Origin of the sequence: Samsonia erythrinae (assembly GCF_004342665.1) — a bacterium.
GTDB classification, from domain to species: Bacteria; Pseudomonadota; Gammaproteobacteria; order Enterobacterales; family Enterobacteriaceae; genus Samsonia; species Samsonia erythrinae.
The window spans coordinates 1-57671 of record NZ_SMBY01000004.1 but is presented as its reverse complement, the minus strand read 5'-3'; the positions used below and the strand labels follow the sequence as shown (position 1 = coordinate 57671).

The window sequence follows — 57671 nt, the reverse complement described above, 5'->3', positions numbered from 1 at the left end:
ATTCCGTCACGATATTCTCAATACGTACAGGCCCATACCAACCGGCATCAATTCCCCAGCCTGGCCCCCAACCGTAACCCGTGTGCCATCCCCACGGGCCATAGCCGCCGGGTGGCACCACCATGCGCTGCACGACATTCCAGCGTTTGTAACCCTGCGCGTCAACCACGACATAGCGATAGGGTTTATCACCAATTTTGCCCGATTCCGTGCCGACGATCGGCCCGACAACGGTCACCAGCTGGTCTTTAAAATCAACGGGTTCCAGAAAACGATTCACATAAGCGATGAAGCGCCCTTCTGACGGCATGTCCAGCCTCGGCCTCGCGCCGCTATCCAACGGCATGCTGGCGATCTCTAAACGGGTTTTATCCGCTGCATTGCGAATGCTGACAACCCGACCGCCGAAGCGTGACTCCTGACCGACATAAATCTGCGGCGCACTCATCACGCGAACCAGATCGTCCTGCGGCGTTGGCGAGGTTCCTTTAATGGCATCCGGCACGGTAACGCAACCTGAAAGCAACAGCGCGCCAGCCACCAGCGCACCCAGGTGGCAATGCGCCGATCGGCTTTTCTGCTTAATATGCATTTTCTTTATGGGCAACGTCATAATACAACCTCTTTCTGATGTCTGATGCTTGGACTGCTCAGCATTGAATAAGTTGCTGTTATCTCCGCCAAACGGCATGCGCAGATCGAACTATTCTCGGCCCGGCAATTTTTTCCAGGCCACTTCATTGCGCAGATAGCGCGGTTGCGCCTGCTCGACGCTAACGGCCTTTCCTGACTGCCATAGTCGACAAGCCAGCGGCAGCATATCCTGCGCCTGGGGCAACAGCATTTCGCTCTTCGTCAACACCAGCGTGGAAGGATCCGCCAGTTCAGGGTAGGTTTCCCAACCCGTTCCCACCGTGGTCCATTCGCCTGACAGCGAAGCGGTTAAGCGCTGCACCTGCTCAGGTTTCAGCACCGCCTCTTCTGCTTCTCCGTACCAGTGGCCAGCCGCATCTCGTTGATAGGCGCACCAATAGACTTCGCCCATCCGGGCATCAATGGCGGCCAGCACGCGCGTGGCCTGCGTCAGACGGAAAGCGCCCTGAGCCATCGTGGCCAGCGACGATACGCCAATCAACGGTAAATCGGCCCCCAGCGCCAACCCTTGTGCAATACCGATACCAATCCGCACGCCGGTAAAACTTCCCGGCCCCTGACCAAAGGCCAGCGCATCGAGATCCCTGAGCGTCAGGCCACTCTCAGCCAGCACCTGTTGGACCATGGGTAAAATACGTTGTGTGTGTTCACGGGGACAAACATCGAACAAAGAATGAATTTCGCCTTCATTCCACAGCGCAACGGAACAGGCTTCCGTTGCGGTATCAAGCGCTAGAATTCGCGTAGACATGCCAACCTCAGGCGGGATAAATAAATCTTTAACGGCTCGCATCATAGCATAACCCGCTGTCGCGCCGCAGCCCTTCCCGGCATACGGAACCGATCGCAGTGGGTATCCGTCAAATCACATCATGGCGATGTTTCACGCGTCAGGAAATCAATCGCCTGACGCAGATCGCGGGTACGCGGCGCGGGCGGCAGACTATTGAGAAACACCGCGCCATAAGGGCGCATCACCAGCCGGTTATCGCAAATCACGATGACGCCACGATCTTCGACATCACGAATAAGGCGGCCGACTCCCTGCTTCAAGGTAATGACGGCATCAGGGATCTGCACATCGTCGAAGGGTTCTCCGCCGCGTAAGCGACAATCCTCAATGCGCGCCTTGAGCAACGGATCGTCCGGTGAAGTAAAAGGTAATTTATCAATAATGACGCAGGAGAGCGTATCGCCCCGGACATCCACCCCTTCCCAGAAACTGCTGGTGGCCACCAGCAGAGCGTTGCCCGCCGCGACAAACTGCGACAGCAGCTGCGCTTTGCCGGTCTCCCCCTGCAACAAGACCGGTAATGTCAGAGATGCCCGGAATTCCGCCGCCAGCTCGCGCATCATTTGGTGCGAGGTGCACAGCATAAAGCAACGCCCCTGATTCGCTTCAATCAGCGGCCGCAGCATCGTCGCCAACCTCTTCGCCGCGCCGGGGCGATGCGTTTCCGGCAGATGACGCGGCACGCAAAGCAAAGTCTGATTGGCATAATCAAAGGGGCTCGGCAATAACAGCGTGTTCGCGTTTTCCAGTCCCAGCCGTTCGGTGAAGTGAACCAGTTGGTCGTTAACGGATAAGGTTGCCGACGTAAATACCCAGGCGACCGGCTTCTCCTTCATCAGTTCCCGAAAGCGATCGGCCACGGACAACGGCGTCAGCGCCAGTACAAAATGGCGTGAATTGCATTCGTACCAGTAGCTGTAGCCCGGTAGTTGAATCTCTTTAAGCCGCTTCAGGCGGTTGCGATAGAGCGTCGCGCGTTCAAAAGCGGCGTCCAGCAGCGCTGAACGGCCCAGCGACAGCTTCGCGACGTCGTAGCACAGCTCCAGCGCGTCATCCAGCCGCACCAGCGCATGCTGAAGCGACGGCTGTTCCAGTACCTCGCGCAGATTACCGCGAAACCCCGGCTCGCCTAACGCCAGCCGGAAATCCTGCGTACTTTGCGTCAGGCGATCCGCGCTTTTCTGTAGTTGAGACGCATCACGCACTTCGGTGCGGTAGGCGATAATGATGTCTTTCGCCAAATCCATCAGTTGGCGGCTGGACAGCTGCTGGCCGAAATATTGGCTGGCGATATCGGGGATCTGGTGAGCTTCATCGAAGATGACGATGTCGCTTTCTGGGATCAGTTCGGCAAACCCGGATTCTTTCACCACCCGGTCAGCCAGATAAAGATGGTGGTTGACGACGACAATGTCGGCATCCATCGCCTTGCGTCGCGCTTTCACCACGAAGCACGCTTTATAATGCGGACAATCGCTGCCCAGACAGTTATCGTTCGTGCTGGTCACCAGCGGCCAGATTGTGCTGTCTTCCGCCACCCCCGCGCAGGTGGTGACGTCGCCCTCCACCGTCTCCGACGACCAGCCGCGCAGCCTGACCAGTTCACTCAGCATTTCAGCCGTTAAATCGCCGCCGGCCAGCGACTGCTGCTCAAGACGCTCCAGACACAGATAGTTCGAACGCCCTTTCAACAGAGCCAGTTTGCCTTTGTACTTCAGCGCCTGCGCAATCGTGGGTAAATCGCGGCTATAGAGCTGGTCCTGTAACGCCTTCGACCCGGTCGAAATGATGACTTTTTTATCCGAACGCAAGGCCGGTGCCAGATATGCATAGGTTTTACCGGTTCCGGTTCCCGCTTCCACCACCAGCGCCGCTTTATCCGCAATGGTTCGCGTTACCGCCTGCGCCATCTGCCGCTGTGGCTCACGAGGCTTGAAGCCTGCGATCGCTTTTGCCAGTGCGCCGTCATCAGCGAAATCATCAATTACCCGATCGTTCGTCACGCACGCTCTCTTTATCAAGGGATCTTTATCAGTATCCAGGGGTCTTTATCAGTCCGCCCCTGACCCTTCCAGGCAGCGGCAAAAATAACGCGCTGATTATGCCAAGAGTCGCCCGACGCTACCACCCTAAATCGGGAAAGCATGCCCACTCGCGCTGTGATACGCTTGGCGATTCGCTTTCATTGGTTCAGGAGACATTTCATGGCGATCGAACGTATTCATCCCGAAGCACGCTGGTCGGATGCCGTTATCCACAATCACACGCTCTACTACACCAGCGTCCCGGAAAATCTGGATGACGATGCGCAGGCGCAGACGGAAAACGCGCTGAACGCGTTGGATACGATCCTGCGACAGGCGGGGACAGATAAGAGCAAACTCTTGGACGTGACGATTTTTCTCGCCGATGCCGGTGACTTTGCCGCTATGAACGCCGCGTGGGATGCCTGGGTTGTCGCAGGCAGTGCGCCGGTCCGCTGCACGGTACAGGCGAAATTGATGCACCCGAAATATAAAGTCGAAATCAAAGCCATTGCCGCGGTATAGGTTCGCCTTCCCGCAGCGGGAGCCTGACGACGGTTATTGCGGCGCCTCGTCGTCCTCAACATGACGTCCGTCGTCGCGGTCGGCGGGGATGTCGTCATCCTCGTCAAACATCACCGTGACGTTGTCACCTTTATGGCCGGCGCGAATTTCAGCCGCAACCTGTGCGATTGCCTGGCCGCTGCTCATTCCTTCAGACATCAGCGCCTGAATGCGCTCTACCGCATCTTGCTGCTGCTCGTGCGTCAGCGCGGGCATACCTGCAATCATGATCGTTTCCCGGTTGATGAATTCGCCACTATCATCGCACGCCTGCTTCGGTATACTCCAGTGTTTCCGCTTTGTGATACGCTGTCATCAGTAAAGCCGACGCGACATAGACACCAGTACAAAAAACATGACTGCCGCCAACACGATTCACATCATCAACCATTCAGCCGCTGCGCCGGCATCTTCGCTGATTTATCACGCGCTGCCTTATTACCCGGAAGTGCTCCTCGACCGTTTCGCCCCTTTTTCATCCCTGCCGTGGGCGATGCTGCTGCATTCCGGGTTTGCCGACCATCCACACAATCGCTTCGATATCATGGTAGGCGATCCGCGCGTAACCCTGTGTACACGCGGAAACAAAACGGAAATCACGCGTGATGGCATTACAACGATCGCAGAAGGCGACCCGTTCACTCTGCAGCAACAACAGCTCGATGCCCTGGCGCTGAATGCCGAATCACACGCAGACTTCCCTTTTCAGGGGGGCGCTCTCGGTCTGTTTGGCTACGATTTGGGCCGACAGATTGAAACGCTGCCGGTACAGGCCAAGCAGGATATCGACCTGCCGGATATGGCGGTAGGCTTATACGACTGGGCGCTGATTGCCGATCATCACCGGCAAACATTAACGCTGATCGTACATCATTCCCTTCAGGCTCGGCTCGACTGGCTCGCTTCGCCGCCGGTTTCCTCCCCACAGGCGGATTTCAGATTGACCAGCGCCTGGCGCGCCAACCTGTCCCGTGATGAGTACGGCGAAAAATTCCGTAAAATTCAGGACTACCTGCTGGCGGGAGACTGTTATCAGGTCAATTTGGCGCAGCGCTTTTCCGCCGACTATGAAGGCGATGAGTGGCAGGCGTTTTTGTGTCTGTCCGCAGGGAATAAAGCGCCCTTTTCTGCTTTCCTGCGCCTGCCGGAAAATGCCGTGATCAGCATCTCGCCGGAGCGCTTTTTATGGTTGGAAAATCACCGCATCCAGACTCGCCCGATTAAAGGCACATTGCCCCGACTGGCCGACCCTGACGCCGACGCGCAACAAGCCGAGCGGCTCGCCAATTCCGCGAAAGATCGTTCTGAAAACCTGATGATCGTCGATCTTCTGCGCAACGATATTGGCCGCGTCGCCGTACCGGGCAGCGTTCACGTGCCGGCGCTGTTTGTCGTCGAACCCTTTCCGGCGGTACACCATCTGGTCAGTACCATCGAAGCGCAACTGCCCGCTGGCCAACCGGCAACCGTACTGCTCCGCGCCTGCTTTCCCGGCGGCTCCATTACCGGCGCCCCCAAAATCCGTGCGATGCAAATTATTGAAGAACTGGAGCCGCAGCGCCGCAATGCCTATTGCGGCAGCATCGGCTACATCAGCCTGTGCGGAACCATGGACACCAATATCACCATCAGAACGCTATTAACCGAACGCGGCAAAATCTACTGTTGGGCAGGTGGCGGCATCGTCGCCGACAGTCAGGAACAGGCCGAATATCAGGAATCCCTTGATAAAGTGGGCCGTATCCTCCCACTTTTGGATCACACCCGGACACGCAAGGTACAGAGTGAATGAGTGAGACAGCCTTACCGCCAACGGATGGTATGTTGAACGACTTTATCACCCGTTTTCAGCTACAGCTTCCGCGATCGCTACGCCCTGTTTATCAGCCGCGGCGGGCGGCGGTGCTAGTGCCGATCATTTGTCGCCCGAGCCCTACATTGCTGTTAACCCGTCGCGCCGCCGACCTCCGAAAACATGCCGGACAGGTGGCGTTTCCCGGCGGCGCGGCAGATAAAGAAGATGCCTCAATCATCGCGACCGCGCTGCGTGAAGCGCAGGAGGAAGTCGCCATCCCGCCGGAGAACGTCCAGGTGCTTGGCGTTTTACCGCCGCAGGACAGCGTCAGCGGTTTTCAGGTCACGCCGGTCGTCGGGCTTATTGATGCGGGGACGCACTTCCATCCCAATGAAGACGAAGTCGCCGATCTGTTTGAAATGCCGCTCGACGAAGCGTTCGCCCTCACGCGCTATTACCCGTTGGACATAGAACGGCATCAGCAACGGCACCGGGTTTATCTCTCCTGGTATCAGCAACAGTTTGTCTGGGGACTGACCGCCGCCATCATCCACCAGCTTGCCTTACAGATTTCCAATCGTCCCTGAACCCCGTTTTTGGGGCTAAGAAATCGTTATATGGGTGAAAGAGTATCCCTAACCCGACATCCCCTCGCTTACGCCCGCGTTGAGATAAGTTATATTGCGCTTTGGCATAAGTTTATTTCATGCGAAAAAGAAAACCATACAACATATTCCACACTACAATAGCGCGATTTAACGAGTTTTATTCTAATTTTTGGGTAGATATCCGCCCAATTTTAGGTTATGCCCGGCAAAAACCGCATCATCGGATAGTCAGCCACACGGCTATCCGGCTGTTGAAGGTGATAAAGGCGCTAACCTGAGAATCGCGGATAGGCGCCTGAGTCTTTGAGGAGTTTAGCGTGATAAGCGTTTTCGACATGTTTAAGATCGGTATTGGCCCCTCCAGCTCTCATACGGTTGGACCGATGAAAGCCGGTAAGCAATTTGTCGATGAATTGATCAGTCAGGATATCCTCACCACGACCACGCGTATCGCTGTCGATGTTTATGGCTCGCTGTCCCTCACCGGTAAAGGCCACCACACCGATATCGCCATCATCATGGGGCTGGCAGGCAATATGCCGGATACCGTCGATATCGATGGGATCCCCGGTTTTATCCGCGATGTCGAGCAGCGCGAACGCCTGCTGTTGGCACAAGGTCAGCACGAAGTGGATTTCCCACGCGAAGGCGGGATGGTGTTCCGCAGTGAAAACCTGCCGCTGCATGAAAATGGCATGACCATTACGGCCTTTTCTGGCAATAAAGAAATTTATTGCAAAACCTACTATTCCATCGGCGGTGGTTTCATCGTGGATGCCGAAAATTTTGGTAAAGAGACCACCACCAGCGTTTCCGTTCCTCACCCCTTCCGTTCAGCCAAAGAGATGCTGGAGCACTGCAAACAAAGTGGTTTGTCGCTGTCGGGGATGATGATGCGCAACGAACTGGCGTTACACAGCCGTCAGGACATTGACGCTTACTTTGTCGATGTCTGGCAAACGATGCGCGCCTGCATCGATCGCGGCATGAATACCGAAGGTGTTCTTCCCGGCCCGTTGCGCGTCCCGCGTCGGGCGTCAGCGCTGCGTCGTATGCTGGTGGCCTCCGATAAGCTCTCCAACGACCCGATGAACGTGGTTGACTGGGTCAACATGTTCGCACTGGCGGTAAATGAAGAGAACGCGGCGGGTGGCCGCGTGGTTACGGCACCGACAAACGGCGCATGCGGTATTGTTCCGGCCGTCCTCGCCTATTACGATCACTTTATTGAGCCCGTCAGCCCGACAATTTATATCCGCTATTTCCTCGCGGCAGGCGCCGTCGGCATCTTATACAAGATGAACGCCTCTATTTCCGGCGCCGAAGTCGGTTGTCAGGGAGAAGTTGGCGTCGCCTGCTCTATGGCGGCCGCCGGGCTGGCGGAACTGATGGGCGCCAGCCCGGAACAGGTCTGTGTCGCCGCCGAGATCGGGATGGAACATAATCTGGGCCTCACCTGCGATCCGGTTGCAGGTCAGGTTCAGGTTCCGTGTATCGAACGTAACGCGATCGCTTCCGTCAAAGCGATTAACGCCGCGCGCATGGCCACACGCCGTACCAGCGAACCGCGCGTATCGCTGGATAAGGTGATTGAAACCATGTACGAGACGGGCAAAGACATGAACGCGAAATATCGTGAAACGTCCCGCGGCGGGCTGGCGATTAAAGTGCAGTGTGATTGATTAATTTCTTCCTGCGACTGCATTACGAAGTGAAAGCCCCGCCAAATGGCGGGGTCTGAGGTTGCTGACAAAGTCCGTAGAGCGGGAGTCACGAATAGATCATAAAGACGCTGCAAGTACGTCCCTGTAAGCTCGGATTGCGCCATCCCTGGCGCAAACGCTTTACTCTTCTATTCCGTGACTCCCGTTTTCATTCGATAAATCGGCTTGTCAACGATCAGAAGCCCCGCCAAATGGCGGGGCTTCTGGTTTTTAAGCGCTTACGCTTCTTCGGGGTCTTCCTCATCCACAATGCGTTCAACACGCACCAACTCAATGCGGTAGTCGGACACCTCAACGATGCCAAAACGCAGATGGTGCAGTTCGATGATGTCACCGACCTGCGGGAACTCATCGCTGTGTGCCAGCAGCATCCCTGCCAGAGAAGCGTACTCCTCTTTCGGATCAACCAGATCATAACTATCGACGACCTGTTGCAACGCGTGCAGATCGGTTCCCCCTTTTACCAGCCAGCCTTGCCCATCCGGAACGATATCCAACGTTTCGTCCTCATCCGGAAACTCACCGGCAATCGCTTCCAGCACGTCCAACGGCGTCACCAACCCTTGCACCACGCCAAACTCGTTAGCGATCATGACCAGGCTGCCTTTTGCACGACGTAGAACAGGCAACAGGTTGATAACATCCAGCGTTTCCGGCACCACAATGGGCGGATTGGCCGCGGCAAAACTTTCCACATCCGTCTGCGTTTCTAACGCCACTAACAGATCCTTAGCCCGCACCACGCCGACCAATTCATCCAACGCGCCGCGGCATACCGGGAACAGGCTATGCGGCGTATCGAGCAGTTGCAGACGAATCTGCTCGACCGAACTTTCACTATCAACCCAGGAAATTTCAGTCCGCGGCGTCATCACGCTACGCAGCGAACGCGAGGCTAATGTGAGCACGCCGCTAATCATATTGCGCTCTTCCTCGGCAAACTCCTCTTGCGTGAGTTTGTTCTGCGGCTCGTCCACATCAACGTCATCCGCGTTTTTCCGCCCCCCCATCAGACGCAGAATCGCCTCTGCGGTACGTTCACGCAAAGGACGCCGCGACTGGTGTTTCAGGAAGTTATGGCGGGCAATCTGGTTAAACAGTTCGATCAGGATAGAGAAGCCGATCGCCGCATACAGATAACCTTTCGGAATATGGAAACCAAAACCTTCCGCCATCAGGCTCAGGCCAATCATCAGCAGGAAGCTGAGACACAGCACCACCACCGTCGGATGCGCGTTGACGAAGTTGGTCAACGGCTTAGACGCTAACAGCATCACGCCCATCGCAATAATCACGGCCGTCATCATGACGCCAAGATGGTTTACCATCCCCACGGCGGTTATCACGGCGTCCAGCGAGAACACGGCATCCAGCACCACAATCTGCGCAACCACGGCCCAGAAACTGGCGTGGGCGCGATTGCCGTTGCCATCGTGGGTTTTATTCTCCAGCCGTTCATGTAGCTCCATGGTGGCTTTGAACAAGAGGAACACACCGCCGAACAGCAGAATCAGATCGCGACCTGAAAAGCTGAAATCGCCAACGCTAAACAGTGGACGCGTCAGCGTCACCATCCAGGAAATCAGGGACAGCAATCCCAGACGCATAAATAACGCCAGGCTCAAACCGATAATGCGGGCTTTATCTCGCTGTTTGGGAGGCAATTTATCCGCCAGAATGGCAATAAACACCAAATTGTCGATACCCAGAACAATCTCAAGTACCACCAGCGTCAATAGGCCTGCCCAGATTGAAGGATCCAGCAAAAATTCCATGTCAGACTCCAGAAAATGAACGAGCAGATGACATCAATACGTGAACCGTATTGAATGGTAATAAAAAGAATTGATATGAATCAGAGTGATTCTTAGTGTGGTCCAAATGGACCGAAGAGTACAGAAAACCGCCAGCATGCGCGGGAAAACAGGAAAAGAATTGTCGGTGACAGTCCATAGGAAGGGCTGAGGCCCAGTGCTCCTAAGCAGTTTAAGGGATGGTTACTTTAACAGGTTGTTACCGATTTTCACAAAGACTTTCTCATGCCGCGCCGCATGGATAATCCACACGAAGGTTCCCTATCCTACATTTTTCAGCGCTTCGTTTAACTAGTCAGCATTAGAGCATCATCACACTATTTATTTTTTCGCTGAGTAAAATAAATCTGTCAGACAACAAGAGTCTCGCCTGACAACGTAGAGTCACACCGTGAATGTCATGAACGCAGGGTAGCATTTTCTGGCAACTCGACGAATCATACCGTGAAGGTTAACGCTCAGTCCCACGACCGCTAACCCTGTTTCCTGACACATTGATTCTGATTTGATCGTGAACGTGAGGAGGTAGCAAGTGAGTATTGCAATTATGTTATGCACTCACGGCGCCACTGCGGGTCCGCTGTTAAAGACGGCGGAAATGATCCTTGGCGAGCAGAGCAACGTCGCCTGGATCGATTTCGTTCCCGGAGAGAACGCCGAAACATTGATGGAGAAATATCAGGAGAAGCTCGCACAGTTGGAAACATCACAGGGCGTGTTGTTTCTTGTGGATACCTGGGGCGGCAGCCCGTTTAACGCCGCGAGCCGCCTTGTTACGGATAAAGAAAACTATGACGTTGTCGCCGGCGTTAATATCCCCATGCTGGCGGAAACCTTTATGGCGCGTGATGATAGTCCCTCCTTTTCCGAGCTGGTTTCTATCGCTTTGGAAGCCGGTCGGGATGGCGTAAGAGCGCTTAAACATCAGGAAAGCGCTAAACCCGTCGCACCAGCCCCCGCGCCCAAAGTCAGTGCGGCTCCCACGCCGGTTGATACCGGCGCGCGCATGAAAATCGGCCTTGCGCGCATCGATGACCGTCTGATTCACGGACAAGTCGCGACGCGCTGGACGAAAGAAACCAATGTCTCTCGCATTATCGTCGTCAGTGATGAAGTCGCCGCCGATAACGTGCGCAAAACATTGCTGACTCAGGTTGCACCACCGGGCGTAACCGCCCACGTCGTGGACGTCGAGAAAGCCGTCCGCGTTTACAATAATCCCAAATACGCCGCCGACCGCGTCATGCTGTTATTCACTAACCCGACAGATGTCTTAACACTGGTTGAAAACGGCGTAAATATTACGTCCGTAAATATTGGCGGAATGGCATTCAGACAGGGAAAAACGCAGGTAAATAACGCCGTCTCTATCGATGAGAAAGATATTGCGGCTTTCCGTGAATTAGACAAGCGCGGTATTGAACTGGAGGTGCGGAAAGTATCAACCGATTCACGAATAAAAATGATGGATTTAATTAACAAAATGCCGCGTTGATGTCTAACGCCGGGCGAATACACCCAATATTAACGTCACTATCAATAATAGCTTTATCTACCCGACATTTTCACAATGTGTATTTATATCGACATTGAAAAACCACGGGGATAGCGATTTATTCATACTCAGACGCCTTTTTATAGGAGAAGTACGATGGAGATAACCACACTTCAAATTGTACTGATATTTCTCGTTGCCTGTGTTTCCGGGATGGGATCGATTCTGGATGAATTCCAGTTTCACCGTCCACTCGTTGCCTGTACGCTGATTGGTGCCGTATTAGGTGATTTAAAAACCGGGATCATTATTGGCGGCACATTGGAAATGATCGCGCTAGGCTGGATGAATATCGGTGCGGCAGTCGCGCCGGATGCGGCGCTGGCCTCCATTATTTCCACCATTCTGGTTATTGCCGGTGGTCAGGGGATCGGCGCCGGGATTGCGCTGGCCATTCCGCTGGCGGCAGCCGGGCAGGTATTAACCATTATCGTTCGCACGATCACGGTCGCGTTCCAACACGCCGCAGACAGTGCGGCAGAGCGCGGCAATCTAACCGCCATCAGTTGGCTTCACGTCTCCGCCCTGCTATTACAGGCAATGCGTATTGCCATTCCCGCGGTGATCGTCGCAGTCTCCGTCGGCACCGACGCCGTTCATGCCATGCTGAACTCCATTCCAGACGTCGTCACCAACGGCCTGAATATTGCCGGCGGGATGATTGTTGTGGTGGGTTACGCAATGGTCATCAACATGATGCGCGCAGGCTATCTGATGCCGTTTTTCTACCTTGGTTTCGTCACCGCGGCGTTCACAGAGTTCAATCTGGTGGCGTTGGGCGTCATCGGTATTGTCATGGCGGTGCTGTATATCCAGCTCAGCCCGAAATATAACAAGGTTCAAGGCCAGCCAGTCGCATCCGGCAATAACGACCTTGATAACGAATTGGATTAACAGGAGTGAGATAAATGGTCGAAAATACGAATGTCAAAAAACTCACTGCCAGCGATATCCGCGCGGTGTTTATCCGTTCTAACCTGTTTCAGGGCTCATGGAACTTTGAACGCATGCAGGCGCTGGGTTTCTGTTTTTCCATGGTGCCGGTGATTCGTCGTCTCTACCCTGAAAATTCAGAAGAGCGTAAACAGGCGATTAAACGCCATCTGGAGTTTTTTAATACACAGCCTTTTGTCGCCGCGCCGGTACTGGGCGTGACAATGGCGATGGAGGAGCAACGGGCCAACGGCGCGCCGATTGACGACGGGGCGATCAACGGTCTGAAAGTCGGCCTGATGGGGCCGTTGGCGGGGGTCGGCGACCCGATTTTCTGGGGAACGGCTCGCCCGGTTTTCGCCGCGCTGGGGGCCGGGATTGCGATGAGCGGCAGCCTGCTGGGGCCGGTGCTTTTCTTTATCCTGTTTAACCTCGTCCGTCTGCTGGTGCGCTACTACGGCGTCGCTTATGGCTACCGCAAAGGGATCGACATCGTCAGCGACATGGGCGGCGGGTTCTTGCAAAAAATGACCGAAGCCGCGTCTATTCTCGGTTTGTTCGTCATGGGGGCGCTGGTCAATAAGTGGACTCACGTCAACATACCGATGGTTGTCTCGACGGTAACAAACCAGAACGGAGAAACCACGGTGACGACCGTTCAGTCCATCCTCGACCAGTTGATGCCAGGGTTGGTTCCCCTGCTGTTAACGTTCGGCTGTATGTGGCTGCTGCGGCGTAAAGTCAATGCGCTGTGGTTGATCATGGGCTTCTTCGCGATCGGTATTTTTGGCTACTGGATCGGGTTGCTCGGGGTGTAGAGTACCTTAGCCGGGTGTCCATTCACCCGGCTATTTCTTTACTGACGTTTGACAGGCAAAGGGGAAATATCGATGACGATGACGGATCTCGCCCTGGTGGTGTTAATTAGTGTCGCGCTGGCTTATGCCATTTATGACGAGTTCCTGATGGATCGGCGAAAAGGGAAAACGCAACTCCGCGTTCCGCTGAAGCGAACGAACCGGCTGGATACGCTGATTTTTATCGCGCTGGTGGGTATTCTTATCTATCAGAACATCATGAATAATGGCACCGCGATAACCACCTATCTTTTACTTTCTCTCGCGCTCATTGCACTCTATCTTGCTTATATTCGTCGACCTAAGTTGATATTTAAATCAACAGGTTTTTTTTATGCCAATATATTTATTCCTTATGCCAGAATTAAGAATATGAATTTATCTGAGGATGGTGTATTCGTTATCGGTCTCGAAAAACGTCAATTACTCATTCAGGTCGAGCAGCTTGACGATTTAGAAAAAATATATCATTTTATGATTGAAAATCAATGAGATAAATCCATTTTCATGGTAATTAAAATTATCTGCAACGATTCCCCCAATATCGGGCGGGTATTTTATCCTTAATAACACCGTTGTTATTTTACATACCTCGCTGCGTTTTAATTACCAAATGAAAATAATTATCAATTGCATTATTAACACGCAGAATTTTTATTGTTGTTTGCTGCATAAATAATATGGTAAGGTTGCGCCGTCATTGGGGAGTAGCCAATTTCTGAGTGATTAATGCTCAGAAATGTTCGTATCAACATACTCGTTTGACCGCTATATTATGGGCGTTCAAAACGTGGTGCGGACGGCCAGGAATAACCGGCAGGCGAGACCATAGACACGCGGCACCATCATTTAGGTTGGGGATGATCCGCGTGTAGATGGTTAAACGTCCAGCCGAGGCTATTTACAATGAACATGTCTGCAACACTTATCCTCGCATTCGGTATGTCAATGGATGCCTTCGCCGCGTCGATCGGTAAAGGTGCCGTCTTGCATAACCCCCGTTTCCGCGATGCCATTCGTACCGGTCTTATCTTTGGCACGATCGAAGCCATCACGCCGCTCATTGGTTGGGCGCTGGGCTTTTTTGCCAGCCAATACATTCTTGAATGGGATCATTGGGTCGCGTTTACGCTGTTATTGATCCTCGGTGGTCGCATGATCGCTGATGGGATAAAGGGCTCTTCAGACTGCCGCTGCGAAAAAGTTAAACATCATAGTCTGGCGCTGCTCATCTGTACCGCGGTTGCCACCAGTCTGGACGCGATGGCGATTGGCGTCGGTCTGGCTTTTCTCCAGGTTAATATTTTCCATACCGCAATGGTGATTGGCTGCGCCACCATGATTATGGTGACATTAGGTATGATGATTGGCCGCTATATCGGCCCTCTTCTCGGTAAAAAAGCAGAAATTATTGGCGGGCTGGTTCTGATTGGGATCGGCTGTAATATTCTCTACGAGCATCTCGGCTACGCCGGCTGATAAAACGGGCAGCCCGTCTAGCGCGCTGCCTGCTTTTCCTCTCCCCGTCTTACCCATCAAACGGCACCATTGGAAGCGACGTCAGTATCGCTACGTTGATGCAACCGAATAATAAAATCCGTTTCACAGCTAAATTGCGCGGTATTTCGTAGCCGCTCGCTGACTTGCGGCGTTGCGCGCCAGGCGAATGGCGTCATTTGTAATAGCGCCGCCCCTTCTGGCCCGGTTAACAGCATAGGATAAGCAAGCGTCTGCTGATCGACGAGCTTAAACCCCGCGAGCACTTCATTCTTACTCGGATGTAAGCGCACATGATCGTAAACTTCCGCCTTCAACTGATACAGGTGCCGCGGCCCGGGAGAGACCGTAATCACCCAACCGCCCGTCTTAATCGTGCGCTGTAGCTCTGCATCGTTACAGGGCGCATAAATTTTTACGACCGCATCAAGAGAATGGTCGCTGAAAGGCAGTCTCTGGCTGGATGCGACGCAAAACTCCACCTTGTCATGACGCTTCGCCGCACGCTGAATCGCCGCTTTGGAAACATCCAGCCCATAGATTGTCATTGTCCTGCTTAATGTAAGACGACGAGCCAGTTCCGCGGTGTAATACCCTTCACCGCACCCGATATCCAGCAGCGCCGATGCGTCTTCGGCGACAATGCTATCAACATGCCGGGCAACCGCATCGCGTAGCGGCTGATAATGGCCCGCATCCAGAAACTGTCGTCGGGCCTGCATCATTTCAGCGTTATCGCCGGGCTGCTTCGAACGCTTAAACTGTACCGGCAATAAGTTGACATACCCTTCTTTTGCACAGTCAAAGCTGTGTTTACCACACGTCCATTGCCGCGCGTCTTGTACCAGAGGCGACTGGCATAGCGGACACTGATAACTCATCGGTCCCTGTTCCCCTTTAAAACCGCTTCGTTGCATTATGTGTGCAGATAAACGATATATATTGAAATCACAGACAACAAAAAACCCGCACCATGGCGGGTTCTACAGCGAGACTGTAAATATTACAGCGCGGTGACGTTTACTGCGGATGGGCCTTTCTGACCATCTTGAATTTCGAATTCTACATTCTGGCCTTCAGCCAGCGTTTTGAAACCGTTACCTTGAATTGCAGAGAAGTGTACGAATACATCTTTGCTGCCATCAGCAGGTGTGATGAAACCAAAGCCTTTAGACTCGTTGAACCACTTAACCTGACCTTTAATCTTTGCCATTTCAATATTTCCTTTAATTGTTTAAACCGCCCAACGGGCGTTATACAGACAAACCAAAGTCGTTACTGCGTGAGGCACTAAGATAAGGATCGGCAGAGAAGCAGTATGCAACGATAAAGGTTGTACCTAAGACTTCTTTACTGAAAATGCCACTCATATACAGAACTGTACCTCGTTTTACCCAAAAGGGTTATTACACACTCTGTAACCGATCGCAAGGCATTTTTTATCAGTCATGGACATGCCGCACAGATTCGCGTCGCCACGGGTTCAATCGTGTGCAACGACACCGTCGGATAGCGGGATAGATGGAAGACACCGTGTACGGCAAGGTAAACGCGCTTCCTGCCCAGTCCGCCGGTAAATCGCCCCGAAGGCCTACTCGTACAACGGGCAGAGAATTGACGTTCTACGATTAAACACGCTGGGCATTTGCGTAAAGCGTGCCGCGGTTGGGCACGCTTATATCAATATTTGAAATCAATTATCAGATTGATGCTTTCTGCAATTTTCATATAGCGACATGCCATAATAAAAATTATCTAAGCTCGACGCTTTCTCCGCGGGGGGGGAAATTAACTGGTTTGAACCAGCAAAACTAATAGAATTATCAGAAGAACCAATAAAAATATACTCGCCAGCTTCCAGCGTCGCTCAGATTTCATGCTCATATTTATCCGCAATCCTTTTAGTATAAAAAATAAACAAATCACACACATTGCTCATAGGTTATCGGCAGTCAGCAGAATTATTTAAGCGTTGAGGCCATTTTCCTTTCTCTGACCTGAATGTCCCTGTGTCGCTATTAAAGATGGAGGCTTAACGTGTCAGACCGGGTTATCGTTAGACTTTCGTTGCAACGTTAAGTACGATTCATTAAATTAAAGAAATATATCTGTTACTAAAGGAGCATGATGCGTTCCTTACTGGTGCAAGCCCGTCACGACGGCCTGCTAACTACGTTTTATCGTGCCGCCAGATTCGCCTTCATATTGATTCTCCGCTCTTCTTTGCCCCTTGACTCAAATGATATTGATAATTATTCTCAAAAAACACTTTCACGGTTTGTAAGGATAGCCTCATGATTGCTTTTCACGCGCATTTACCTACCCTGTTCCGCCGGATCGTACTCCCCTGCACGCTGTTTCTGTGCGTTGGCACGTCTGCGCTGGCGGCGGAAAAACTCAAGGTCGTAACCACCTTTACAATCATCCAGGATATTGCACAAAACATTGCCGGCGATGCCGCAACGGTTGAATCCATCACCAAACCCGGCGCAGAGATACATGATTATCAGCCAACGCCACGCGATATTGTGAAAGCGCAGTCTGCTCAGTTGGTCTTGTGGAACGGTATGAATCTCGAACGCTGGTTTACCCGCTTTTTCGAGAACGTCAAAAATGTCCCCGCGGTCGTGGTGACGGAAGGGATCGTCCCGCTCCCAATCCGCGAAGGCGCCTATAACGGCAACCCTAATCCGCATGCCTGGATGTCCCCATCGAACGCATTGATCTATATTGATAATATTCGAAAAGGCCTGGTAGAAGCGGATCCGGCCAATGCGGAAACATATAATCGGAATGCGAAAGCCTACGCCGAAAAGATTAAGGCGCTTGACGCCCCGCTGCGCGAACGTCTCTCCCGTATCCCGGAAGCGCAGCGCTGGTTAGTCACCAGTGAAGGCGCATTCAGCTATCTGGCGAAAGATTACCGGTTTAATGAAGTCTATCTCTGGCCGATTAACGCCGATGAACAAGGTTCACCACAGCAGGTTCGCCGGGTTATCGATACCGTGCGTGAAAAAGCGATCCCTGTCGTGTTCAGTGAGAGTACCGTTTCCGATAAACCCGCCAGACAGGTGAGCAAAGAAACCGGGGCGCAATACGGCGGCGTGCTGTATGTTGATTCGCTGTCTACAGAAAAAGGCCCGGTGCCAACCTATATCGACCTGTTAAACGTGACGGTGGAAACCATCGCTAAAGGATTTAATCAATGAGTCGCGATCGAGCAGTACAGTCATTAGAAGTTAATGATGTTTCGGTTACTTACAGCAATGGGCATCAGGCCATTCGCCATGCCTCTTTCGCCCTCACTGGCGGTACGATTTGCGCGCTGGTTGGCGTTAATGGCAGCGGGAAATCCACGCTGTTCAAAAGTATTATGGGATTAGTCAAACCGACATCAGGACAGGTGCTGCTCAACCAAAAACCCCTCTATCTGGCACTGAAGCAAAATCTGGTCGCCTATGTGCCGCAAACAGAGGACGTCGACTGGAACTTTCCGGTACTGGTGTCCGATGTCGTGATGATGGGCCGCTACGGAAAAATGAATTTCCTGCGTATCCCCAGTCAGCAGGATCGCGCGATTGTGGCCGAATCGCTGGAGCGCGTCGGGCTTTCAGCGTTGCAACATCGTCAGATTGGCGAGTTGTCCGGCGGTCAGAAAAAGCGCGTATTTCTGGCTCGCGCACTGGCTCAACAAGGCAGCGTTCTGCTCTTGGATGAGCCATTCACCGGCGTGGACGTAAAAACGGAAAATGCCATTATCGATTTGCTGCGTACCTTGCGCGATGAAGGGCACCTGATTCTGGTCGCCACGCACAACCTTGGCAGCGTCCCGGAGTTTTGCGATAACGTCATTTTGGTCAATCGCACCGTTTTAGCCGCTGGGCCGACGGACAGTACCTTTACCCAAAGTAATCTGGAAAAAACCTTCGGCGGCGTGCTGCGCCACATCAACCTCGGCGGCGCTCACCTTCACGATGACGACGATGTGCGCTCGGTAACGGTCCTGACAGACGATGAGCGTCCGGCGGTGTTCTATGGCTCGACCAAGAGCGATCCCCCAGCCTCACGCACCATCTCAGGGGAGAAAAAGCCCTGATGATCGATATTTTATTGCAGCCATTCAGCTATAACTACATGTTCAAGGCGATCTGGGTCAGCGCGATGGTCGGCGGCGTCTGCGCCTTTCTTTCGGCCTATCTTATGCTGAAAGGCTGGTCGCTGATGGGCGATGCGCTCTCGCACTCCGTTGTACCTGGCGTCGCGGGCGCTTATGCCCTGGGCCTGCCCTACGCCGCCGGCGCATTTTTTACCGGTATGCTTGCCGCACTGGCGATGACCATCATCCGCCATCTCACCCGATTGCGCGAAGATGCGATTATCGGCTTTATTTTCTCAAGCTTTTTTGCCGTTGGCCTGCTGATTATTTCGCTCAATCCGACGTCCATCAACGTACAATCCATTATTTTCGGCAATATTTTGGGGATTGCCGACGAAGATATTCTGCAAGTTCAAATCATTACCGGCGTGACGTTCGTGATCCTCTGCCTGCTGTGGAAAGATCTGCTGGCCGTTTTTTTCGATGAAAACCATGCCCGTTCGATTGGCCTTTCGCCCCTGAAGCTGAAAATTCTGTTCTTTACACTACTCAGCGCCTGTACCGTCGCCGCGCTGCAAACCGTAGGCGCCATTCTGGTGATCGCGATGGTGATTACGCCGGGCGCGACGGCTTACCTGCTCACCGATCGGTTTGGTCGTCTGGTGGTGATCTCCATCGCACTGGGCGCCGTCACCAGCGCGGTAGGCGCGTATCTCAGTTTCTTCCTCGATGGCGCAACCGGCGGCGTTATCGTCACGTTGCAAACCGTTATCTTCCTGCTGGCGTTTGTTTTTGCCCCCAAACACGGACTGCTGGCATCGCGTCGTCTGCGGCGACGCGATCAATCAGGAGACGCCTTATGATGCTGATTGACTGGCTTATCGAGCCGTTATCCTACCCGTTCATGCAGCGCGCGCTGCTCGCCGCGATTGTCACTGGCACCGTCTGCGCGGTGCTGTCATGTTATCTGGTGCTCAAGGGGTGGTCACTGATGGGCGACGCCATTTCTCACGCGGTATTGCCCGGCATCGTTGTCGCGTTCTTGCTGGGGATCCCGCTGGTTATCGGCGCTTTCTTTTCCGGTCTCGTTTGCGCTGTCGTCACGGGATACGTAAAAGATAACAGCAGAGTCAAAGAAGACACGGTCATGGGGATCATTTTTTCCGGTATGTTCGCGCTGGGACTGGTGATGTTTGCTCGTATCGACACCGATCAGCACCTGAACCACATTCTGTTTGGTAACGTGTTGGGCATCACCGGGCCAGAGTTGACGCAAATCCTGCTGATTGCCGGAGTGACGCTGGCCGTGATCCTGCTTAAACGACGAGACTTCATGCTGTACTGTTTCGACCCCAGCCATGCTCGCGTTATCGGCCTGCCCGTCAGGATGCTGCATTACGGCTTGCTGTGCCTGCTGGCGATGACCATCGTCGCGTCACTCCAGGCCGTCGGGGTGATTTTGGTGATCGCCATGCTGATTGCGCCGGGGATTATCGCCTTCATGCTCTGCAAACGCTTCGATCGCATGTTGATCGTCGCCACGCTGGTTTCCGTGATTTCCTGTCTTGCCGGCACCATGATGAGCTTCCACATTGACGGCGCGACCGGTCCTTGCATCGTCATCATTCAGGCCCTGTTCTTTACGCTGACACTGATTTACCACCAGTACAAACAGCGACGTCAGCCAGCCTCACCGCTCGCCGTCAACGCCCCGTAACGCTTGCCCCGTGACGTAACCGTTTCGGTTACGTCATCGCTGTACCACAGCATTCGTCCTCATCCTAACCGCGTTATGTTTAATTCCGGCTATATTTGTTTCCGCAATCTCCACCTATCGGTTATCACTGTGCGTTAGATTCCATTTTTATTGCGCTCAATGGGTTACCGTAAGCGTATCACCCCTACGATCAGCAAGGTATCGGGCAACATCTACGGGAGGATGACCTCATGTGGCAAGCTATCAGCCGACTTTTAGAAGAGCATCACGGTGCTGCGGATATTCATGAGCATCGTGAATTACCCGGCGGCGAAATCCATCCGGCCTGGTATGTACGCTATGGCGAACATGACGTGTTCGTCAAATGCGATAACCGCGAAATGCTGACGAAATTCACCGCAGAAGCCGACCAACTGCACTTGTTGGCGCGCAGTAATACGGTGCGCGTACCTGAAGTCTACGGTGTTGGCAGCTCACGCGATTACAGTTTTCTGCTGCTGCAATATCTTCCCGTCAAACCGTTGGATGCGCATAGTGCCTGGCGTCTGGGCGAACAGTTAGCCCACTTGCACCAGTGGAGCGATCAGCCGCAATTTGGGCTGGATTTCGATAACGACCTCTCAACGACCCCGCAGCCCAACAGCTGGCAACGGCGCTGGGCCACCTTTTTCGCCGAACAGCGTATTGGCTGGCAGTTGCAGTTGGCGGCAGAGAAAGGGATGCACTTTGGTCATATAGAAACGTTAATCGCACGCGTAGAGGAACGTCTCGCCGGCCATCAACCCCAGCCCTCACTCTTGCACGGCGATCTGTGGCCCGATAATTGTGCGGGGAGTCAGGATGGCGCGTATCTGTTCGATCCGGCCTGCTATTGGGGAGACAGAGAGTGCGATTTAGCGATGCTGCCGCGCTATCCGACGCTGCCTGCGCAGATTTATGACGGCTACCAGAGCGTGTGGCCGCTGGATAAAGGGTTTATTGAGCGTCAACCCATTTATCAGATTTACTATCTGCTTAACCGCGCCAACCTGTTTGGCGGCAAGCACGTCGTGAACGCGCAACAGTTAATTGAACAACAGCTGTTAACCTGATGACGAAGAAGAGACGCCAGAACCTGGCGCAGTGCGCTGCGCCAGATCGTCTGTTCAGACCAGCAGCCCGAATAAGCGCAGTATCAGGTAGCCAACGCCTGCGATAATCACCGGCAGAATATAGAGCGGAAAGAATTGCTTAAAAATCGAGTGTCCGGGAACCACCACACGTGACTCCAGCGTTTCACGCGTTTTCCCTTCGCTTCCCTTCATTTTTTCCAGAATCATCTGATCTTCAATGCCTTCCCGAATGGCTTTTGCCTGACGAGACATGCGCGCGCCGGAGACTTGCAAGGCCAGACCGACAAAAATCAGGATGTAGATTAGCCAGAACATCAGCGTCGCCGCACTGGAAAGGCGAGTAAAATCCGGCACGGGCGAGTTGTACCAGAAAAGGTTCAGGAAAGGCGTATTAAACCGGACCATGTCGACCATCAGGTGCAGAAAATCCAGAAGAACAGCATCAATACCTTGTTTTTTCTCAATATAGGTGTAGAGATAATTAGCTAGCGAAACAAAGGTGGAAAGCAGTGCCGGAATAAAAAGGATCCATCCGCCAATACGTTTAACCACGGCAATACGGCCAGCCTGTTGATACGTCATGAGAACCCCTTCTTAGCGACGCAACATCGGTAATGTATCGTTTTACGAAGGGTAGCCTACTGCAAGTTTGCGCGCAGTCAACTTTTTATCGTCCGCATGGGCTGATAAGCCGCAATCCCTTTTCTCCACGTCATCTTTCAGTCCGCATTCACATTGGCTGTACGATCCCCATTTGCCGCCCTTCCCTGACGAGCCACCCTTTCACGTTGTGAAAAAGCGGATCTTTGTCCTGCGGCTCGACTTATTTAACCTATAGTTTACCATCGAAGTTTCCTGTTTTTTTGGTGATGGAGCCCATGCTATGTCCTTTGATTCTTCTACTTTACGCGCAGCGATTTTCGATATGGATGGATTGCTGATTGATTCAGAACCACTGTGGGACAGCGCCGAATTGGAGGTCATTGCCTCGCTCGGCGTCGATATCTCGCTACGGGAGTCAATGAAAGACACGTTGGGGCTGCGCATCGATATGGTTGTCGACCTCTGGTATCAGCGTTCCCCCTGGACCACGCCGAGTAAGGATGAGGTCGTGCGCCGTATTATCGAGCGCGCGATCGCATTGGTTGCCGAACGACGTCCTCTTTTGCCGGGTGTGGAACATGCGCTACAGCTGTGCCGCGAGCAAAACCTTAAAATTGGGTTGGCCTCTGCCTCACCGCTCCACATGCAGCAGGAAGTGTTGCGAATGTTTAATCTGACCCACTATTTTGATGTCTTAATGTCAGCCGAAGCGCTGCCCTACAGTAAACCGCATCCGGAAGTCTATCTGAATGCCGCAAACGGGCTGGCGGTTTCCCCCTTGCAGTGTATTACGCTGGAAGATTCGGTAAACGGCATGATAGCAACCAAGGCCGCTCGCATGCGCTCTATCGTGATCCCACAAGCGGAATTTCGCGCAGATGCCCGCTGGGCGCTGGCCGATCACAAACTGGATTCACTGAGTCAGCTGACGCGAGAACATCTGGTATAGCGAAAGCGTAGGCTATCAGGAAACATGGCCGGCCTATGACCGACCATGTTGGTGAAATTACAGAAAATCAGCCCGTTTGGGCGAGAAGGTGTCGATCAGAACGCTGCCGTCTTCCAGTGAAACCACGCCATGCATCTCATTTTTCACCGCCAGATAAGCATCGCCCGTTTTCAGAATCCGTTTTTCACCTTCAATGACCACCTCAAAGCTGCCCGCAGCGACATAGGCAATCTGGTCATGAATATCATGCTTGTGCGGCGTGCCAATCGCACCTTTATCAAAGTGCACATAAACCATCATCAGATCATCGCTCCAGGTCATGATCTTGCGCTTTATGCCGCCCCCCAGCTCTTCCCACGGCGTCTCATCATCAATAAAGTACCTTCTCATCATCCTCTCCTTTAACACTTTTATGATTCATACCTTTTATTGCGTAGACACATGGTGCACAACAATGCGTATATGCGTATGGATTACGACATTCTAGCCACATCAGTCACGGATGAAACTTAAAATAAGCAAAACCATGACGGCCCTCAAGAAATAAATAAAACATTATTTCATTTTTATTGAATTCGCATCCCATCCAAACTATCATCCCGAATAACAAGAAAGAACCGGGCATGATGAGGAATAGGTGACGTTGTCACTGCCACGCGACATTGCCTGTTTCGCCCGGTACTTTCATCAGGAATGGCTCCGGTACCGGAACTCACTCCTGTTTTTTTTGTTTTCTCAGAGAGAGAGAGAGGCTAAGACATGCAAGTTCGTCAAAGCATTCACAGCGATCATGCAAAGCAGTTGGATACCGCAGCCCTGCGCCGCGAATTCCTAATCGAACAAATTTTTTCTGCCGATACCTACACGATGACGTACAGCCACATCGATCGCATCATCATCGGCGGTATTATGCCCGTACACAGCGCCGTCGCGATTGGCAGCGAAGTGGGCAAGCAGCTGGGCGTCAGCTACTTCCTTGAGCGCCGCGAGTTGGGCGCCATTAATATCGGCGGCCCGGGCGTGGTGACCGTCGATGGTAAGCGCTATGACGTGGGGAATGAAGAAGCGATTTATGTCGGCATGGGCGCCAAGGATGTGCAATTCACCAGCGTTGACGCCGCCCATCCGGCGAAGTTCTACTATAACAGCGCGCCGGCGCATACCACGTACCCGACCCGCAGGATCACTCAGGCAGACGCTTCACCACAAACCGTGGGCGAAGATGCCACCTGTAATCGCCGCACCATTAATAAATACATCGTTCCCGATGTCTTGCCCACCTGTCAGCTTACGATGGGATTAACCAAGCTGGCCGAAGGCAGTCTGTGGAACACCATGCCTTGCCATACGCATGAGCGCCGGATGGAAGTGTATTTCTATTTCGACATGGATGATGAAACGGCGGTTTTCCACATGATGGGACAACCGCAGGAAACCCGTCACATCGTAGTTAAAAACGAGCAGGTGGTGATTTCACCGAGCTGGTCAATTCATTCCGGTGTTGGCACCAAACGCTACACCTTCATTTGGGGCATGGTTGGCGAGAATCAAATTTTCGGTGACATGGATCACGTCAAGGTTAGCGAGTTGCGTTAATCGCTTTCCATCGGAATTACCCGTGTTCCCTACAATAACAGCTAACGACGAATATTGTCGCTTACAGAGAGATTATGGCTATGATTTTAAATTCTTTTAATTTGCAAGGTAAAGTCGCGCTTATCACAGGTTGTGATACGGGCCTGGGTCAAGGTATGGCTATCGGTTTGGCGCAGGCGGGTTGTGATATCGTTGGGGTCAACATCGTTGAACCAAAAGAAACCATTGAAAAAGTCACCGCATTAGGACGCCGCTTCCTTAGCCTGACTGCCGACATGAGCAATATTGCCGGCCATGCCGCGCTGGTAGAAAAAGCCGTTGCTGAATTTGGTCACGTCGACATCCTGGTCAACAATGCCGGGATCATTCGTCGTGAAGATGCGATCGACTTCAGCGAGAAAAACTGGGATGACGTCATGAACCTGAACATCAAGAGCGTTTTCTTCATGTCTCAGACCGTGGCTCGCCAGTTCATCAAGCAAGGTAAAGGCGGCAAGATCATCAACATCGCGTCGATGCTCTCCTTCCAGGGTGGGATCCGCGTGCCTTCTTACACCGCATCCAAAAGCGCTGTAATGGGGGTAACCCGTTTGCTGGCGAACGAGTGGGCGAAACATGGCATTAACGTCAACGCCATTGCTCCGGGCTACATGGCAACAAACAATACCCAGCAGTTACGCGCCGATGAAGAACGCAGCAAAGAAATCCTGGATCGTATCCCGGCAGGCCGCTGGGGCTTACCGCAGGACCTGATGGGACCGGCAGTCTTTCTGGCCTCCAGCGCGTCTGATTACATCAACGGCTATACCATCGCCGTCGACGGCGGCTGGCTGGCGCGCTAAGCGCAATTTTTCTTAGCGCTGTATCGCCAATCTGCGACAAAAAGCACAATTACGGTTGTGCTTTTTATTTACTTTTCAGTTTATTATTTTATCTCCTATATTCCCTCGCCTCACCAAAATCATTTCCTAAAAAAAACAAAACAACGTTCCTACTTTGATCACACTTTCGATATTGCGTACATGACGGCATGGTCAATCGCACAATATAATCAATCAAAACAGTGTTTCTATTTATAAGGAACTGTCACACAGTTCTAAAAAAGAAGGTACTCCATGAGTATTTTTATAAACTTACACACCAGCATGAAGTCACAGCTTGACGAATGGATTGCCGCACTGGATAGCCATATCACCTGCGTGCAGGAGAAAGGCCGCAGTCAGCGAAATCCAACGCCATTACTGGCTGACGGCTTTGATGTAACAACCTATGCGCCAGTGGTATGGCGGTTCCCGGATGGGCGCAATGCGCCAATTTCCAATTTCGCCAGCCAGCAAAACTGGTTAAGAACGTTGTGCGCCATGAGCGCAGTGACGGGTAATGACACTTACCAGCAGCAGGCCATCGCACAAAGCCAATATTTTCTGGCCCATTTTGTGGATGAGCATAGCGGCCTGTTTTATTGGGGCGGCCACCGTTTTATTAATCTCGATACGCTGAACGCCGAAGGGCCGGAATCCAAATCTCAGGTGCATGAACTCAAGCACCACCTGCCCTATTACGCCCTTCTGAATCGCGTTGATGCGGAAAAAACGCTGAATTTTTTGCAGGGTTTTTGGCATGCCCACGTCGAAGACTGGCACTCACTGGATCTGGGGCGTCATGGCGATTACAACAAAAAACGCGATCCCGCGGTGTTCCTGCATGCCCGCCGCGACGTCGTTGATCCGTCACAGTGGCCGGTTCTGCCATTAACGAAAGGGCTTACCTTTGTTAATGCCGGCACGGACTTGATCTACGCCGCCTTCAAATATGCGGAATATACCGGTGACCCTAACGCCGCCGCTTGGGGTAAGCACCTTTATCGTCAATATGTTCTGGCTCGCAACCCGGAAACCGGGATGCCCGTCTACCAGTTCAGTTCACCACAGCAGCGTCAGCCGGTGCCAGAAGATGACAACCAGACACAATCCTGGTTTGGCGATCGTGCTCAGCGCCAGTTTGGTCCGGAGTTTGGCGACATCGCCCGCGAAGCCAACGTCCTGTTTCGCGACATGCGCCCGCTGCTGATCGATAATCCACTGGCGATGCTGGACATTCTGCGCACTCAGCCTGATGCGGAAATATTGCATTGGGTAATATCCGGGCTGAAAAATTATTATCAATACGCCTATGACGTCACCAGCAACACATTACGTCCCATGTGGAATAACGGTCAGGATATGACCGGCTATCGTTTTAAGCGCGATGGTTATTACGGCAAAGCAGGTACGGAATTAAAACCGTTTGCATTAGAAGGTGATTATTTATTGCCGCTGGTTCGCGCTTATCGCCTGAGCGGTGATGAAGAGTTGTCTGCCCTGATAAATACCATGCTGACGCGCCTGATTAAAAAAGATATTCAACATATCGCCAGTCCGGTACTGCTGTTGGCCATCATTGAATTAGCGGATCATCAACAATCAAAATCATGGGCACATTACGCCGCGCAGCTGGCGAGCGTTCTGTTCGAACAGCATTTCCACCGCGGCTTGTTTGTTCGCTCCGCACAACATCGTTATGTGCGTCTGGATGATAGCTATCCGCTGGCTTTATTGACTTTCGTTGCCGCCTGTCGCAACAAACTAAACGATATTCCGCCGTATCTGACATCAGGGGGATATATTCACGGGGATTTTCACGTTAACGGGGAAAATAGAATTGTTTATGACGTGGAGTTAATTTATCCAACGCTATTAACAGCTTAATTTTATATTTTTAATGGTTCACATTTACTAAATAGGTAAGCATTATGAATGAAAACAGAATGCTGGGGTTAGCCTATATCTCTCCCTATCTTATAGGGTTGATAGTCTTTACCGCTTTCCCCTTTGTTTCCTCATTTTTTCTCAGTTTTACTGAGTATGATTTAATGAATCCTCCTGAGTTTACGGGGCTGGATAATTATCACCGTATGTTCCTGGAAGATGATCTTTTCTGGAAATCAATGGGCGTTACCTTTGCCTATGTATTTCTGACTATTCCATTAAAATTGATATTTGCTCTGTTAATTGCATTCGTGCTGAATTTTAAATTACGCGGTATTGGCTTTTTCCGTACCGCTTATTATGTGCCTTCTATTCTGGGCAGCAGCGTGGCAATCGCCGTACTGTGGCGCGCGCTGTTCGCCATTGATGGCCTGTTGAACAGCTTCCTTGGCGTATTCGGCTTTGATGCCATCAACTGGCTGGGCGAACCTTCGCTCGCGCTGATGTCGGTGACCCTGCTGCGCGTATGGCAGTTCGGTTCCGCCATGGTGATCTTCCTGGCGGCTTTGCAGAACGTTCCGCAATCACAATATGAAGCGGCCATGATCGACGGCGCCTCCAAATGGCAAATGTTCCTGAAAGTCACGGTACCGCTGATTACGCCGGTGATTTTCTTTAACTTTATCATGCAGACCACTCAGGCATTCCAGGAATTTACGGCGCCTTACGTCATCACTGGCGGCGGCCCAACCCATTACACCTATCTGTTCTCTCTTTATATCTACGATACGGCGTTCAAGTATTTCGATATGGGCTACGGTGCTGCGCTGGCATGGGTTCTGTTCCTGGTTGTTGCGGTATTCGCGTCTATCTCCTTTAAGTCGTCTAAATACTGGGTGTTCTACTCCGCTGATAAAGGAGGAAAAAATGGCTGACATGCATTCAAATTTGACCGCAGCCCAGGAAGTTGCCGCCGCAGAAGTGCGCCGCACGCTGCGTAAAGAAAAGATCAGCGCCGCTATCCGCTACGTGATACTGCTGTTCGTCGGTTTGCTGATGCTTTACCCACTGGCGTGGATGTTTTCCGCGTCGTTTAAACCGAACCACGAGATTTTCACCACGCTGGGGTTGTGGCCGGCTCACGCCACCTGGGACGGGTTTATTAACGGTTGGAAAACCGGTACGGAGTACAACTTCGGCCACTATATGATTAACACCTTCAAATATGTGATTCCGAAAGTGATTTTGACAGTGATCTCCTCCGTCATTGTGGCTTATGGTTTCGCACGTTTTGAAATTCCATGGAAGAATTTCTGGTTTGCAACGCTGATCGCCACCATGCTGTTGCCCAGCACCGTATTGCTGATCCCGCAGTACATCATGTTCCGCGAGATGGGCATGCTTAACAGCTATCTGCCGCTGTATCTGCCGCTGGCATTCGCTACGCAAGGGTTCTTTGTGTTCATGCTGATCCAGTTCTTACGCGGCGTACCGCGGGATATGGAAGAAGCCGCGCAGATCGATGGCTGCAACTCCTTTCAGGTGCTGTGGTATGTGGTCGTACCGATTCTGAAACCCGCCATCATCTCTGTTGCGCTGTTCCAATTCATGTGGTCAATGAACGACTTTATCGGCCCGCTGATTTACGTCTACAGCGTGGATAAATACCCGATTGCGTTGGCACTGAAAATGTCTATCGACGTTACCGAAGGCGCGCCGTGGAATGAAATTCTGGCCATGTCCAGCATCTCCATTCTGCCGTCCATTATTGTTTTCTTCCTGGCACAGCGTTACTTCGTACAAGGCGTGACCAGCAGCGGAATTAAAGGTTAATAGAGGATTTATCATGGCTGAAGTAATTTTCAACAAACTGGAAAAAGTCTATTCCAACGGTTTCAAAGCCGTTCACGGCATCGATCTGACTATTAAAGACGGCGAATTTATGGTGATCGTCGGCCCCTCTGGCTGTGCGAAATCCACCACGCTGCGTATGCTGGCCGGTCTGGAAACCATCAGCGGCGGTGAAGTCCGTATCGGCGAGCGCGTCGTTAACAATCTGGCGCCGAAAGAGCGCGGAATTGCGATGGTGTTCCAGAACTATGCGCTCTACCCTCACATGACGGTAAAAGAGAACCTGGCGTTTGGCCTGAAGCTGAGCAAAATGCCCAAGGCCGAAATTGAAGCGCAGGTCGCCGAAGCCGCCAAAATTCTGGAGCTGGAAGACTTGCTGGATCGTCTGCCTCGTCAGCTATCCGGCGGTCAGGCGCAGCGTGTCGCCGTGGGTCGAGCCATCGTGAAAAAACCAGACGTCTTCCTGTTCGACGAACCGTTGTCAAACCTGGATGCCAAGCTGCGTGCCTCGATGCGTATCCGTATTTCCGACCTGCACAAACAGTTGAAGAAAAGCGGCAAAGCGGCAACAAGCGTATATGTCACCCACGACCAGACTGAAGCCATGACCATGGGCGACCGCATCTGCGTGATGAAGCTGGGTCATATCATGCAGGTTGATACGCCGGATAATCTGTACCACTACCCGGTCAACATGTTCGTCGCCGGTTTCATTGGTTCACCGGAAATGAATATCAAACCCTGCAAACTGGTTGAAAAGGACGGTCAGGTCGGCGTGGTTGTCGGTAACAACGCGCTGCTATTGAACGCGGAAAAGCAGGAGAAAGTTCGCAGCTTTGTTGGGCAGGACGTTTTCTTCGGCGTCCGTCCGGAATATGTCGCCGTGTCAGATACGCCGTTTGATGACAACCACTCTCAGGGCGAGCTGGTACGCGTAGAAAACATGGGCCATGAATTCTTTATGTACATTAAAGTTGATGGCTTTGAATTAACCAGCCGCGTTCCTTCTGATGAAGCCCGGCTGATTATCGAGAAGGGACTGCATCGTCCGGTATATTTCCAGTTCGATATGGAAAAATGCCATATCTTTGATGCAAAAACAGAAAAAAATATCTCTCTTTAACAGGAGTAGTAACCGATGAAAAAAGCGATCCTACACACGTTAATAGCTTCATCTCTGGCATTGCTGGCTGCGCCGTCTTTTGCTGCCGACCAAGTTGAGTTAAGAATGTCCTGGTGGGGCGGCAATAGCCGCCACCAGCAGACGCTTAAGGCGATTGAAGAATTTCAGAAGCAGTATCCAGAGATCAAGGTGAAAGCGGAATACACCGGCTGGGATGGCCACCTGTCTCGTCTCACCACCCAGATCGCCGGGAATACCGAGCCGGATGTGATGCAGACCAACTGGAACTGGCTGCCGATTTTCTCTAAGAACGGCGACGGTTTTTACGACCTTAACAAAGTCAAAGACTCACTGGATCTGTCGCAGTTCGATCCGAAAGAACTGCTAAATACCACCGTCAATGGCAAGCTGAACGGGATCCCGATTTCCGTTACCGCGCGTGTGTTCTATTTCAACACTGAAAGCTGGAAAAAAGCGGGGCTGGAATATCCGAAAACCTGGGACGAACTGATGAATGCCGGCAAGGTGTTCAAAGAAAAACTCGGTAACCAGTACTACCCTGTCGTGCTGGAACACCAGGATTCTCTGGCGTTGCTGAACTCCTACATGGTGCAGAAATACAATATTCCGGCCATCGACGTCAAAAGTCAGAAGTTTTCTTACAGCGACGCGCAATGGGTTGAATTCTTCGGCATGTATAAGAAGCTGATCGACAATCATGTCATGCCTGATGCGAAATACTATGCTTCCTTTGGTAAGACCAACATGTATGAGATGAAGCCGTGGATCAATGGCGAGTGGTCTGGTACATACATGTGGAACTCCACCATCACCAAATATTCCGACAACCTGCAACCCCCGGCTAAACTGGAACTGGGCAGCTATCCTATGCTGCCAGACGCGAAAGATGCCGGCTTGTTCTTCAAACCCGCGCAGATGCTGTCTATCGGTAAATCCACCAAGCATCCTAAAGAATCGGCGCTGTTGATTAACTTCCTGCTGAACAGCAAAGAAGGCGTTCAGGCTCTGGGTCTGGAGCGCGGCGTACCCTTGAGTAAAGCCGCGGTGGCGCAGTTGACGGCCGACGGTATCATCAAAGATGATGCGCCAGCCGTGTCCGGGTTGAAATTGGCTTTATCTCTGCCGCATGAGGTTACCGTTTCACCTTATTTCGACGATCCACAAATTGTCTCCCTGTTTTCAGATACTATCCAGTCTATCGACTATGGTCAAAAATCGGTTGAAGACGCCGCAAAATATTTCCAACGTCAATCAGAGCGTATTTTAAAGCGTGCAATGAGATAACATATTATCGATAATTTATATATTCCCCCTGCCGTTTCACGGCAGGGTTTTTCATTTAAATTAAAACAATGGAGATATTTAAACCGATCTGATTCACAATTTGAAACTACATTTTACTTTTTGTTACCCAAGACGATCCCGATCACAGAACGCAAACTAATTATAAATAAAATAGAACTTGTCCCAAAAAACATAATGCGTGTTTTTATTAAGCGACATCCTAACCAATAGGGAATATAACAATGAAGCTCAAATTAATTGCTCTGGCAGCCACATCAATAATTAGTGTGAATGCAATGGCTGTGACTATTGATTATCGCCATGAAATGAAAGATACCCCGAAAAACGATCACCGCGACCGTTTATTACTTTCTCACCGTTTTGCTAATGGATTTGGGCTTTCGCTCGAAGGAAAATGGCGCCAGTCAGGTAATGATACCACGCCGAATAAGCCTTACCATGAAACCGTTAGTAATGGGACAGAAGTCGTTGCCAGCTACGTTTATAAAATCAACAAGACCTTCCAGGTTGAACCCGGTTTTTCTTTAGATTCAAACTCTAACGGCAATAACTATCGTCCTTACTTACGTGGACGCGCCAACGTCACTGACGATTTATCCTTCTCGCTTCGTTATCGTCCTTATTACCAGCGCTATAATAACCGCGTGGGTACGAGTAACCCAAATACCAAAGAAACCGGTTACCAAATTACGGGCGTCGTCAGTTATAAATTCCTGAAAGATTTCCAAATCGACTACGAACTTGAATATAAAAAAGCAACGCAAGCAGGCCGTCTGCTGTATGATAACGACAATTATGATTACACCCACGACGTGAAACTGTCGTATCGTTGGGATAAAAACTGGAGACCGTATACCGCGATTGGTAACGTCTCTCAGGACGGAACAAGCGATCACCGCCAGACCCGTTTCCGTGTCGGCGTACAATATAATTTCTAATAATTAGTGATTATTTAATAACACGTCATTAATAAGCATAGGGATGTTATTGCTAATTGATATTTTTTTGATTTTATCATTAACATCCCTGAACATGATGTCAATATTCGTTCAAGAAGTCAGTCATATTGTTGAATGCCTGTGCCTTAGCTGTAAAAACTGCTGTGTCTGATTTACCCTCTTCGTGTATGAATGTTTTATAAAATTTCGCGGTTCAGGGTAGTTATTTTTTCTCCGATGTAATGACTACCCTATTTTTTGCTATTTTATCTCGATCTCCTCTTATTTCTTGCGTCAGGTGAACTATCATGATTGTTCGTTCTCTGCTTGTCGGGGCCCTTATGGCATCTGTAAACGGATTCTGTTACGCACAGCCTGTTTTCCCAATTTGGCCAAACGGTGAAGCGCCCGGCGCGTCTTCTTCAAAGACTCAGCCGCAAGTGGTCGAGCGCAGTAAAGACCCATCGCTTCCCGATCGGGCCGCAACCGGTATTCGCCGCCCGGAAATGACCGTCTATCAGGCCGAAAACCCTAATGGCACGGCATTGCTCGTCATGCCGGGCGGCGCCTACCAACGCGTAGTGCTGGATAAAGAAGGAAGTGATTTAGCCCCTTTCTTTAATCAACGCGGCTATACCCTTTTCGTCATGACCTATCGCATGCCCGGCGAAGGCCATCAGGAAGGAGCCGATGCGCCGCTGGCCGATGCCCAACGTGCGATAAGAACGCTGAGAGCCCATGCCGACAAATGGCACATCAACCCGCAGCGTATCGGAATTATGGGCTTTTCTGCCGGAGGGCATGTTGCAGCCAGCCTCGGGACCCGCTTCGCGCAGTCCGTTTATCCCACCACAGATGCGATCGATAACGTTAGCGCCCGCCCCGACTTCATGGTGCTGATGTACCCTGTGATTTCCATGCAACCCGCGCTTGCACACGCGGGCTCGCGTCAACAGTTAATCGGCGCAGCACCGACAGAAACCCAGACGACCCGTTACTCTCTTGAAAAACAAGTCACCAGCCAGACGCCACCAACGTTTCTGGTACACGCGGTTGACGATCCTTCCGTTTCAGTGGATAACAGCCTCGTCATGTTCAATGCCCTGCGCGAAAAACAGATTCCGGTCGAGATGCATCTTTTTGAGAAAGGGAAACACGGCTTCGGCCTGCGCGGAACGAAAGGGCTGCCTGCCGCCGCCTGGCCTCAACTGCTCGACAGCTGGCTACGCGCTTTGCCTGACACCAGTGAACAACCGGAAAACGCGCAGCATAAGGTGCCATAACGACAAGTGTAATAAATCGTTACGTTGTCACTGCTTTCGCGGACCAGGACAATCTCTTATACTGTATAAAATAACAGTTTTTTTGAGAGAGTTCATGACTGCGGAAGGACACCTCCTGTTTTCTGTTGCCTGCGTGATTCTGGCTAAAAAAGTAGAACTATCGCCAGCACTGGCGACAGGTGACTGGTGGCATATTATTCCGGGCGCACTCCTTACCGCGCTGCTGCCCGACATCGATCACCCGAAATCCGCCCTTGGGCAGCGGCTGAAGTGGCTTTCCACGCCGATTGCCCGGCTCTTCGGGCATCGGGGATTTACTCACAGTCTTCTCGCCATTGCCGCCGGCATTTTTTTTATCCAAACGCGCCTGCCGCCAGACTGGCTTCTCCCTACCGACGTCTACCACGCCATGATCGTCAGCTATTTAAGCCACATTCTTGCTGATATGCTGACGCCGGCGGGCGTACCGCTGCTTTGGCCCTGCCGCTGGCGTTTTCGTTTGCCGCTCTTAAACAGCCAGAAAAATAATCAGTTAGAGCGTTTCTTTTGCCTCGCCTGCATCGTTTTTTCGCTTTACCAGCCGCAAAAGAATTGGGCATGTTGTACCTACGAACAGTCCTTTAACCTCCTGCAATCCGCACAAACCTACATTTTTCAGTATGTGAAATAGCCGCATGATCACCGCCAGACATATCTCTGTAACATGATGGCAAAAGACCTGCTATCCTGTGCACGTTTGTCATTTTTTATCGCTAAAGTCATCAAGCGAGTTACTGATAGGGAGAAAAGCTGGATGAGCTTTCCACTACTCATAAATATTCTGCTATTTGTCGTATTACTACTGGGCTTAGGCTACGCCAGTCGTAATCGATCCTGGAGTCTGGCAAAAAAAGTTTTGCTGGGTTTGGTCATTGGGGTGTTGTTTGGTCTGGCGTTGCACCTGCTTTATGGCGGCGACAACCCGGTAGTTAAACAGTCTATCGCGTGGTTTAACATCGTGGGCAACGGCTATGTTCAACTCTTGCAGATGATCGTGATGCCGCTGGTCTTTGTCTCCATCCTCAATTCCGTGGCTAAACTGCATAACGCCTCGTCATTAGGGAAAATCAGCGTATTGACGCTCTCAACCCTGTTGATTACTACGTTGATTTCCGCACTGGTCGGCGTTTTTGTCACCAACCTGTTTGGGCTGACGGCCTCCGGTCTGGTACAGGGCGCTCAGGAAACGGCACGGTTAACGGCGATTGAAAGCAACTATGCAGGCAAAGTCGCCGATCTTAACGTTCCGCAGCTTATTCTGTCATTCATTCCCAAAAACCCCTTTGCGGAACTGACCGGCGCGAACCCGACCTCCATCATCAGCGTCGTCGTTTTTGCCGCGTTCCTCGGCGTTGCGGCGCTGCAACTGCTGAAAGAGGATGCGGCGAAAGGCGAACGTGTATTAACCGCCATTGATACCCTGCAATCCTGGGTGATGAAGCTCGTGCGTCTGGTCATGAAACTGACCCCTTACGGCGTCATGGCGCTAATGACTAAAATGGTCGCCAGCTCTAACCTGCAAGACATTCTCAAGCTGGGGAGTTTTGTCGTCGCCTCCTATCTAGGGCTGGCGATCATGTTCGGCGTCCATGCGCTGTTCTTGTCCTTTACCGGCATCAACCCGGCGCGTTTCTTCCGTAAAGTCTGGCCGGTTCTGACCTTCGCGTTTACCAGCCGCTCCAGCGCGGCAACCATTCCGCTCAGTATTGAAGCCCAGACGCGCCGCATTGGCGTACCTGAATCCATTGCCAGCTTTGCGGCCTCTTTTGGGACCACCATCGGTCAGAACGGCTGTGCAGGCTTGTACCCGGCGATGCTGGCCGTCATGGTCGCGCCGACGGTGGGTATTAACCCGCTTGATCCGGTGTGGATCGCAACGCTGGTGGGCATTGTCACCATCAGCTCTGCGGGCGTGGCGGGTGTTGGCGGTGGCGCGACGTTTGCCGCCCTCATCGTGTTGCCCGCGATGGGCCTGCCGGTGACGCTTGTCGCGTTGTTGATTTCAATCGAACCCTTGATCGACATGGGACGGACCGCGCTGAATGTCAGCGGCTCCATGACAGCAGGTACCGTCACCAGCCAGTTGATGAAGCAAACGGATAAAACGATTTTCAACGCGCAGGAAGAGGCCGAGCTGACGCAGCGCTAAGCTTATTGGCTCTAACATCGAAAACGCCGACAGCGCAAGCCGTCGGCGTTTTTTTGATTGATGTGTTTAAATCGTGGTACTTGCAGACGCGATCGATTTAGCGTTGCGGATTGGTATCATACGCCTGGCAGCTCTGGAAGCCTTTGTTCAGCACATGACCCGTCTCGTTGTAGCTCACGAAATAGTTCTGGGCAGTACCATCACGGTTCTTCAGCAGATAATCGCTACAGGTGCCTTTCGCATTCACCAGCGGTCTTTCCGTTCCGCCGCCCGCTATCTGATGAACCTGCTGCTTCGTCATTCCCACCTTCACATCTTTGACCACGGGCTCATTGACATAACTTTCGGCCTTGTTGTAAGCCGAACACCCCGCCAGCAAAACGGCACTTGTTACCGCCATACACAAGAGTAATTTGTTATTCTTCATTTCAGTACCTCATCCATTTATCGGTCACTTTAAGGCTAGTCGCCAAAGACCACTTTTTCAAATCATAATGCCGGGATGTAACATCCTGTCAGGTAGTGTGACACCGTTTATCCATAGGAAAAATGACTGTCTGCCCGCTTGTGCTTTTTCTTCACGACAATTCGTTTTACACTCTGATCATCGAAATAAATTTCGCAGTATCAATAAGTTCAGGAGGGGGGTGGCATGTCATTACAACACGACATTATCACGGCGCTGGGGGTGAAAAGTCATATTGATCCAGCACAGGAAATCCGCATTAGCGTTGATTTTTTAAAGCGTTATCTGACTGCACATCCATTCGTAACATCGTTGGTTCTGGGCATCAGCGGCGGTCAGGATTCAACCCTGACGGGTAAACTCTGCCAGATGGCTATCACGGAATTACGCAACGAGACGGGTAATTCGCGTTACCAGTTTATCGCCGTTCGCCTGCCTTACGGCGTTCAGGCAGATGAAGCCGACTGTCAGGATGCGATCGCCTTCATCCAACCCGATCGGGTCTTAACCGTCAACATTAAACCCGCTGTCGATGCGAGCGAAGCGACCCTGCGCGCGATTGGCATAACGCTTTCTGATTTTGTTAAAGGCAATGAAAAAGCCAGAGAACGCATGAAAGCGCAGTACAGCATTGCGGGAATGAACGCCGGTCTTGTCGTCGGCACCGATCATGCGGCAGAAGCCGTAACGGGATTTTTCACCAAATACGGCGATGGCGGTACCGATATCAACCCGATTTTCCGCTTGAACAAGCGTCAGGGTAAAGCGCTACTGCGCGAACTTGGCTGCCCTTCTCATCTGTATACGAAAGCCCCCACCGCCGATCTGGAAGAAGATCGTCCATCCCTGCCTGATGAGGTCGCGCTGGGCGTCAGCTATGAAAAAATCGACGACTATCTGGAAGGCAAGTCGATCGACGCGAAGGATGCGGCCATTATCGAAAACTGGTATCGAAAAACGGAGCACAAACGTCGTCCGCCGATTACCGTTTTTGATGATTTCTGGCAGTAATTTGCCGCGGTAAACCGCATCGGACATCGGACGCGCCGTCCGGTGTCTCGCTGTCGTCTCTCTATCACGCGCGGCCCTCTGCTCTGCGGATATTCTCTGCGACCTCAACGGGCGAATTGCCAATGTTGCTCTCCCGCGTTTAGCCTCATCAGTCAATGAATTATATCCTGACGCCGATGACGGTCACATTCCACACGATAACCTGCTATAGTCTCGTTCACATTTCTTTAACTAAAAAATCGTCATACATGTTAAAGCGCTTTTTCTCCTATTATTCTCCTTACAAAGGGTTATTCGTTCTCGATTTTGGCTGCGCTGTCCTCGCGGGTTTGCTGGAACTGGGATTCCCGATGGCAATTAAAGCCTTCATCGACAAGCTACTGCCCGCTCAGGACTGGTCGCTGATTCTGCTGGCATCGGTTGCGCTCTTAGCAGTGTACCTGCTCAATACCGCGTTGATGGCCATCGTCAACTATTGGGGACATGCGCTGGGTGTCAGTATCGAAACCGACATGCGGCGACAGGCTTTCGAACACCTGCAAAAGCTGCCGTTCCGTTATTATGACAACATGAAGACCGGGCATATCATCACCCACGTCACTAAAGATTTGGAAGAAGTGGGCGAAATCGCTCACCACGGCCCGGAAGATCTTTTCCTCGCCATCATGACGTTCATCGGCGCATTCATCCTCATGGCCACGGTCCACCTGAATCTGGCGCTTCTGACGATTATTATCGTGCCTTTCATGACGTATCTTGTCAGCCGCTATGGTGCACGCATGACAGAAACCTGGCGTCAGCTATTCGGGCAGGTGGGGAACTTTAACGCACGTATCGAAGAGAGCGTGGGTGGGATCCGTGTGGTGAAAGCCTTCGCGAATGAATCACACGAGAAGAAACTGTTCGCCAACGATAACGAAAACTATCGTCGTACTAAATTGCAAGCCTATCGCATCATGACGGCCAGCATGACGCTCAGCTACCTCAGCACGCGCCTGATTCAGCTCATCGTGATGTTGGCGGGTATCTGGTATGTCATTGAAGGGGAACTCTCCTACGGCGGTTTTATCGGCTTTCTGCTGCTGATTGAAGTTTTCTTCCGCCCCGTCGCCAAAATTACCTCCGTGTTGGAAAGTTACCCCAAAGGTATTGCCGGGTTTAAGCGCTTTACCCAACTGATCGATACCACTCCCGACATTGTCGATGCGCCGGATGCACATGATGCCGGGCCGTTAAAAGGCGATATCCGGTTTAATCAGGTCAGTTTTGGTTATTCAGACGAACGCCCGATTTTACGTCATATCAACCTGACGATTCGCGCAGGGGAAACCGTGGCCTTTGTCGGTCCCTCCGGCGCGGGGAAAACCACCCTTTGCTCTCTGCTTCCCCGCTTCTACGATTTAACCCACGGCGAAATCACCATTGACGGGGTAGACATCCGTCAGATGACACAGGCATCGCTACGCAGCCAAATCGGCATTGTGCAGCAGGATGTCTTCCTGTTCGGCGGCACCATCCGGGAAAATATCGCTTACGGCAAACTTGATGCCAGCGATGAAGACATTATGGAAGCGGCACGACGCGCACGGTTAGATGAAATGATCGAGAATCTCCCCGATGGGCTGGATACCGTCGTCGGTGAACGCGGCGTTAAGCTGTCGGGTGGGCAAAAGCAACGTTTATCTATCGCGCGCATCTTCCTGAAAAACCCGCCGATCCTGATTCTTGATGAAGCGACATCCGCGCTGGATACGGCAACAGAGCAGGCAATACAGCAGTCTCTCAGCGAGCTTTCCGCAGGACGTACCACGCTGGTCATCGCCCACAGGCTGGCAACCATACAGAATGCCGGACGCATTGTGGTGGTGGATAACGGCAGCATTGTTGAACAAGGCAGCCATCAGCTACTGCTGGCGCAAAGCGGCGCCTATGCCAGATTGCATCAGGCCCAGTTCAGTCAGGCCTGATTTTCCTCAACCTTCGGCGAGGATCTTCCTCGCCTTTTCCCTATTAAGATGTGACTTCAGTGGTTTCCTCCCGAATAAATTGCATTTAAAATACACCAATATGAATGCATCAGGACATTGCGCACATGGCGAGAAAACCTCTGGGGAAATACCGACAGCGGGAGATCCGAACCGTCGGCTTGATGATTGCGCTATATGAAAAACATCACCCTGAAGCCGGCGATGACGCCGAGTATAAGGATTTATTCAACTACGCCATCAATCGTCTGGAGCGCTGCCGCTTTGGTGAAGATAAACCGGCATGCAAGCACTGCCCTATCCACTGCTACCAGCCAGCCAGACGCGAAGCGATAAAAGCGGTTATGCGCTGGTCGGGACCGAGAATGTTGTTACGCCACCCGATTCTGGCCATACGCCACTTGATTGACGACCACCGTCCGGTGCCGGACTACCCCAAAAGAGAAACGCAGTCCACGGAGACGATTGAACACACGCCACGGACACCCGCCGGGACGAAGAACTCACGCTGAGAAGACGAATAAAATGAGGAAAAGGCCGCTTTCGCGGCCTTTTGGTAACACTCTTTACTCTTTGGGAGAGGCGTTCTCTACCCTGCTTTTTAGCTTTTGTCCCGGACGAAACGTGACCACGCGGCGCGCCGTAATCGGAATATCTTCGCCAGTTTTTGGGTTACGTCCCGGACGTTGGTTTTTGTCTCGCAAATCAAAATTGCCGAAACCTGACAACTTGACCTGCTCGCCATTTTCCAAAGCACGACGAACTTCTTCAAAAAACAGCTCGACTAGCTCTTTGGCATCCCGTTTGCTCAGTCCGAGCTTCTCAAACAGGTATTCTGACATTTCAGCTTTAGTAAGCGCCATAGGTTTAATCCCTCAAGGATGCTTGGAATCGCTGTTTTAACGCCGCTACACATGCTGAAACGGTAGCGGCAATTTCCTCTTCTGCCAGTGTACGCGCGGTATCTTGCAGGATCAGGCTGATAGCCAGACTCTTATAACCTTCCGCTACACCCTTCCCTCGGTACACGTCGAATAAGTTTACGCCAACTAACTGATTTGCGCCAACTTTCTTACACTCGGCTAAAATATCGCCTGCCGGCACATTTTCAGCAACGACAACGGCAATATCACGACGGTTTGCGGGGAAGCGGGAAACCTCGCCAGCTTCGGGCAAGACACGGTCTGCCACCTTATCCCACAACAGCTCAAACACAACGGTACGCCCGTTCAGGTCCAACTTGCGCTCAAGCTCTGGGTGAATAACACCAATAAATCCAATGCGTTCCCCGCCCAGATAAATAGCAGCACTTTGTCCTGGATGCAATGCCGGATTATTTTCAGCCTTAAACTCAACCTGAGACAGTTTGCCTGTCAAGGCCAGTACGGCCTCCAAATCACCTTTTAAATCATAGAAGTCAACGGCCTGACGCGCCAAGTCCCAGTGCTCGTCATAACGCGTCCCCGTGATCACCCCGGCCAACATCAGCTCCTGACGGATACCTAAATCGGCATGACTGTCGGGTACAAAACGTAAGCCGCTTTCAAACAGACGCAGCCGGCTCTGCTGGCGGTTTTGGTTATACACCACCGCACTCAACAGGCCGCTCCACAGCGACAGGCGCATTACTGACATTTCCGCAGAAATCGGGCTTGGCAGAATTAATGCTTCATCGCCAGGGTGAATTAATCCCTGAATTTTAGGATCAACAAAACTGTAAGTAATTGCTTCCTGATAGCCACGATCGACCAGCAGCGTCTTCACCCGTTTCAGTGACAGCGACGCTTCACGATGCGACGTCATGATCAACGGCGCCTGAGTCGGAATATTCGGAATATTATCGTAGCCGTAAATCCGCGCCACTTCCTCGATCAAATCCTCTTCGATTTCCATATCGAAACGCCAGCTCGGAGCCACCGCCTGCCAGCCCGCATCGGTTTTCGTCACGTCGCAGCCCAGACGTTGCAGAATGTCGCTAACCTGCTCATCTGAAATCACATGACCAATCAGACGATCCAGTTTTTCACGGCGTAGCGCAATCGTTGCACGCGTCGGCAAATCAGATTCGCTGGTGACATCAATCACCGGTCCGGCATTGCCGCCGCAAATGTCAATCAGCAGGCGCGTCGCGCGCGCCATCGCCTTATGCTGCAATGCCGGGTCAACGCCGCGTTCATAACGGTGAGAGGCATCGGTATGCAAACCATGGCGGCGCGCGCGCCCGGTAATCGACAGCGGGTTAAAATAGGCGCATTCCAACAGAACGTTTTGCGTTTCTTCATTGACGCCGGAATGCTCGCCGCCGAAGATACCGGCCATCGCCAGCGCATTCTGCTGGTCAGCGATAACTAACGTATCCGCCTTCAGCTTCGCTTCGTTGCCATCCAGCAGCGTCAGCGTTTCACCCTCTTTCGCCATACGTACAATAACGCCGCCGTTGAGACGGTCGAGATCGAACGCATGCATCGGCTGGCCGAGTTCCAGCAGCACGTAATTGGTCACGTCCACCACCGGGTCGATAGCGCGGATCCCGCAACGACGCAATTTTTCACGCATCCACAGCGGCGTGGCCGCCTTCACATTGATACCTTTTATCACGCGGCCTAAGTAACGCGGACAGGCCTGCGGCGCGTCAACCTGAATCGGGAAGGTATCCTGAATCGTTGCGGCAACCGGCTCAATAGTCGGTTCATTCAGCGCCAACTGATTCAACACGGCCACATCGCGCGCCACGCCAATGATACCGAGGCAATCAGCGCGGTTTGGCGTCACGCTGATTTCAATCGCGTTGTCATCCAGCTTCAGGTAGTCACGAATATCCTTGCCAATCGGTGCATCTGCCGGCAGTTCGATGATGCCGTCGTGATCGTCGGAAATACCCAATTCGGAAAATGAGCACAACATCCCTTCAGACGGTTCACCCCGCAGCTTAGCGGCTTTAATTTTGAAATCGCCCGGCAACACCGCCCCGACCGTCGCGACCGCCACCTTCAGGCCCTGACGGCAGTTCGGCGCGCCGCAAACGATGTCCAGCAGACGGTCACCGCCAACGTTGACCTTCGTGACGCGTAATTTGTCCGCATTCGGGTGCTGCCCACACTCAACCACTTCCCCGACAACCACACCGTGGAACGCGCCTGCCACCGGCTCGACGCCATCCACTTCCAGCCCCGCCATCGTGATTTGTTCAGACAGCGTGTCACTATCAACCGCCGGGTTTACCCACTCGCGTAACCAGAGTTCACTGAATTTCATGATGTATACCCGCCTTACTTAAACTGTTTTAGGAAACGCAGATCGTTTTCGAAGAATGCACGCAGATCGGTCACGCCATAGCGCAACATCGTCAGCCGCTCCATGCCCATACCAAACGCAAAGCCGGAGTATACGTCCGGGTCGATACCGACATTACGTAAAACGTTCGGATGGACCATGCCGCAACCCAGCACTTCCAGCCATTTACCGTTTTTGCCCATGACATCCACTTCCGCGGACGGCTCGGTGAATGGGAAATAGGATGGGCGGAAGCGAACCTGCAAATCTTCCTCAAAGAAATTACGCAGAAAATCGTGCAGCGTTCCTTTTAAATTGGTAAAGCTGATGTCTTTATCGACGATCAGGCCTTCCATCTGATGGAACATCGGCGTATGCGTCTGGTCGTAATCGTTACGATAAACGCGGCCCGGCGCGATGATGCGAATCGGCGGCTGTTGCTTTTCCATCGTGCGAATCTGCACGCCAGATGTCTGCGTGCGCAACAGGCGCGTCGCATCAAACCAAAACGTATCGTGATCGGCGCGTGCGGGGTGATGCCCTGGGATATTCAACGCATCGAAATTGTGATAGTCATCTTCAATTTCCGGCCCGGTCGCGACAGAAAAACCCAGCTCGCCGAAAAAGGTTTCAATGCGATCGATAGTGCGGGTGACGGGGTGCAGGCCACCGTTTTCAATGGTACGCCCCGGTAGGGACACATCGATGGTTTCTTGCGCCAGACGAGCATTAAGCTCAGCAGATTCCAGCGTTTGCTTACGGGCATTCAGTGCGTCCTGAACATCTTGCTTAGCCTGATTAATCACAGCGCCGGCAGCAGGACGTTCCTCAGCCGGCAACTCGCGCAGCGAGGTCATCTGAAGGGTTAAGTGACCTTTTTTGCCCAAATATTCAACGCGCACGGTTTCCAGTGCGGCGATATCCTGGGCCTCTTCTATAGCTGTTCTGGCTTTAGCAACCAGCTCTGCGAGATGTGGCATTGTGTTCCTCTTTTTCTGCCTATGTGGCCAACGGTCATGATGGAAGAATATCGTTTTACTCAGGATCTGAGGCGCGAGTAAAAACCAATTATCGTAAACAAAAAAGCCTCCCAAAGGGAGGCTTAAGCGCTACTTTTCGTTTCTTTTCTTACGCGCAAAGCCCCCCGATATTCAGGCGCTAAAGTAAAAAAAGAAACGGAAAATAGCAGCGTTCATCACTTGCGTTACCTTGTCGTGAGAATGATAAATGATAAAAACCGTGTTGCGATGAAAAGAGGGAGCCAACGCTCCCTCTTCAAACTGACTTACGCCAGAGCTGTTTTCGCTTTTTCAACCAGTGCGCTGAACGCGACTTTGTCGAATACGGCGATATCAGCCAAAATCTTACGGTCAATTTCAATAGACGCTTTTTTCAAGCCGTTAATGAATTTGCTGTAAGACAAGCCATTTTGACGGGCTGCTGCATTGATACGTGCAATCCACAGCTGGCGGAATTGACGTTTACGTTGACGACGGTCGCGGTAAGCGTACTGACCAGCTTTGATTACTGCCTGGAAGGCAACACGATAAACACGCGAACGGGCACCATAGTAGCCTTTCGCTTGTTTCAATATTTTCTTGTGACGTGCACGGGCAACTACACCACGTTTTACGCGAGCCATATGCTCTCTCCTAAAATCTTATTCTGAATGAAAAAAAGTAACTTATGCGTACGGCAGACATGCGACAACCAGACCCAGATCCCCTTTGGAAACCAAGCCTTTCGGACGCAGATGACGTTTACGTTTAGTCGCTTTTTTGGTCAGAATATGACGCAGGTTAGCATGCTTACGCTTGAAACCACCGCTGGCGGTTTTTTTGAAGCGTTTAGCGGCGCCACGTACTGTTTTAATCTTTGGCATTATTATTTCCACTTCGCATTGTTAATAAAACGAATCAGACAAGGCGAACAAAACCGCACGGTATCATGAGATAAAGCGGTGCGGTTTCGCTACTTGAGTGCCTTACTGTTTCTTCTTCGGTGCAAGCACCATGATCATCTGACGGCCTTCGATCTTCGTTGGGAAGGATTCGACGACAGCCAGTTCACTCAGATCGTCACGGACGCGGTTAAGCACTTCCATACCAATCTGTTGGTGCGCCATTTCACGACCGCGGAAACGCAGTGTGATTTTGGCTTTGTCACCCTCTTCCAGAAAGCGAATCAGGTTGCGTAGTTTGACCTGATAGTCGCCATCATCGGTACCAGGCCGGAATTTGATTTCCTTGACCTGAATAACTTTTTGCTTCTTCTTTTGTTCCTTTGTGGCCTTACTCTTCTCATAGAGGAACTTGCCGTAATCCATGATTCGGCAAACCGGCGGCTCGGCGTTCGGACTGATTTCAACTAAATCAACACCTGCTTCCTCGGCTTTTTCTAATGCTTCATTCAGACTGACAATGCCAAGCTGTTCGCCTTCGACACCTGTCAGGCGTACCTCATGTGCGCGAATTTCTCTGTTGATGCGATTAGGACGCGCCGGTTGAACTCGTTTTCCGCCTTTAATACCTTATTCCTCCAATTGATGAAGACTACGGCTGCGAATCTCTTGCTGCAGCTTACTGATCACTTCATTAACGTCCAGGCTTCCCAGGTCTTTACCGCGACGAGTACGGACAGCAACTTTTCCTGCCTCAACTTCTTTGTCGCCACAAACCAGCATATAGGGAACCCGCCGTAAAGTGTGCTCGCGGATTTTAAAGCCTATCTTCTCATTTCTCAAGTCTGCTTTTACTCGAATGCCCGCTTCTTGCAATTTTCGGGTCAATTCATTGACATAATCAGACTGACTGTCGGTGATATTCATAATCACCGCCTGAACCGGTGCTAACCACGTTGGGAAGAAACCCGCGAATTCTTCGGTCAAAATGCCGATGAAACGCTCCATCGATCCCAAAATAGCCCGGTGAATCATAACCGGCACCTGACGTTCGTTGCTTTCGCCAACGTAAGACGCGTTCAGGCGACCCGGTAATGAAAAGTCGAGTTGCACCGTACCACACTGCCACGCGCGATCCAAACAGTCATGCAAGGTAAATTCAATTTTCGGACCGTAGAACGCCCCCTCGCCCGGCTGATACTCGAATTCAATGTTGTTTTCGGTCAGCGCCGCGGCCAGGTCGGTTTCAGCACGATCCCACATCTCATCGCTGCCGATACGTTTTTCCGGACGGGTAGACAACTTCACCACGACTTTTTCAAAACCGAAGGTGCTGTACATGTCATACACCATCTTGATGCAGCTGTTTACTTCATCACGCACTTGCTCTTCGGTACAGAAGATATGCGCGTCATCCTGCGTAAAGCCGCGTACACGCATCAACCCATGCAGGGAGCCTGACGGTTCGTTGCGATGGCAGCTACCGAACTCAGCCATGCGCAACGGCAGGTCGCGGTATGACTTTAAGCCCTGATTGAAAATCTGTACATGGCCCGGACAGTTCATCGGCTTAATGCAGTATTCGCGGTTCTCTGACGAGGTGGTGAACATCGCCTCTTTGTAGTTTTCCCAGTGACCGGTTTTTTCCCACATCACCCGATCCATCATGAACGGGCCTTTTACTTCCTGATACTGGTACGCTTTCAGCTTCATGCGAACAAACGCTTCCAGTTCGCGAAAAATCGTCCAACCGTCGTTATGCCAGAACACCATACCCGGCGCTTCTTCCTGCATATGGTACAAATCCAGCTGCTTGCCAATCTTGCGGTGGTCGCGCTTCGCCGCTTCTTCAAGGCGTTGCAAATAAGAAGCCAGCTGCTTTTTATCCGCCCACGCCGTACCATAAATACGTTGCAGCATTTTGTTCTTACTGTCGCCACGCCAGTAGGCGCCGGATGTTTTCTGCAATTTAAAGTGATGGCAGAAACGCATATTCGGCACGTGAGGGCCACGACACATATCAATGTATTCCTGATGATGATACAGGCCCGGACGATCGTCACGGCTGATATTTTCATCCATAATGGCAATCTTGTAGGTTTCACCGCGTGCGGCGAACGCATCGCGCGCTTCCTGCCAGCTGACTTTCTTCTTGATCACGTCATAGTTAGTGTCAGCAAGCTCATGCATACGCTTTTCGAGCTGTTCGATATCTTCCTGAGTCAGGGTGCGATCAATATCGACGTCATAATAAAAGCCATTGTCGATAACCGGACCAATCGCCATTTTCGTATCCGGCCACAGCTGTTTGATCGCATGGCCCAACAGGTGCGCACAGGAGTGGCGAATAATTTCCAGCCCTGCCTCATCTTTAGCTGTGATGATCGCTAACTGCGCATCGGTGTCGATTTTATCGCTGGCATCAATCAGTTCCCCGTTGACGCGACCGGCAATACAGGCTTTTGCCAGACCGGGACCAATATCAAGTGCAACATCAAGGGGAGAAACGGCGTGGTCGTAATGACGCTGACTTCCATCAGGAAGGGTGATAACAGGCATTATAATTCCCTTATTTACAGTGGTGAACCACACGAAAGCTCACATGCAAAATCATTTATCAATTGAAAATCAAAAGGGTTACCCATGCTATTCCTCTTTACTCTGCGAAATATGTGCGCATGATGTGCAGCGAAACCCGCGCATTAGCGTGACATGGATAACGTCGGGGGCAATAATACACCTTATAAGTTGTGTGTTAAAGCCAGATGGGTAGCCTGCTCATCGATACCGCACAATGAACAGGCCACTACGATGTTTACGGCGTCTGCACCGATTTCGATTCCGCTTTATTTTTGCGTGAGAGCCGAAAACCTAGCCAAATAACCGCAATCCAGAATGGAATCAATATGACCGAAATACGAATGCCGGGCGACAACAACATAATCACCAGAATTCCCGCCAGAAACGCCAGACAGAGGTAGTTGCCCCATGGATACCAGAAGGCTTTGAACGCGGGGACAATCCCCTTCTCGATCATCGCCTGACGAAAACGCAGGTGCGCAAAGCAAATCATGATCCAGTTAATCACCAGTGTCGAAACAACCAGCGCCATCAACAACGCAAAGGCTTTGCCCGGCATCAGATAGTTAATCGCAACGCCGAGAGATGTCGCCAATGCCGATAGCGCGATAGAGCGAACCGGTACACCACGCGCATTGACTTTCGCGAGCGATTTCGGGGCATTTCCCTGCTTTGCTAAACCGTACAGCATCCGGCTATTGCAATACACGCCGCTGTTGTATACCGAGAGTGCCGCAGTCAGTACGACGATGTTAAGTACGTTTGCCACCATGTTACTGTTAAGTGCATGGAAAATGAGGACAAATGGACTACCACCGTCGACGACGTTTCTCCAGGGATAAAGCGATAGCAAGATAGACAACGCGCCGATATAGAAAATCAGGATACGATAGACCACCTGATTAGTCGCCTGAGGAATTGAACGTTTCGGATCGGCAGCTTCTGCCGCCGTGATGCCCACCAATTCCAGACCACCGAATGAAAACATGATCACCGCCATCGCCATGATCAATCCACTTACGCCGTTTGGCATGAATCCACCATGGATCCATAAGTTACGCACCGTCGCCGTCTCACCGCCATTGCCACTCAGCAGTAACCAACTTCCGAAACCGATCATGCCGACAATGGCCAGTACTTTGATAATGGCGAACCAGAATTCGGTTTCCCCATACATCCGTACATTAACCAGATTAATCAGATTAATGAGCACAAAAAATATCGCGGCGGATAACCAGGTTGGCGTTTCAGGCCACCAGTACTGAATATAAATGCCCACTGCCGTCAGCTCTGCCATTCCCACCAGAATAAACATCGCCCAGTAGTTCCAGCCCGCAAGAAAACCGGCGAAATCCCCCCAGTATTGGTAGGCAAAATGGCTGAATGAACCCGCTACCGGCTCTTCCACCACCATTTCGCCGAGCTGTCGCATAATCAAAAATGCAATCATTCCGGCGATGGCATAGCCAAGCAGGACGGATGGCCCCGCCATTTGGATCGTCTGCGATATCCCTAAAAACAGCCCGGTGCCAATCGCGCCACCCAGCGCAATCAACTGAATATGTCGGTTTTTTAATCCGCGTTTTAAAACCAGTTCCTGTTCGTTAGCCATGTTGCTCTTGTCTTTCCTGTAATGCTGTCTTTATTTTTATATCAACACTGCCCACGCCATCAGCCTCGGCGCTATCGTGGGCAGGCAAAAGAGATCGTCTCGGTACAGTGACGTCGCGATTAACGTTCGGGGATCACATTTTTAAACGTTAACGCCACGTCATCACGATCGTCTGACATGTCAGACGCCGAAGGGACATGTTCCTGACCCTGTTGAGACAGCAACGTTTTCAGCAGTGCCAGTTGCTGACGCTGTTGCTCCGCGATTTCTTGCAACAATTTTACCTGCTCGTTCGCCCTGACACTTGCCCGGTTGACAAAAAACCAGACCAGCACTGCGAGCAGCACGACCAATAAAACAAAAAACACTTCTAGTATGTTCACAACGACTCCGCTTATAACCACTCATGACAGGTAACTGCGGGCTATCTTAACACCGCGGCACAATCAAGTTCGAGACTCAAACCATTCTGCACCCACAACGTTGACGTGGCATCGATAGATAGGTAGAGGGGAGAAAAGCCTGCCGCTGAGGCAGGCTCACATCAGCGTGGCGAGATCAAAAAGGGTAATCGTGGTAGCCCATTTGCTCAGAGATGTTTCTGGCAGCCGCGTGCAGCATTTTCACGTAGCCCTGCTTGTTTTCTTCTGAAAAGCGGATCGTCGGGAAAGAAATACTGAGACCGGCAATGACGACGCCAAAACGGTCGAACACCGGAACGCCGATGCAACGCAGCCCTTCCTCTTGCTCTTCGTTGTCTTCTCCATAGCCTTGTTCACGCACGAGGTCCAACTGTTTGAGCAGTTCTTCAGCCGTGCTCAGCGTATGCGGCGTGCTGCGGGTAAACTCGACCGTCGACAAAATTTCTTCAACTTCAGCGCGATCGCGCCATGCCAACAGCACTTTACCAATTGCGGTGCTGTGCAGCGGGTTGCGGCGACCAATGCGGGAATACATGCGCAGGTTGTACATCGAGTCAATCTTGTGGATATAAACGATGCCGTCTTCATCCAACGCTCCAAGGTGGATCGTTTCCCGCGTCAGCGCAGAGAGTTCGCGCATCTGTATATCCGCACTGCGGATTAAGTCAACGTTCTGCAATGCTTTCGCACCGAGCTCGAACAGCTTGAGCGTCAGCGAATATTTTTCTGATTCACCTTCCTGCGCAACATAGCCCAGGGATTTCATCGTCTGCAAAAAGCGGTACACGGTACTCTTGGACATCATGACGCGCTGAGAAAGTTCGGTAATACCAATTTCCCGCTCTTCACCTAATGCCTGCAAAATACCAAAAACCTTTAAAACGGACGACACGGAATCGGGTTGTTTATCTAAATCTGCAATAGCCATTTTGTGATTACCCTACTCAGTTTTTTTGTTTTAAAAAAAATAGAACGATGGTTTTAGTATAAAGGGAACACTTTGATTATGGCAATGGAACAACAACGATAATCAAGTAAGTTTGCGTACTTGCCACGCAGAAATTTAGTGAAAGAATATGTAAATAAATGTTGAAGCATCACACGCGCCACCTTGCATGGCGCGCGGGATTAACGACGATTAATTCCAGACAGAATCGGGCACCTTCGCCAGATACAGCGCAGGTTTACCCTCTGCATCGGATGTAAACAACACGTGTTTGTTGTCCGGCGTGAATGAGGGATGTGGATGCGTAACCTGACGATCGCCTTCCAGGACTTTCCAGGATGTATTGTGCTGCGCAATACGATGCGCTTTCCCGGTTTTCAGGTTGAAAACGTACAGGAATGGATCGTTTTCAATCTTATAGCCGCCATCGTCCTGTACGTCTACCGGCGCATCGGAGCCATCCCCGACCAGCAGCGTACCATCATAGTTACTCATCAGGTGGGAACACGGCGGCATGACGCGCAATTGGCTATCTTCCAACGTCACCGGATCGATACGGCGAATGTAGCGATTGTTGTCGCCTTTGAGATAAGAGACATAAATCATCGCCGAGCCATCAGGAACCCAGAATTCATGAGTGCAGCTTTCACCTTCAGCATGCTCTTTGACTTTACGCATGTTGGTGCCGTCTTCGTTGATGAACCACATGCGGGCATCAACCAGATCGTGCGGACCTTCGTGGCAGAAAGCCACGGTATTGTCATCGCCCGGACGATAGATAGGATGACCCAACCACTGATTTTCTTGCAGGATAGTGACCGCGTCACCGGTCACCAAATCCACGCGAATCAAGCGACAGCACGGATTGGTGAAATAGAATTCCTGAAATTTTTTCCAGTCGGTCAGCGGCTGCCAGTCGTCTTTCTTGATCTCAATACCCACGATTTTGGTGCAGTCGGAATTCGCGACCCAGGTACCATAACCGACCCAATCCTCAGGCACCTGATAAATCACTTTTTCTTCCAACGTCGCCAAATCGACGCGCATCAGATTACGCGTATTTTTCACGTAATACAGCGCATCATCATTCGGGGACAAGAACCCGCCGAAGGTATTGTCACCTTTGCCTTCCGTCAACTGTGTCGCTTCCTGCGCGTTTAAATCCAGCAGGTAATAATTCCACGGACCATCAAATGCGGCACCAAACAGTAGTTTACTGCCATCATTGAAGAAGCACTTCTGGTAGAAATAGTTGCGGTGGCAGATGACATCGGGCGGGGTTAAACGCACAACTTCGGTGCCGGTTGCTGAGTCCTGATAGGTATGAAATGTGAGGGGAATCTTGTTACCTTTGGCCATCCGTAAATCCTTAACGCTTATCATGAAGAACCTGACGCCACGCATACATACTCTTCGATAACCTGATATTTCGGACACTCGGCAAATCGGTTACCCCGTCACCGTCTGTTCAAAAAACAGGCCACCCATCTCATGCGAGACGCCTGTTATAAAGGCATTATAGAAACATTGTTTCATTTTTCCGTGATCGTGGTTTTATTTTATAAAGCATTCTTGCTGTTTTCGCACCTGTTTCCGATCGTCTGAGGCCTACCGGCAGGAATAAATGACAGGCGAAGCGATTAAAAAATGCAGAAATAACAAAGGCCCGAATGGGCCTTTGGGAATGATAACGTGGTAATTACTTCAGGTATTCGCCGGAGCGTAGCGCTTCGATACGTTTATCCAACGGCGGGTGCGACATGAACAACTCGCTGAAAGATTTGGATTTACCATTGATGCAGAACGCCATCATGCTGCTCTCTTCCTGCGGTTCATAGCTGGTTTTCAGTCGCTGTAGCGCAGCAATCATTTTCTCACGACCGACCAGCTTGGCTGAACCAGCATCCGCGTGGAATTCACGGTAGCGGGAGAACCACATGGTAATAATGCTGGCCAGAATACCGAACACCAGTTCCAGCACGGTCGCGACAGCGAAGTAAACCATCGGGTTACCGCTGCTGCTGCCCCCTTCATCACGGTTGCCGGACAGAAAACCCGACGCCACCTGGGCAATCAAACGTGAAACGAAAATGACGAACGTATTCACAACCCCTTGAATTAACGTCATCGTCACCATGTCGCCATTCGAGATGTGGCTGATTTCATGGGCGATAACCGCTTCCGCCTCGTCGCGGCTCATGTTTTGCAGCAGACCGGTACTTACGGCGACCAGCGACGCATCGCGGCGCGCGCCCGTGGCAAACGCATTGATATCCGGAGCGTGGTAAATGGCCACCTGCGGCATGGCGATCCCCGCCTGTTGGGACTGCACGCGCACCGTTTCCATCAGCCAGAGTTCGGTTTCGTTACGGGGTTGTTCAATGACTTCACCACCAACGGAACGCAGAGCCATCCATTTAGACATCAGCAGTGAAACAAACGCACCGCCAAAGCCAAACAGCCCAGCCATAATCATTAAGCCCTGGACACTGCTGGACTGAATTCCCGTCAGGCTGAGCACCAGCCCGAAAACCAACATCACCGCCAGGTTGGTGATCAGGAAAAGCGCAATACGCATCATAAAAGTCTGATTTCCTCTTGCAGAAAGATAAAATTTATCTGATTACATCGTATGGGTTGCCGTGGCATTTTCAAGCATTCTTAACTTTTCAGTGACTAAATCCACATAACTTTACATTTTTTAAAAGGAAAGTGGCGACTCGTCGCCGAGGTGTTAATCCAGGCGCCAGCCACATTACGCCCGCCCCGGTTAAAAATCGCGAACGGTTACCTGCAAATGAGGACCGATGCCAAAATTTACCCGTCCGGCGCCTTATTCAGATTCAACAACCGGGTAAATTCTTCCGCAGACATCGGGCGTCCAAAGAGGTATCCCTGCGCTGCCTCGCAACCTTCATCTCGCAGTAGTGCACACTGTTCTAATGTTTCCACGCCTTCCGCAATCACGCCTAACCCGAAACTTTTACCAAGATACAGAATCGCCCGAACAATGGCCGCATCCGCCGACGATTCACACATGGCTCTGACAAAGGTTTGATCGATCTTCAGTCTCGTGACCGGGTAGTGCTTCAACATGCTGAGCGAGGCATAGCCCGTTCCGTAGTCGTCAAACGCAATGCCAATTCCCGCGTCGCGTAAGGTATTTAATGGCTGAAGCATATTTTCATCATAACGCAGGATAATGTTTTCCGTGATCTCAAGCTCCAGCGAACCTGGCGGCAAGCCCGTTTCGGCGAGGACATCTATCACCTTTTGTGCCAACATCCCGGTACGGAATTGTGCGCTAAAAAGGTTAATGCTGACACGAAAATTGCCGTCGCGAGCCTGACACCATTTTGCCGCCTGTTCACAGGCGGTTTCAATGATCCAATCCCCGACGCGCTCAGCCCACGGACCGTTTTCCAGCGCGGTAAGAAATGCGGCTGGACCAAGTACCCCTTTTTTCGGGTGGCGCCAACGCAGCAACGCTTCCGCGCCAACAATCTCGTTCGTTACCAGCTTTACCTGCGGCTGATAGAATATCTCAAATTCATGCTGTTCATAGGCACGCACAAATTCCAACTGGAAGGCATGTTTAGCCTTGAAAACTTCCAGCAATTCATGGGTGAAAAAACGGTGACAGTTTCGCCCTTCCGATTTCGCCTGATACAGCGCTAAATCCGCACTCGTCAGGAGATCTTGTACCGTCCCTCCATAGTCGGGATACAGAACCGTCCCGATGCTGGCACTGATGTGGATTTGATGATCGTCGACCATCATCGACTGCGAAATTTCATGAATGATTTGCTCAGCTATTTTACCCGCGACTTTTTTGTCATTCAGGCCGGGAAATATCAACGCAAATTCATCGCCGCCCATCCGGGCGACCATATCGCCTGAACGCACCGTCGATTTTATTTTTTTCGCAACGCGCACCAGAATCTCATCGCCACAAGCGTGTCCCAGGCTATCATTAACATCTTTGAACCCATCCAGATCGACTACCATGACGCAAACTGACGGCTCGTTCTTCAGCACCGTGTTCAAATTGGAGGTTAATAAGGTTCGGTTCGCCAGTCCTGTCAGCGGATCCATATGCGCCAGCAAAAACAGTCGTTCTTCATTACGTCGGCGCTCGGTGATATCGCGCAATATCGCGCCATAGCTGGTGGTGCCGTTCTCTTCCCACATCGAAATTGACAATTCAACCGGCACCAGTTTGCCGCTTTGGGTTTGAACATTCAGCTCCAGCGTCACGCCTTTCATTAGCGAATTCCGCTCCGCGGCCTTATGGTTGAGTTGCACAATAAAGGCATCAGGCACGATGGTATTAATATTGCGGCCAATAATGTCATTACCGCCGTATTCCAGCATTTTTTCCGCCGCGGCATTCCAGAACGTAATAAGGCCTTTCTCATTAACGCAAAGAATCGTATCAGGCGAGGTATTGGCGATATTTTCAAATCGTACCTGACTGGCTTTACGCGCCAGTTCCAGACGCCGCATTTCCAGCTTGTCCATGACCAGTGAGGCCAAATCCTGCAAATTGTACTCATCACGCCTGCTGAATGTCGCTCTGGGGTTCAAATCAATAATACATAGCGAGCCAATAGCGTGGCCGGACGGCGTGGTTAAAGGTATACCGGCATAAAAACGGATGTAAGGCATCCCCAAGACCAGCGGGTTATTTTTGAAACGTGCGTCTTTGTGCGTATCATGCACAATCATGATCCTTTGCTGCTGGATCGTATGCGCACAAAAAGAAATATCGCGAGTCGTTTCGCAAAAAGAAATCCCTACGCTGGCGGCAAACAGCTGACGCTCGGCTTCAATCAGTGACACCAAGACGATAGGCGCGCTGAAAATGTTCGCGGCCAAACTCACCAGGTTACTTAAACTCGAATCAAATAATGCGTTCTTAATGCCATACTCACGAAGAGCAGCAAGACGTTTGTTTTCATCTTTGCTTATTGGGGCACGACTCATGGGCTCACCCTCCCCATCGTATTCTTTATATTCAGCATAGAAAAAATAGCGATAAACCCAAAATGTCGCAGCAACAATCACGAACGGAACAGTTGGCCGACATCAGTCACTCCCTCACCATTTTCCGCAGTCAAGAGACAGGCGTGATTATTAATTCAGTATGGCAAAAAATCCTCCCCCCATCGAAATAATGCCAATCATTTAAGGATCGAAATATCGAGGGTTCCCCCAATGCGAGGTATCCCTGCGGGAACCGAAATATCGTGTTTCCCTCTGGATCCATGCTTCAGTGACCAACATTCCCCCCATCGAAATCATTTTTATCGTTATAATCCTGAAAGTCGTCGTTCACCGCGTCGAGCGATAGCGTCGTTTTTTTAAACAAGAGAAATATTTTCTTGATGAAAGACAACTTCAGTTGTAGGCTAACTACATGAATACAACACTTGCAGAAAGACTAAAGACAGCCAGGGTTGCGCAGGGGCTCAGCCAAAAAGCCCTGGGTGACATGATTGGCGTATCGCAGGCAGCCATACAGAAGATCGAAGTGGGGAAAGCCTCTCAGACAACCAAGATTGTCGAGCTTGCCAATGCACTGCGCGTTCGCCCTGAATGGCTGGCCAATGGTGAAAAACCGATGCGTAGCGACGGGGCCGTTCAATTACGTCAGGAATCCTCCATTCCGCCGAAATCGGAATGGGGCAGCGTATCAGCCTGGGACAGCACGACAGAATTATCAGAGGACGAGGTGGAAGTGCCTTTTTTAAAGGATATTGAGTTTGCCTGCGGAGACGGGCGCATTCCAAGTGAAGATTACAACGCTTTCAAACTCCGTTTTTCCAAAGCAACGTTGCGCAAAGTTGGCGCAAATACTGACGGTTCCGGCGTGCTCTGTTTCCCGGCGACCGGCGATAGTATGGAGCCCATTATTCCGGACGGCACGACCGTCGCTGTCGATACCAATAACAAACGCATTATTGATGGTAAACTTTATGCCATTGCTCAGGAAGGGGGCGGCAACGACAAGCTAAAGCGCATCAAGCAGCTCTACCGTAAGCCTGGCGGCCTTCTTGTCATTCATAGCTTCAATCGCGATTCTGATGAAGAAGCCTATGAATCAGAAGTTGAGATCATCGGTCGCGTATTCTGGTATTCGGTCCTGCTGTAAGCTTGTATTCGCTCTCACTTTTGCGCTAACTACTCCCTGCCCGCCAACGCCGGTGAAGCATTCCGAACACCGGCGTTGTTTCAACATTAAACCTCGTTTACGCACATCCAGATAACCTTACCCGCGCACAACAGTTTTATACAATCAGCGTGCTACCGTTTTATCACCCTTATTGATACTGTGTTATTTTTCCTATCCATTGCTTTCCCGCCATATGGCGGGTTTTTTTTGCCACCTCCGACGCGCTCTTATCCCCACAGCGTAATGAATCACCTGCAAATTAAAACTAAAGATGTTGACACAAAAACAACTATAGTTTTAAATGAACACATAACAGCAGGGCACTCTCTCTGCTCGCGCCGCAACACCGTTTTCGTCATCAACAACACGCATCGATAACAAAAGGTGATTTATGACTGGACCACAATTTCGCAGTAAAGGCCCTGAGCTTCTGGTAGAACTTTCTCAACACGTGGCCGATACGGTCAAGAATGTCACAGAACTGGATCCACAAACCGCCGAACTGGTCGGCAATGCCGTAGCCAAACATATGATGAACGTATGGGGCGGGCAAAATGTTTACTTCCCGATGGGAATTTCATGGCGCGCTTCTCAGCGCGATCTTCAGATATACCGAGAGTTCGATGGCCGTAATCATAGTACTTTGGCGAAAAAATATAATGTCTCGCTACAGTGGATTTATAAGATTGTCAGAACCATGAGACAAGAGGAGTTACGTGCAAAACAAAAATCGCAGGCATAATATTCAGTATCAAAATGAATTAAAATAATTGCAATAATAGATCTTGCTTCTTTTACAGCGATGAAATCATTTTTGGCTCATAGCCAGAATAAAGGGTATGCAGATTGGCTACCCTTTGAGCCTGTCCGTAATTCTGTGTAATTGCCACTGTATTAAAGGTGAGCGCTCAGGCGGTCACCGAACTCGATAATAAAACGGCTCATCGCCAGCCG

At 51.4% G+C, this 57671-nt stretch carries 56 protein-coding genes and 1 other annotated feature (1 of these 57 running past the window's edge); of the genes, 31 read left to right on the top strand and 25 right to left on the bottom strand.

Features of this window, described 5'->3' with window-relative positions; genetic code table 11:
* From EDC54_RS08755 to EDC54_RS08745, 3 genes are all read right to left on the bottom strand, one after another.
* On the bottom strand, positions 1–592 hold the 5' portion of the coding sequence (locus EDC54_RS08755; RefSeq protein WP_132455618.1) for a Slp family lipoprotein. It extends 2 nt beyond the left edge of the window; 592 of the gene's 594 nt are visible here — the first part of the coding sequence; it begins with the start codon at positions 590–592; its stop codon straddles the left edge of the window (only 1 of its three bases is visible, at position 1).
* A gap of 111 nt (positions 593–703) precedes the next feature.
* The gene (gene tsaB / locus EDC54_RS08750; RefSeq protein ID WP_132455260.1) at positions 704–1405 is read right to left on the bottom strand and encodes a tRNA (adenosine(37)-N6)-threonylcarbamoyltransferase complex dimerization subunit type 1 TsaB; all 702 of its coding nucleotides are present in this window, start codon (positions 1403–1405) and stop codon (positions 704–706) included.
* Positions 1406–1524: 119 nt separating this feature from the next.
* A complete protein-coding gene (locus tag EDC54_RS08745) occupies positions 1525–3450 on the bottom strand; it encodes an ATP-dependent DNA helicase (protein WP_132455258.1) in 1926 nt (641 codons plus the stop codon).
* A 201-nt stretch (positions 3451–3651) separates the two neighbouring features.
* Between EDC54_RS08745 and EDC54_RS08740 the strand changes: the two genes are divergently transcribed.
* Complete coding sequence (locus EDC54_RS08740; RefSeq protein WP_132455256.1) at positions 3652–3996, top strand: RidA family protein; 345 nt, start codon at positions 3652–3654, stop codon at positions 3994–3996.
* A gap of 33 nt (positions 3997–4029) precedes the next feature.
* Here EDC54_RS08740 and EDC54_RS08735 read toward each other — a convergent pair whose 3' ends face one another.
* The gene (locus EDC54_RS08735; RefSeq protein WP_132455254.1) at positions 4030–4263 is read right to left on the bottom strand and encodes a YoaH family protein; all 234 of its coding nucleotides are present in this window, start codon (positions 4261–4263) and stop codon (positions 4030–4032) included.
* A gap of 127 nt (positions 4264–4390) precedes the next feature.
* Here EDC54_RS08735 and pabB point away from each other — a divergent pair, with 127 nt between their 5' ends.
* From pabB to sdaA, 3 genes are all read left to right on the top strand, one after another.
* Positions 4391–5827: an aminodeoxychorismate synthase component 1 gene (pabB, locus tag EDC54_RS08730; RefSeq protein ID WP_132455252.1), complete on the top strand. Its 1437-nt coding sequence runs from the start codon at positions 4391–4393 to the stop codon at positions 5825–5827.
* Positions 5824–6417, top strand: a complete 594-nt coding sequence (locus tag EDC54_RS08725; RefSeq protein ID WP_132455250.1) for a CoA pyrophosphatase — start codon at positions 5824–5826, stop codon at positions 6415–6417. Before pabB ends, EDC54_RS08725 begins: the two co-directional genes overlap by 4 nt.
* A gap of 338 nt (positions 6418–6755) precedes the next feature.
* Positions 6756–8120 carry an L-serine ammonia-lyase gene (sdaA, locus tag EDC54_RS08720; RefSeq protein WP_132455248.1) on the top strand — a complete coding sequence of 455 codons (1365 nt, stop codon included), beginning with the start codon at positions 6756–6758 and terminating at the stop codon, positions 8118–8120.
* Positions 8121–8380: 260 nt separating this feature from the next.
* Here the strand turns inward: sdaA and EDC54_RS08715 are convergent, their stop codons facing one another.
* Entirely contained in the window at positions 8381–9937 is a 1557-nt protein-coding gene (locus tag EDC54_RS08715; RefSeq protein WP_132455246.1) for a TerC family protein, read from the bottom strand.
* A gap of 571 nt (positions 9938–10508) precedes the next feature.
* Between EDC54_RS08715 and manX the strand changes: the two genes are divergently transcribed.
* The 5 genes from manX to mntP all read left to right on the top strand — a co-directional run bounded on the left by manX (position 10509) and on the right by mntP (position 14800).
* Positions 10509–11471, top strand: coding sequence for a PTS mannose transporter subunit IIAB (gene manX / locus EDC54_RS08710; protein ID WP_132455244.1), 963 nt, complete (start codon positions 10509–10511; stop codon positions 11469–11471).
* Between the two features lie 156 nt (positions 11472–11627).
* A complete protein-coding gene (locus tag EDC54_RS08705) occupies positions 11628–12425 on the top strand; it encodes a PTS mannose/fructose/sorbose transporter subunit IIC (RefSeq protein WP_132455242.1) in 798 nt (265 codons plus the stop codon).
* Between the two features lie 14 nt (positions 12426–12439).
* Positions 12440–13282 carry a PTS mannose transporter subunit IID gene (locus EDC54_RS08700; RefSeq protein ID WP_132455240.1) on the top strand — a complete coding sequence of 281 codons (843 nt, stop codon included), beginning with the start codon at positions 12440–12442 and terminating at the stop codon, positions 13280–13282.
* Positions 13283–13354: 72 nt separating this feature from the next.
* A complete protein-coding gene (locus EDC54_RS08695) occupies positions 13355–13813 on the top strand; it encodes a DUF986 family protein (RefSeq protein ID WP_132455238.1) in 459 nt (152 codons plus the stop codon).
* A 414-nt stretch (positions 13814–14227) separates the two neighbouring features.
* The gene (gene mntP / locus EDC54_RS08690; protein WP_132455236.1) at positions 14228–14800 is read left to right on the top strand and encodes a manganese efflux pump MntP; all 573 of its coding nucleotides are present in this window, start codon (positions 14228–14230) and stop codon (positions 14798–14800) included.
* A gap of 56 nt (positions 14801–14856) precedes the next feature.
* Here the strand turns inward: mntP and rlmA are convergent, their stop codons facing one another.
* The 3 genes from rlmA to EDC54_RS08675 all read right to left on the bottom strand — a co-directional run bounded on the left by rlmA (position 14857) and on the right by EDC54_RS08675 (position 16188).
* A complete protein-coding gene (gene rlmA, locus EDC54_RS08685) occupies positions 14857–15699 on the bottom strand; it encodes a 23S rRNA (guanine(745)-N(1))-methyltransferase (RefSeq protein WP_132455234.1) in 843 nt (280 codons plus the stop codon).
* A gap of 122 nt (positions 15700–15821) precedes the next feature.
* On the bottom strand, positions 15822–16031 hold the full coding sequence (gene cspE / locus EDC54_RS08680; RefSeq protein ID WP_005968829.1) for a transcription antiterminator/RNA stability regulator CspE: 210 nt from the start codon (positions 16029–16031) through the stop codon (positions 15822–15824).
* Between the two features lie 40 nt (positions 16032–16071).
* A complete protein-coding gene (locus EDC54_RS08675) occupies positions 16072–16188 on the bottom strand; it encodes a DUF2627 domain-containing protein (protein ID WP_132455232.1) in 117 nt (38 codons plus the stop codon).
* A gap of 924 nt (positions 16189–17112) precedes the next feature.
* On the opposite strand from EDC54_RS08675, the gene EDC54_RS08670 reads away from it, so the two are divergent.
* From EDC54_RS08670 to EDC54_RS08650, 5 genes are all read left to right on the top strand, one after another.
* Entirely contained in the window at positions 17113–18027 is a 915-nt protein-coding gene (locus EDC54_RS08670) for a metal ABC transporter substrate-binding protein (protein ID WP_132455230.1), read from the top strand.
* Positions 18024–18914, top strand: a complete 891-nt coding sequence (locus EDC54_RS08665; protein WP_132455228.1) for a manganese/iron ABC transporter ATP-binding protein — start codon at positions 18024–18026, stop codon at positions 18912–18914. The genes EDC54_RS08670 and EDC54_RS08665 overlap by 4 nt, the downstream gene beginning before the upstream one ends.
* Entirely contained in the window at positions 18914–19777 is an 864-nt protein-coding gene (locus tag EDC54_RS08660) for a metal ABC transporter permease (RefSeq protein ID WP_132455226.1), read from the top strand. The genes EDC54_RS08665 and EDC54_RS08660 overlap by 1 nt, the downstream gene beginning before the upstream one ends.
* Positions 19774–20631 (top strand): metal ABC transporter permease, encoded by an 858-nt coding sequence (locus EDC54_RS08655; protein WP_132455224.1) that lies wholly within the window; start codon positions 19774–19776, stop codon positions 20629–20631. Before EDC54_RS08660 ends, EDC54_RS08655 begins: the two co-directional genes overlap by 4 nt.
* A gap of 230 nt (positions 20632–20861) precedes the next feature.
* Positions 20862–21722: a fructosamine kinase family protein gene (locus EDC54_RS08650; RefSeq protein WP_132455222.1), complete on the top strand. Its 861-nt coding sequence runs from the start codon at positions 20862–20864 to the stop codon at positions 21720–21722.
* A 54-nt stretch (positions 21723–21776) separates the two neighbouring features.
* On the opposite strand, the gene EDC54_RS08645 is transcribed toward EDC54_RS08650, so the two are convergent.
* Complete coding sequence (locus EDC54_RS08645; RefSeq protein ID WP_132455220.1) at positions 21777–22325, bottom strand: YniB family protein; 549 nt, start codon at positions 22323–22325, stop codon at positions 21777–21779.
* 301 nt (positions 22326–22626) lie between these two features.
* Between EDC54_RS08645 and hxpB the strand changes: the two genes are divergently transcribed.
* Positions 22627–23295, top strand: coding sequence for a hexitol phosphatase HxpB (gene hxpB / locus EDC54_RS08640; protein WP_132455218.1), 669 nt, complete (start codon positions 22627–22629; stop codon positions 23293–23295).
* Positions 23296–23352: 57 nt separating this feature from the next.
* Here the strand turns inward: hxpB and EDC54_RS08635 are convergent, their stop codons facing one another.
* Positions 23353–23685 (bottom strand): cupin domain-containing protein, encoded by a 333-nt coding sequence (locus tag EDC54_RS08635; RefSeq protein WP_132455616.1) that lies wholly within the window; start codon positions 23683–23685, stop codon positions 23353–23355.
* 369 nt (positions 23686–24054) lie between these two features.
* Between EDC54_RS08635 and kduI the strand changes: the two genes are divergently transcribed.
* The 11 genes from kduI (at position 24055) to EDC54_RS08580 (ending at position 36347) form a co-directional block, all read left to right on the top strand.
* A complete protein-coding gene (gene kduI, locus EDC54_RS08630) occupies positions 24055–24891 on the top strand; it encodes a 5-dehydro-4-deoxy-D-glucuronate isomerase (protein ID WP_132455216.1) in 837 nt (278 codons plus the stop codon).
* A gap of 80 nt (positions 24892–24971) precedes the next feature.
* A complete protein-coding gene (gene kduD / locus EDC54_RS08625) occupies positions 24972–25733 on the top strand; it encodes a 2-dehydro-3-deoxy-D-gluconate 5-dehydrogenase KduD (protein ID WP_132455214.1) in 762 nt (253 codons plus the stop codon).
* A gap of 273 nt (positions 25734–26006) precedes the next feature.
* Positions 26007–27638 (top strand): pectate disaccharide-lyase PelW, encoded by a 1632-nt coding sequence (gene pelW, locus EDC54_RS08620; RefSeq protein ID WP_132455212.1) that lies wholly within the window; start codon positions 26007–26009, stop codon positions 27636–27638.
* A gap of 44 nt (positions 27639–27682) precedes the next feature.
* The gene (locus EDC54_RS08615) at positions 27683–28573 is read left to right on the top strand and encodes a carbohydrate ABC transporter permease (protein WP_132455210.1); all 891 of its coding nucleotides are present in this window, start codon (positions 27683–27685) and stop codon (positions 28571–28573) included.
* Positions 28566–29471: a carbohydrate ABC transporter permease gene (locus EDC54_RS08610; RefSeq protein ID WP_132455208.1), complete on the top strand. Its 906-nt coding sequence runs from the start codon at positions 28566–28568 to the stop codon at positions 29469–29471. Before EDC54_RS08615 ends, EDC54_RS08610 begins: the two co-directional genes overlap by 8 nt.
* Before the next feature lie 13 nt (positions 29472–29484).
* Positions 29485–30612 carry an ABC transporter ATP-binding protein gene (locus tag EDC54_RS08605; RefSeq protein ID WP_132455207.1) on the top strand — a complete coding sequence of 376 codons (1128 nt, stop codon included), beginning with the start codon at positions 29485–29487 and terminating at the stop codon, positions 30610–30612.
* Positions 30613–30627: 15 nt separating this feature from the next.
* The gene (locus tag EDC54_RS08600) at positions 30628–31917 is read left to right on the top strand and encodes an ABC transporter substrate-binding protein (RefSeq protein WP_132455205.1); all 1290 of its coding nucleotides are present in this window, start codon (positions 30628–30630) and stop codon (positions 31915–31917) included.
* A 242-nt stretch (positions 31918–32159) separates the two neighbouring features.
* Positions 32160–32876 (top strand): oligogalacturonate-specific porin KdgM family protein, encoded by a 717-nt coding sequence (locus EDC54_RS08595; protein ID WP_132455203.1) that lies wholly within the window; start codon positions 32160–32162, stop codon positions 32874–32876.
* A gap of 308 nt (positions 32877–33184) precedes the next feature.
* On the top strand, positions 33185–34159 hold the full coding sequence (gene paeX, locus EDC54_RS08590; protein WP_132455201.1) for a pectin acetylesterase PaeX: 975 nt from the start codon (positions 33185–33187) through the stop codon (positions 34157–34159).
* A gap of 94 nt (positions 34160–34253) precedes the next feature.
* On the top strand, positions 34254–34829 hold the full coding sequence (locus tag EDC54_RS08585; RefSeq protein ID WP_132455199.1) for a metal-dependent hydrolase: 576 nt from the start codon (positions 34254–34256) through the stop codon (positions 34827–34829).
* Between the two features lie 123 nt (positions 34830–34952).
* Complete coding sequence (locus EDC54_RS08580; RefSeq protein ID WP_132455197.1) at positions 34953–36347, top strand: L-cystine transporter; 1395 nt, start codon at positions 34953–34955, stop codon at positions 36345–36347.
* Positions 36348–36444: 97 nt separating this feature from the next.
* Here EDC54_RS08580 and osmE read toward each other — a convergent pair whose 3' ends face one another.
* Positions 36445–36774, bottom strand: a complete 330-nt coding sequence (osmE, locus tag EDC54_RS08575) for an osmotically-inducible lipoprotein OsmE (protein WP_132455195.1) — start codon at positions 36772–36774, stop codon at positions 36445–36447.
* A gap of 225 nt (positions 36775–36999) precedes the next feature.
* Here osmE and nadE point away from each other — a divergent pair, with 225 nt between their 5' ends.
* From nadE to EDC54_RS08560, 3 genes are all read left to right on the top strand, one after another.
* Positions 37000–37824, top strand: coding sequence for an ammonia-dependent NAD(+) synthetase (nadE, locus tag EDC54_RS08570; protein WP_132455193.1), 825 nt, complete (start codon positions 37000–37002; stop codon positions 37822–37824).
* A gap of 248 nt (positions 37825–38072) precedes the next feature.
* Positions 38073–39791, top strand: a complete 1719-nt coding sequence (locus tag EDC54_RS08565; protein WP_132455191.1) for an ABC transporter ATP-binding protein — start codon at positions 38073–38075, stop codon at positions 39789–39791.
* A 125-nt stretch (positions 39792–39916) separates the two neighbouring features.
* Positions 39917–40321, top strand: coding sequence for a nitrous oxide-stimulated promoter family protein (locus tag EDC54_RS08560; protein ID WP_132455189.1), 405 nt, complete (start codon positions 39917–39919; stop codon positions 40319–40321).
* 54 nt (positions 40322–40375) lie between these two features.
* Here the strand turns inward: EDC54_RS08560 and ihfA are convergent, their stop codons facing one another.
* The 14 genes from ihfA to EDC54_RS08490 form a co-directional block, all read right to left on the bottom strand.
* Positions 40376–40672, bottom strand: a complete 297-nt coding sequence (ihfA, locus tag EDC54_RS08555; protein ID WP_009112984.1) for an integration host factor subunit alpha — start codon at positions 40670–40672, stop codon at positions 40376–40378.
* 4 nt (positions 40673–40676) lie between these two features.
* Positions 40677–43064 (bottom strand): phenylalanine--tRNA ligase subunit beta, encoded by a 2388-nt coding sequence (gene pheT / locus EDC54_RS08550; protein WP_132455187.1) that lies wholly within the window; start codon positions 43062–43064, stop codon positions 40677–40679.
* A 14-nt stretch (positions 43065–43078) separates the two neighbouring features.
* Positions 43079–44062 carry a phenylalanine--tRNA ligase subunit alpha gene (gene pheS / locus EDC54_RS08545; protein ID WP_132455185.1) on the bottom strand — a complete coding sequence of 328 codons (984 nt, stop codon included), beginning with the start codon at positions 44060–44062 and terminating at the stop codon, positions 43079–43081.
* 96 nt (positions 44063–44158) lie between these two features.
* Positions 44159–44284 (bottom strand) — a sequence feature (Phe leader region).
* The gene (gene pheM, locus EDC54_RS17950) at positions 44234–44278 is read right to left on the bottom strand and encodes a pheST operon leader peptide PheM (protein WP_106120997.1); all 45 of its coding nucleotides are present in this window, start codon (positions 44276–44278) and stop codon (positions 44234–44236) included. It overlaps the preceding feature by 45 nt.
* A gap of 83 nt (positions 44285–44367) precedes the next feature.
* A complete protein-coding gene (gene rplT, locus EDC54_RS08535; RefSeq protein ID WP_132455182.1) occupies positions 44368–44724 on the bottom strand; it encodes a 50S ribosomal protein L20 in 357 nt (118 codons plus the stop codon).
* A 42-nt stretch (positions 44725–44766) separates the two neighbouring features.
* Complete coding sequence (rpmI, locus tag EDC54_RS08530) at positions 44767–44964, bottom strand: 50S ribosomal protein L35 (protein ID WP_029095034.1); 198 nt, start codon at positions 44962–44964, stop codon at positions 44767–44769.
* Positions 44965–45066: 102 nt separating this feature from the next.
* Positions 45067–45609 carry a translation initiation factor IF-3 gene (infC, locus tag EDC54_RS08525; protein ID WP_132455180.1) on the bottom strand — a complete coding sequence of 181 codons (543 nt, stop codon included), beginning with the start codon at positions 45607–45609 and terminating at the stop codon, positions 45067–45069.
* A gap of 3 nt (positions 45610–45612) precedes the next feature.
* On the bottom strand, positions 45613–47541 hold the full coding sequence (thrS, locus tag EDC54_RS08520) for a threonine--tRNA ligase (protein WP_132455178.1): 1929 nt from the start codon (positions 47539–47541) through the stop codon (positions 45613–45615).
* Between the two features lie 256 nt (positions 47542–47797).
* Positions 47798–49174 (bottom strand): amino acid permease, encoded by a 1377-nt coding sequence (locus EDC54_RS08515; RefSeq protein ID WP_132455176.1) that lies wholly within the window; start codon positions 49172–49174, stop codon positions 47798–47800.
* Between the two features lie 119 nt (positions 49175–49293).
* A complete protein-coding gene (locus EDC54_RS08510) occupies positions 49294–49557 on the bottom strand; it encodes a YebO family protein (RefSeq protein ID WP_132455174.1) in 264 nt (87 codons plus the stop codon).
* A 175-nt stretch (positions 49558–49732) separates the two neighbouring features.
* Positions 49733–50524, bottom strand: a complete 792-nt coding sequence (gene kdgR, locus EDC54_RS08505; protein WP_132455172.1) for a DNA-binding transcriptional regulator KdgR — start codon at positions 50522–50524, stop codon at positions 49733–49735.
* 210 nt (positions 50525–50734) lie between these two features.
* Positions 50735–51901, bottom strand: a complete 1167-nt coding sequence (ogl, locus tag EDC54_RS08500; RefSeq protein WP_132455170.1) for an oligogalacturonate lyase — start codon at positions 51899–51901, stop codon at positions 50735–50737.
* A gap of 340 nt (positions 51902–52241) precedes the next feature.
* Entirely contained in the window at positions 52242–53123 is an 882-nt protein-coding gene (gene htpX, locus EDC54_RS08495; protein ID WP_132455168.1) for a protease HtpX, read from the bottom strand.
* 236 nt (positions 53124–53359) lie between these two features.
* Positions 53360–55528 carry a sensor domain-containing phosphodiesterase gene (locus EDC54_RS08490; RefSeq protein WP_132455166.1) on the bottom strand — a complete coding sequence of 723 codons (2169 nt, stop codon included), beginning with the start codon at positions 55526–55528 and terminating at the stop codon, positions 53360–53362.
* 433 nt (positions 55529–55961) lie between these two features.
* Between EDC54_RS08490 and EDC54_RS08485 the strand changes: the two genes are divergently transcribed.
* Together EDC54_RS08485 and EDC54_RS08480 are read left to right on the top strand one after the other, a co-directional pair.
* Positions 55962–56696: an XRE family transcriptional regulator gene (locus tag EDC54_RS08485; RefSeq protein WP_132455164.1), complete on the top strand. Its 735-nt coding sequence runs from the start codon at positions 55962–55964 to the stop codon at positions 56694–56696.
* A 412-nt stretch (positions 56697–57108) separates the two neighbouring features.
* Positions 57109–57459 carry a Mor transcription activator family protein gene (locus EDC54_RS08480; RefSeq protein ID WP_132455163.1) on the top strand — a complete coding sequence of 117 codons (351 nt, stop codon included), beginning with the start codon at positions 57109–57111 and terminating at the stop codon, positions 57457–57459.
* The last annotated feature ends 212 nt before the right edge of the window (positions 57460–57671 follow it).

Bases quoted from the DNA above. Each gene is read 5' to 3' on its own strand.
- tsaB (WP_132455260.1), bottom strand. From the start codon at position 1,405: ATGTCTACGCGAATTCTAGCGCTTGATACCGCAACGGAAGCCTGTTCC.
- EDC54_RS08740 (WP_132455256.1), top strand. From the start codon at position 3,652: ATGGCGATCGAACGTATTCATCCCGAAGCACGCTGGTCGGATGCCGTT.
- EDC54_RS08735 (WP_132455254.1), bottom strand. From the start codon at position 4,263: ATGATTGCAGGTATGCCCGCGCTGACGCACGAGCAGCAGCAAGATGCG.
- pabB (WP_132455252.1), top strand. From the start codon at position 4,391: ATGACTGCCGCCAACACGATTCACATCATCAACCATTCAGCCGCTGCG.
- EDC54_RS08725 (WP_132455250.1), top strand. From the start codon at position 5,824: ATGAGTGAGACAGCCTTACCGCCAACGGATGGTATGTTGAACGACTTT.
- EDC54_RS08715 (WP_132455246.1), bottom strand. From the start codon at position 9,937: ATGGAATTTTTGCTGGATCCTTCAATCTGGGCAGGCCTATTGACGCTG.
- EDC54_RS08705 (WP_132455242.1), top strand. From the start codon at position 11,628: ATGGAGATAACCACACTTCAAATTGTACTGATATTTCTCGTTGCCTGT.
- EDC54_RS08700 (WP_132455240.1), top strand. From the start codon at position 12,440: ATGGTCGAAAATACGAATGTCAAAAAACTCACTGCCAGCGATATCCGC.
- EDC54_RS08695 (WP_132455238.1), top strand. From the start codon at position 13,355: ATGACGATGACGGATCTCGCCCTGGTGGTGTTAATTAGTGTCGCGCTG.
- mntP (WP_132455236.1), top strand. From the start codon at position 14,228: ATGAACATGTCTGCAACACTTATCCTCGCATTCGGTATGTCAATGGAT.
- rlmA (WP_132455234.1), bottom strand. From the start codon at position 15,699: ATGAGTTATCAGTGTCCGCTATGCCAGTCGCCTCTGGTACAAGACGCG.
- cspE (WP_005968829.1), bottom strand. From the start codon at position 16,031: ATGGCAAAGATTAAAGGTCAGGTTAAGTGGTTCAACGAGTCTAAAGGC.
- EDC54_RS08675 (WP_132455232.1), bottom strand. From the start codon at position 16,188: ATGAGTGGCATTTTCAGTAAAGAAGTCTTAGGTACAACCTTTATCGTT.
- EDC54_RS08670 (WP_132455230.1), top strand. From the start codon at position 17,113: ATGATTGCTTTTCACGCGCATTTACCTACCCTGTTCCGCCGGATCGTA.
- EDC54_RS08665 (WP_132455228.1), top strand. From the start codon at position 18,024: ATGAGTCGCGATCGAGCAGTACAGTCATTAGAAGTTAATGATGTTTCG.
- EDC54_RS08660 (WP_132455226.1), top strand. From the start codon at position 18,914: ATGATCGATATTTTATTGCAGCCATTCAGCTATAACTACATGTTCAAG.
- EDC54_RS08655 (WP_132455224.1), top strand. From the start codon at position 19,774: ATGATGCTGATTGACTGGCTTATCGAGCCGTTATCCTACCCGTTCATG.
- EDC54_RS08650 (WP_132455222.1), top strand. From the start codon at position 20,862: ATGTGGCAAGCTATCAGCCGACTTTTAGAAGAGCATCACGGTGCTGCG.
- EDC54_RS08645 (WP_132455220.1), bottom strand. From the start codon at position 22,325: ATGACGTATCAACAGGCTGGCCGTATTGCCGTGGTTAAACGTATTGGC.
- hxpB (WP_132455218.1), top strand. From the start codon at position 22,627: ATGTCCTTTGATTCTTCTACTTTACGCGCAGCGATTTTCGATATGGAT.
- EDC54_RS08635 (WP_132455616.1), bottom strand. From the start codon at position 23,685: ATGAGAAGGTACTTTATTGATGATGAGACGCCGTGGGAAGAGCTGGGG.
- kduI (WP_132455216.1), top strand. From the start codon at position 24,055: ATGCAAGTTCGTCAAAGCATTCACAGCGATCATGCAAAGCAGTTGGAT.
- kduD (WP_132455214.1), top strand. From the start codon at position 24,972: ATGATTTTAAATTCTTTTAATTTGCAAGGTAAAGTCGCGCTTATCACA.
- pelW (WP_132455212.1), top strand. From the start codon at position 26,007: ATGAGTATTTTTATAAACTTACACACCAGCATGAAGTCACAGCTTGAC.
- EDC54_RS08615 (WP_132455210.1), top strand. From the start codon at position 27,683: ATGAATGAAAACAGAATGCTGGGGTTAGCCTATATCTCTCCCTATCTT.
- EDC54_RS08610 (WP_132455208.1), top strand. From the start codon at position 28,566: ATGGCTGACATGCATTCAAATTTGACCGCAGCCCAGGAAGTTGCCGCC.
- EDC54_RS08605 (WP_132455207.1), top strand. From the start codon at position 29,485: ATGGCTGAAGTAATTTTCAACAAACTGGAAAAAGTCTATTCCAACGGT.
- EDC54_RS08600 (WP_132455205.1), top strand. From the start codon at position 30,628: ATGAAAAAAGCGATCCTACACACGTTAATAGCTTCATCTCTGGCATTG.
- EDC54_RS08595 (WP_132455203.1), top strand. From the start codon at position 32,160: ATGAAGCTCAAATTAATTGCTCTGGCAGCCACATCAATAATTAGTGTG.
- paeX (WP_132455201.1), top strand. From the start codon at position 33,185: ATGATTGTTCGTTCTCTGCTTGTCGGGGCCCTTATGGCATCTGTAAAC.
- EDC54_RS08585 (WP_132455199.1), top strand. From the start codon at position 34,254: ATGACTGCGGAAGGACACCTCCTGTTTTCTGTTGCCTGCGTGATTCTG.
- EDC54_RS08580 (WP_132455197.1), top strand. From the start codon at position 34,953: ATGAGCTTTCCACTACTCATAAATATTCTGCTATTTGTCGTATTACTA.
- osmE (WP_132455195.1), bottom strand. From the start codon at position 36,774: ATGAAGAATAACAAATTACTCTTGTGTATGGCGGTAACAAGTGCCGTT.
- nadE (WP_132455193.1), top strand. From the start codon at position 37,000: ATGTCATTACAACACGACATTATCACGGCGCTGGGGGTGAAAAGTCAT.
- EDC54_RS08565 (WP_132455191.1), top strand. From the start codon at position 38,073: ATGTTAAAGCGCTTTTTCTCCTATTATTCTCCTTACAAAGGGTTATTC.
- EDC54_RS08560 (WP_132455189.1), top strand. From the start codon at position 39,917: ATGGCGAGAAAACCTCTGGGGAAATACCGACAGCGGGAGATCCGAACC.
- ihfA (WP_009112984.1), bottom strand. From the start codon at position 40,672: ATGGCGCTTACTAAAGCTGAAATGTCAGAATACCTGTTTGAGAAGCTC.
- pheT (WP_132455187.1), bottom strand. From the start codon at position 43,064: ATGAAATTCAGTGAACTCTGGTTACGCGAGTGGGTAAACCCGGCGGTT.
- pheS (WP_132455185.1), bottom strand. From the start codon at position 44,062: ATGCCACATCTCGCAGAGCTGGTTGCTAAAGCCAGAACAGCTATAGAA.
- rplT (WP_132455182.1), bottom strand. From the start codon at position 44,724: ATGGCTCGCGTAAAACGTGGTGTAGTTGCCCGTGCACGTCACAAGAAA.
- rpmI (WP_029095034.1), bottom strand. From the start codon at position 44,964: ATGCCAAAGATTAAAACAGTACGTGGCGCCGCTAAACGCTTCAAAAAA.
- thrS (WP_132455178.1), bottom strand. From the start codon at position 47,541: ATGCCTGTTATCACCCTTCCTGATGGAAGTCAGCGTCATTACGACCAC.
- EDC54_RS08515 (WP_132455176.1), bottom strand. From the start codon at position 49,174: ATGGCTAACGAACAGGAACTGGTTTTAAAACGCGGATTAAAAAACCGA.
- kdgR (WP_132455172.1), bottom strand. From the start codon at position 50,524: ATGGCTATTGCAGATTTAGATAAACAACCCGATTCCGTGTCGTCCGTT.
- ogl (WP_132455170.1), bottom strand. From the start codon at position 51,901: ATGGCCAAAGGTAACAAGATTCCCCTCACATTTCATACCTATCAGGAC.
- htpX (WP_132455168.1), bottom strand. From the start codon at position 53,123: ATGATGCGTATTGCGCTTTTCCTGATCACCAACCTGGCGGTGATGTTG.
- EDC54_RS08490 (WP_132455166.1), bottom strand. From the start codon at position 55,528: ATGAGTCGTGCCCCAATAAGCAAAGATGAAAACAAACGTCTTGCTGCT.
- EDC54_RS08485 (WP_132455164.1), top strand. From the start codon at position 55,962: ATGAATACAACACTTGCAGAAAGACTAAAGACAGCCAGGGTTGCGCAG.
- EDC54_RS08480 (WP_132455163.1), top strand. From the start codon at position 57,109: ATGACTGGACCACAATTTCGCAGTAAAGGCCCTGAGCTTCTGGTAGAA.